56 protein-coding genes, 1 pseudogene and 2 other annotated features (1 of these 59 only partly in view) are annotated in these 56,256 nt (G+C 55.1%); of the genes and pseudogenes, 39 read left to right on the top strand and 18 right to left on the bottom strand.

Annotation, left to right across the window (positions count from 1 at the left end; translation table 11 throughout):
- The 6 genes in view from H0485_RS17235 to H0485_RS17210 are tightly spaced (at most 55 nt apart) and all read right to left on the bottom strand, a layout consistent with a single transcriptional unit that may run on beyond the window.
- Window positions 1-25: the 5' end (the start) of a type IV pilus twitching motility protein PilT gene (locus tag H0485_RS17235; RefSeq protein ID WP_226937182.1), read on the bottom strand. It extends 1,178 nt beyond the left edge of the window; the window shows 25 of its 1,203 coding nt (coding positions 1-25); it begins with the start codon at window positions 23-25; the stop codon falls past the left edge of the window.
- Between the two features lie 55 nt (window positions 26-80).
- Window positions 81-971 (bottom strand): type IV secretory system conjugative DNA transfer family protein, encoded by an 891-nt coding sequence (locus H0485_RS17230; protein WP_226937181.1) that lies wholly within the window; start codon window positions 969-971, stop codon window positions 81-83.
- Entirely contained in the window at window positions 968-1,210 is a 243-nt protein-coding gene (locus tag H0485_RS17225) for a hypothetical protein (protein WP_226937180.1), read from the bottom strand. The genes H0485_RS17230 and H0485_RS17225 overlap by 4 nt, the downstream gene beginning before the upstream one ends.
- Before the next feature lie 3 nt (window positions 1,211-1,213).
- Window positions 1,214-4,153, bottom strand: a complete 2,940-nt coding sequence (locus H0485_RS17220; RefSeq protein WP_226937179.1) for a hypothetical protein — start codon at window positions 4,151-4,153, stop codon at window positions 1,214-1,216.
- Window position 4,154: 1 nt separating this feature from the next.
- Window positions 4,155-4,463 carry a hypothetical protein gene (locus H0485_RS17215; protein WP_226937178.1) on the bottom strand — a complete coding sequence of 103 codons (309 nt, stop codon included), beginning with the start codon at window positions 4,461-4,463 and terminating at the stop codon, window positions 4,155-4,157.
- Window positions 4,464-4,465: 2 nt separating this feature from the next.
- Complete coding sequence (locus H0485_RS17210) at window positions 4,466-4,645, bottom strand: hypothetical protein (protein WP_226937177.1); 180 nt, start codon at window positions 4,643-4,645, stop codon at window positions 4,466-4,468.
- A 229-nt stretch (window positions 4,646-4,874) separates the two neighbouring features.
- Here H0485_RS17210 and H0485_RS17205 point away from each other — a divergent pair, with 229 nt between their 5' ends.
- Window positions 4,875-5,882 carry a hypothetical protein gene (locus H0485_RS17205; RefSeq protein WP_226937176.1) on the top strand — a complete coding sequence of 336 codons (1,008 nt, stop codon included), beginning with the start codon at window positions 4,875-4,877 and terminating at the stop codon, window positions 5,880-5,882.
- A gap of 61 nt (window positions 5,883-5,943) precedes the next feature.
- Here the strand turns inward: H0485_RS17205 and H0485_RS17200 are convergent, their stop codons facing one another.
- Both H0485_RS17200 and H0485_RS17195 read right to left on the bottom strand, forming a co-directional pair.
- Entirely contained in the window at window positions 5,944-6,372 is a 429-nt protein-coding gene (locus H0485_RS17200) for a hypothetical protein (protein WP_226937175.1), read from the bottom strand.
- A 19-nt stretch (window positions 6,373-6,391) separates the two neighbouring features.
- Window positions 6,392-7,153, bottom strand: coding sequence for a ParA family protein (locus tag H0485_RS17195; RefSeq protein WP_226937174.1), 762 nt, complete (start codon window positions 7,151-7,153; stop codon window positions 6,392-6,394).
- A 550-nt stretch (window positions 7,154-7,703) separates the two neighbouring features.
- Here H0485_RS17195 and H0485_RS17190 point away from each other — a divergent pair.
- From H0485_RS17190 to H0485_RS17130, 13 genes are all read left to right on the top strand, one after another.
- Complete coding sequence (locus H0485_RS17190; RefSeq protein WP_226937173.1) at window positions 7,704-9,008, top strand: hypothetical protein; 1,305 nt, start codon at window positions 7,704-7,706, stop codon at window positions 9,006-9,008.
- Between the two features lie 66 nt (window positions 9,009-9,074).
- Window positions 9,075-15,824, top strand: a complete 6,750-nt coding sequence (locus H0485_RS17185) for a strawberry notch-like NTP hydrolase domain-containing protein (protein ID WP_226937172.1) — start codon at window positions 9,075-9,077, stop codon at window positions 15,822-15,824.
- A 102-nt stretch (window positions 15,825-15,926) separates the two neighbouring features.
- A complete protein-coding gene (locus H0485_RS17180) occupies window positions 15,927-16,202 on the top strand; it encodes a hypothetical protein (RefSeq protein ID WP_226937171.1) in 276 nt (91 codons plus the stop codon).
- Complete coding sequence (locus H0485_RS17175) at window positions 16,199-16,639, top strand: hypothetical protein (protein ID WP_226937170.1); 441 nt, start codon at window positions 16,199-16,201, stop codon at window positions 16,637-16,639. Before H0485_RS17180 ends, H0485_RS17175 begins: the two co-directional genes overlap by 4 nt.
- A 23-nt stretch (window positions 16,640-16,662) precedes the next feature.
- Window positions 16,663-17,418, top strand: a complete 756-nt coding sequence (locus H0485_RS17170) for a hypothetical protein (RefSeq protein ID WP_226937169.1) — start codon at window positions 16,663-16,665, stop codon at window positions 17,416-17,418.
- Complete coding sequence (locus tag H0485_RS17165) at window positions 17,415-18,380, top strand: hypothetical protein (protein ID WP_226937168.1); 966 nt, start codon at window positions 17,415-17,417, stop codon at window positions 18,378-18,380. The genes H0485_RS17170 and H0485_RS17165 overlap by 4 nt, the downstream gene beginning before the upstream one ends.
- A gap of 1 nt (window position 18,381) precedes the next feature.
- Entirely contained in the window at window positions 18,382-19,383 is a 1,002-nt protein-coding gene (locus H0485_RS17160; protein ID WP_226937167.1) for a hypothetical protein, read from the top strand.
- Entirely contained in the window at window positions 19,383-19,694 is a 312-nt protein-coding gene (locus H0485_RS17155; protein WP_226937166.1) for a hypothetical protein, read from the top strand. Before H0485_RS17160 ends, H0485_RS17155 begins: the two co-directional genes overlap by 1 nt.
- Complete coding sequence (locus H0485_RS17150) at window positions 19,691-20,233, top strand: hypothetical protein (RefSeq protein ID WP_226937165.1); 543 nt, start codon at window positions 19,691-19,693, stop codon at window positions 20,231-20,233. Before H0485_RS17155 ends, H0485_RS17150 begins: the two co-directional genes overlap by 4 nt.
- 17 nt (window positions 20,234-20,250) lie before the next feature.
- Complete coding sequence (locus H0485_RS17145; RefSeq protein ID WP_226937164.1) at window positions 20,251-21,906, top strand: hypothetical protein; 1,656 nt, start codon at window positions 20,251-20,253, stop codon at window positions 21,904-21,906.
- 13 nt (window positions 21,907-21,919) lie between these two features.
- Complete coding sequence (locus H0485_RS17140; RefSeq protein WP_226937163.1) at window positions 21,920-24,433, top strand: DotA/TraY family protein; 2,514 nt, start codon at window positions 21,920-21,922, stop codon at window positions 24,431-24,433.
- Complete coding sequence (locus H0485_RS17135) at window positions 24,433-27,000, top strand: TraM recognition domain-containing protein (protein ID WP_226937162.1); 2,568 nt, start codon at window positions 24,433-24,435, stop codon at window positions 26,998-27,000. Before H0485_RS17140 ends, H0485_RS17135 begins: the two co-directional genes overlap by 1 nt.
- Window positions 27,001-27,065: 65 nt before the next feature.
- A complete protein-coding gene (locus H0485_RS17130; protein WP_226937161.1) occupies window positions 27,066-27,695 on the top strand; it encodes a hypothetical protein in 630 nt (209 codons plus the stop codon).
- A gap of 48 nt (window positions 27,696-27,743) precedes the next feature.
- On the opposite strand, the gene H0485_RS17125 is transcribed toward H0485_RS17130, so the two are convergent.
- Window positions 27,744-28,400, bottom strand: coding sequence for a hypothetical protein (locus H0485_RS17125; protein WP_226937160.1), 657 nt, complete (start codon window positions 28,398-28,400; stop codon window positions 27,744-27,746).
- Window positions 28,401-28,412: 12 nt separating this feature from the next.
- Window positions 28,413-28,889, bottom strand: a complete 477-nt coding sequence (locus tag H0485_RS17120) for a hypothetical protein (protein WP_226937159.1) — start codon at window positions 28,887-28,889, stop codon at window positions 28,413-28,415.
- A gap of 91 nt (window positions 28,890-28,980) precedes the next feature.
- Here H0485_RS17120 and H0485_RS17115 point away from each other — a divergent pair, with 91 nt between their 5' ends.
- The 15 genes from H0485_RS17115 (at window position 28,981) to H0485_RS17045 (ending at window position 44,017) form a co-directional block, all read left to right on the top strand.
- Entirely contained in the window at window positions 28,981-29,706 is a 726-nt protein-coding gene (locus H0485_RS17115) for a hypothetical protein (protein WP_226937158.1), read from the top strand.
- A 5-nt stretch (window positions 29,707-29,711) separates the two neighbouring features.
- Entirely contained in the window at window positions 29,712-31,286 is a 1,575-nt protein-coding gene (locus H0485_RS17110) for a M23 family metallopeptidase (RefSeq protein ID WP_226937157.1), read from the top strand.
- Window positions 31,287-31,295: 9 nt separating this feature from the next.
- Window positions 31,296-31,904 (top strand): hypothetical protein, encoded by a 609-nt coding sequence (locus tag H0485_RS17105; RefSeq protein ID WP_226937156.1) that lies wholly within the window; start codon window positions 31,296-31,298, stop codon window positions 31,902-31,904.
- Complete coding sequence (locus H0485_RS17100) at window positions 31,901-32,170, top strand: hypothetical protein (RefSeq protein ID WP_226937155.1); 270 nt, start codon at window positions 31,901-31,903, stop codon at window positions 32,168-32,170. Before H0485_RS17105 ends, H0485_RS17100 begins: the two co-directional genes overlap by 4 nt.
- A 12-nt stretch (window positions 32,171-32,182) precedes the next feature.
- On the top strand, window positions 32,183-32,758 hold the full coding sequence (locus H0485_RS17095) for a hypothetical protein (protein WP_226937154.1): 576 nt from the start codon (window positions 32,183-32,185) through the stop codon (window positions 32,756-32,758).
- The gene (locus H0485_RS17090; protein WP_226937153.1) at window positions 32,755-33,363 is read left to right on the top strand and encodes an ABC transporter substrate-binding protein; all 609 of its coding nucleotides are present in this window, start codon (window positions 32,755-32,757) and stop codon (window positions 33,361-33,363) included. Before H0485_RS17095 ends, H0485_RS17090 begins: the two co-directional genes overlap by 4 nt.
- A gap of 17 nt (window positions 33,364-33,380) precedes the next feature.
- Window positions 33,381-35,879 (top strand): DNA topoisomerase, encoded by a 2,499-nt coding sequence (locus H0485_RS17085; protein ID WP_226937152.1) that lies wholly within the window; start codon window positions 33,381-33,383, stop codon window positions 35,877-35,879.
- Between the two features lie 131 nt (window positions 35,880-36,010).
- Complete coding sequence (locus H0485_RS17080; RefSeq protein WP_226937151.1) at window positions 36,011-37,381, top strand: protelomerase family protein; 1,371 nt, start codon at window positions 36,011-36,013, stop codon at window positions 37,379-37,381.
- 3 nt (window positions 37,382-37,384) lie between these two features.
- Window positions 37,385-37,861 carry a thermonuclease family protein gene (locus H0485_RS17075; protein WP_226937150.1) on the top strand — a complete coding sequence of 159 codons (477 nt, stop codon included), beginning with the start codon at window positions 37,385-37,387 and terminating at the stop codon, window positions 37,859-37,861.
- A 13-nt stretch (window positions 37,862-37,874) separates the two neighbouring features.
- Window positions 37,875-38,915, top strand: coding sequence for a hypothetical protein (locus tag H0485_RS17070; protein WP_226937149.1), 1,041 nt, complete (start codon window positions 37,875-37,877; stop codon window positions 38,913-38,915).
- Window positions 38,916-39,076: 161 nt separating this feature from the next.
- Window positions 39,077-39,481 carry a hypothetical protein gene (locus H0485_RS17065; RefSeq protein ID WP_226937148.1) on the top strand — a complete coding sequence of 135 codons (405 nt, stop codon included), beginning with the start codon at window positions 39,077-39,079 and terminating at the stop codon, window positions 39,479-39,481.
- Window positions 39,482-39,876: 395 nt separating this feature from the next.
- Complete coding sequence (locus H0485_RS17060; RefSeq protein WP_226937147.1) at window positions 39,877-41,232, top strand: IS1380-like element IS1247 family transposase; 1,356 nt, start codon at window positions 39,877-39,879, stop codon at window positions 41,230-41,232.
- 229 nt (window positions 41,233-41,461) lie between these two features.
- Window positions 41,462-42,307 carry an ANT(3'')-Ia family aminoglycoside nucleotidyltransferase AadA11 gene (locus tag H0485_RS17055; protein WP_048608579.1) on the top strand — a complete coding sequence of 282 codons (846 nt, stop codon included), beginning with the start codon at window positions 41,462-41,464 and terminating at the stop codon, window positions 42,305-42,307.
- A 287-nt stretch (window positions 42,308-42,594) separates the two neighbouring features.
- Window positions 42,595-43,278: a pentapeptide repeat-containing protein gene (locus H0485_RS17050; protein WP_226937146.1), complete on the top strand. Its 684-nt coding sequence runs from the start codon at window positions 42,595-42,597 to the stop codon at window positions 43,276-43,278.
- Window position 43,279: 1 nt separating this feature from the next.
- Window positions 43,280-44,017, top strand: coding sequence for a pentapeptide repeat-containing protein (locus H0485_RS17045; RefSeq protein WP_226937145.1), 738 nt, complete (start codon window positions 43,280-43,282; stop codon window positions 44,015-44,017).
- Between the two features lie 76 nt (window positions 44,018-44,093).
- On the opposite strand, the gene H0485_RS17040 is transcribed toward H0485_RS17045, so the two are convergent.
- The 5 genes and pseudogenes from H0485_RS17040 to H0485_RS17020 form a co-directional block, all read right to left on the bottom strand.
- Window positions 44,094-44,645, bottom strand: coding sequence for a hypothetical protein (locus tag H0485_RS17040; RefSeq protein ID WP_226937202.1), 552 nt, complete (start codon window positions 44,643-44,645; stop codon window positions 44,094-44,096).
- Window positions 44,642-45,135, bottom strand: a pseudogene (locus H0485_RS17035) (transposase); the annotation flags it as partial. The gene H0485_RS17040 and the pseudogene H0485_RS17035, both read right to left, overlap by 4 nt.
- Window positions 44,744-44,860: a sequence feature (AL1L pseudoknot), on the bottom strand. (Overlaps the previous pseudogene by 117 nt.)
- A gap of 118 nt (window positions 45,136-45,253) precedes the next feature.
- Complete coding sequence (gene tet(M) / locus H0485_RS17030) at window positions 45,254-47,173, bottom strand: tetracycline resistance ribosomal protection protein Tet(M) (protein ID WP_226937144.1); 1,920 nt, start codon at window positions 47,171-47,173, stop codon at window positions 45,254-45,256.
- A gap of 15 nt (window positions 47,174-47,188) precedes the next feature.
- Window positions 47,189-47,269, bottom strand: a complete 81-nt coding sequence (locus tag H0485_RS21900) for a hypothetical protein (RefSeq protein ID WP_226937201.1) — start codon at window positions 47,267-47,269, stop codon at window positions 47,189-47,191.
- Window positions 47,259-48,481, bottom strand: a protein-coding gene (locus tag H0485_RS17020; protein ID WP_226937143.1) for an IS3 family transposase whose coding sequence is annotated in 2 segments (ribosomal slippage) — window positions 47,259-48,205 and window positions 48,205-48,481 — 1,224 coding nt in all. Because the reading frame shifts where the segments join, the coding sequence is not laid out codon by codon here. Before H0485_RS17020 ends, H0485_RS21900 begins: the two co-directional genes overlap by 11 nt.
- Window positions 48,090-48,206: a sequence feature (AL1L pseudoknot), on the bottom strand. (Overlaps the previous gene by 117 nt.)
- 99 nt (window positions 48,482-48,580) lie before the next feature.
- Between H0485_RS17020 and H0485_RS17015 the strand changes: the two genes are divergently transcribed.
- From H0485_RS17015 to nrdH, 7 genes are all read left to right on the top strand, one after another.
- Window positions 48,581-48,781 carry a hypothetical protein gene (locus tag H0485_RS17015; protein WP_226937142.1) on the top strand — a complete coding sequence of 67 codons (201 nt, stop codon included), beginning with the start codon at window positions 48,581-48,583 and terminating at the stop codon, window positions 48,779-48,781.
- Between the two features lie 110 nt (window positions 48,782-48,891).
- Window positions 48,892-49,392: a helix-turn-helix domain-containing protein gene (locus H0485_RS17010; protein ID WP_226937141.1), complete on the top strand. Its 501-nt coding sequence runs from the start codon at window positions 48,892-48,894 to the stop codon at window positions 49,390-49,392.
- A 21-nt stretch (window positions 49,393-49,413) separates the two neighbouring features.
- A complete protein-coding gene (locus H0485_RS17005) occupies window positions 49,414-49,734 on the top strand; it encodes a hypothetical protein (RefSeq protein WP_226937140.1) in 321 nt (106 codons plus the stop codon).
- 56 nt (window positions 49,735-49,790) lie between these two features.
- Window positions 49,791-50,348 carry a hypothetical protein gene (locus H0485_RS17000; RefSeq protein WP_226937139.1) on the top strand — a complete coding sequence of 186 codons (558 nt, stop codon included), beginning with the start codon at window positions 49,791-49,793 and terminating at the stop codon, window positions 50,346-50,348.
- 372 nt (window positions 50,349-50,720) lie between these two features.
- Window positions 50,721-51,923: a DNA polymerase Y family protein gene (locus H0485_RS16995; protein ID WP_226937138.1), complete on the top strand. Its 1,203-nt coding sequence runs from the start codon at window positions 50,721-50,723 to the stop codon at window positions 51,921-51,923.
- Window positions 51,924-52,002: 79 nt separating this feature from the next.
- The gene (locus H0485_RS16990; RefSeq protein ID WP_226937137.1) at window positions 52,003-52,284 is read left to right on the top strand and encodes an HU family DNA-binding protein; all 282 of its coding nucleotides are present in this window, start codon (window positions 52,003-52,005) and stop codon (window positions 52,282-52,284) included.
- Between the two features lie 15 nt (window positions 52,285-52,299).
- Window positions 52,300-52,536, top strand: a complete 237-nt coding sequence (gene nrdH / locus H0485_RS16985; RefSeq protein ID WP_226937136.1) for a glutaredoxin-like protein NrdH — start codon at window positions 52,300-52,302, stop codon at window positions 52,534-52,536.
- A gap of 53 nt (window positions 52,537-52,589) precedes the next feature.
- Here the strand turns inward: nrdH and H0485_RS21895 are convergent, their stop codons facing one another.
- Complete coding sequence (locus tag H0485_RS21895; protein WP_226937135.1) at window positions 52,590-53,123, bottom strand: 1-acyl-sn-glycerol-3-phosphate acyltransferase; 534 nt, start codon at window positions 53,121-53,123, stop codon at window positions 52,590-52,592.
- Window positions 53,124-53,228: 105 nt separating this feature from the next.
- Between H0485_RS21895 and H0485_RS16975 the strand changes: the two genes are divergently transcribed.
- Window positions 53,229-53,510 (top strand): hypothetical protein, encoded by a 282-nt coding sequence (locus H0485_RS16975; RefSeq protein WP_226937134.1) that lies wholly within the window; start codon window positions 53,229-53,231, stop codon window positions 53,508-53,510.
- Between the two features lie 16 nt (window positions 53,511-53,526).
- Window positions 53,527-55,518 (top strand): hypothetical protein, encoded by a 1,992-nt coding sequence (locus tag H0485_RS16970; protein ID WP_226937133.1) that lies wholly within the window; start codon window positions 53,527-53,529, stop codon window positions 55,516-55,518.
- A 16-nt stretch (window positions 55,519-55,534) separates the two neighbouring features.
- On the opposite strand, the gene H0485_RS16965 is transcribed toward H0485_RS16970, so the two are convergent.
- A complete protein-coding gene (locus H0485_RS16965; protein WP_226937132.1) occupies window positions 55,535-55,741 on the bottom strand; it encodes a hypothetical protein in 207 nt (68 codons plus the stop codon).
- Window positions 55,742-55,754: 13 nt separating this feature from the next.
- Window positions 55,755-55,934, bottom strand: a complete 180-nt coding sequence (locus H0485_RS16960) for a hypothetical protein (protein WP_226937131.1) — start codon at window positions 55,932-55,934, stop codon at window positions 55,755-55,757.
- Window positions 55,935-56,041: 107 nt separating this feature from the next.
- Between H0485_RS16960 and H0485_RS21890 the strand changes: the two genes are divergently transcribed.
- Window positions 56,042-56,256, top strand: a 215-nt coding sequence (locus tag H0485_RS21890) for a DUF6283 family protein (RefSeq protein ID WP_226937130.1), incomplete at its 3' end; no start/stop codon positions are given.

The following is a 56,256-nucleotide window of genomic DNA, read 5'->3' as shown; positions in this document are numbered from 1 at the left end:
TGTCGTTGGTCGGTCGGAAAGCCATTGTGTCCTCACTTTTTTAACAGTGGGCCTCTTTTGAGGCCCACCCATGCAGCGTCTCAGCCGCGAGCGCGGAAGCGGCTGGCGACAGTGATGCGGATGCTGGTTTCGCCCTCGAAAGCGCGTTGGCCGTCTTCGGTCACACGCCAGCGACGGTTGGACACGTCCACGGTCGGCAGGGACACGGCCCCTTGCTGCGCGAGCTGGTGATAGAGCGTCATGCCGTTGTAATCGCGGTTCAGCGTGGCAAGCGCGGTCGTGAATGCGGCCCGCGCTTCGCGCACCCCTGTCACCCAGGAGTCCTTCACGGTGGAGCGCCACAGGGCATATTCGTCTGCGCCTTCAAGCTGAATGTCATCGGGCGGGCTGACAGAGCGGATGGGGAGCAGCAGATAATCCATCCACGTCGGAGCAATCGTGGTCAGCCGCGCTTCTCGGGTGATCTCGTATGAGCCGACGGTCAGATAGAGATAGTTGGGACCGGACAGTTCACGCACATTGTTGACGCGGGTGATGACTGGCGGGACGACATAGCCGTTTTGCAGCAGCAGACGTTGGAAGGGATAGTGGGCATTGAGGGCGTTGCGATACCGCGCAGCCATGAGGATCTTGTTGATCCGTTCGGATTCATAGGCGAAGCCGCCGCGAATGCCGACGCCGCGAGCCGCTGCCTCGATCACCCGCTTACGGGCGCCCGTGACGCGGAACGTGCCTTGGTCCCGATAGAAGCTGGAATCGGGGTTAGCGAGGTCGTTGAGGCTGATCGCCCGTCCGTTCTCGCGGTCTGTCACGCGCACATCCACGAGCTGATCTGCTGGGATTTGCACGGGAGCGTTCATAATATCCGACAGATCGAGCGGCGAACCGATCGTCTGCGCGGAGGCTGCAAGCGGGGCGGCAAGGAAAGCCGCCACGATGGCAAGCGGTTTCAGAAACTTGGCAAGCATCATTGCTCTTCTCCTTCGGTGGCGGTTGAGGTGCTGTAGCGCTCGGCTTTCATTGCCTTGGCGGTTTTGTGGGCCTGATAGCCAAGCATCAGCAGTTCGTGGACGCGGGCTGCGCGTTTGCTGGGGTCCGCAAGATGTCGGGCAAGCTCGGCCTCGAATTTCACGCGCTTGTCGAAACGCATGTTGAGGCGGATGATTTCGCGCTGGCCTTGCGGGATATTTGCTCTGTTCTTGGAGTTCATTCGTCAAAGCGCTCCCTGAAATGGCGTGTTCAAAAGGACCGCAATCGCGCGTTTGCAGTCTTCGATCTCGGTCTTTTCGGTGTCTTCGGAAGGGACGGTTTGTTCAGCCGTGAACTTCCATCTTGCGGCTTCATAAGCCGTGGTGATCTCGGCTTCGCCATAGGTTCCTTCGACTTCGGCAGGGACATTCGCGGTAAACCAGTCATAGGCCGACTTCATCGCCTGGGCCTCTGCCATCAATGCCTCTGCATCAGGCGAGCTTGGCGCTTCCAGCACGGCTTTGAAGTTTTCGGGAGTCATGAAGGCCCAAGCCTCCGGCAGAAGGTGCATCGGAGCGTCAACCAGATCACCGCTGCGCAGCCGCAGAGCAAAGGCGGTCTCGTCCGATCCATTGGTCTCTTCGCGGCAGGCTTTGACCATCGCGGAGAGTGCGATCGTCACCAGCTCGGAATTGTAGAAGGGGTGATCGTCCCCCAATGCAGGGATTTGCTCTGCGAGCTGATTGCTCCACCGCGACAGGATCGCTTCGACTTCCTCCGGCTTGAGAAGCGGTGAGAGGCTGGAACGCGAAAGTGTCGCTGCATCGGCCAGGAGGCGCTTGAAGTTGATCCCCTCAAGCATAGTCAGCTTGAATTTGGTCCCTTCCGGCAAACGCACCTTACCGCGTCCACGCCCTGCGGTGACGGCTTTGGTTTTTCTGACGATCTCGCCAAAGGTCATCACGGCAGCAAACTGAAGCATCAGCTCGTCGGCATCGGTCAGTGGGGCTTCGACGTTCTCGGATAGGTCATCCTCGGTCAGCTCTTCGGCCAGTCTGCCCTCCTTGACCAGCCAAACGGCCTTAGCGATCTGCTCGAACCAAAGAGCAAGATCGGCCTCGGACAGTCCGATCTTGCTCTTCAAGTGCTTCGTCACCACGCCAGAGAAGATCGCGGTGAAGCGGTGCAGGTCAGGATTTGCAAGCTCTGGCGTAGGAACAGCCAGCACTTTCCCGAGCGCGGAGCTGTCAAAACCACCGGCATCGCTCTGCACACCCATCGCCTTCGCAACATCGCCCAGGGCCATCTTGTGTGTTTCGTCAGGTTCTTCGGTATCTTCTTTGCTATCCTGCGAGAGCTTTGAATCAGCCTGCGGCAGCGGATTTTGTTCTGGCGCTGCGTTTTCGGATTTATTTGCTTCTGCGATGGCGTCGGCTTTTACCTCTGCCCCACCTTCATCAGCACTCGATTGCGAAGTATCAGATCCACCGGCTCCGGTGTTTTCATCCTCCGCAGGCTCGGTTTCATTTGCTTCGTCGCTTGCGTTTTCAGCCGCGTAGAGCGCATACGCAAGGCATTCGATCGAGTCATCGAGGTTCTTATCCCACAGGTCTGCATATGCGTCCTCGCTGTAATTTGCAGGATCGGCATTAGCGTCCGTGATATTGAAGTGGCCGATCAGGTAACTCAGACCGGCATCGGTGAGCTTCTGTTCTTCGTTAGCGGCAATGAAAAGATGCGCCCAAAGGTTCGAGTCGTCTGTGAGCGGCGGATCGAACACATCGAGACAGAGCTTATACGCAAATTTGTTCAGGAGCGTATTAGCAACAGCGCTGGTGAGTGCGTGTAAAGCATTCCGCAGTTCATCTGAAAGCTCGGCAGGCTCCACCGGCATTCCGTCGTCATCTTCATCAGCAGCCTGAACCGCAGCTTCAACGGTTTCAGTGGGCTGTTCATTCGTTAATACTTCGCTGCCGTTTTCTGGTGCTTCGCTCTCGGATTTCACTTCTTCGATACCGGATTTTTCCGGTTCGTTGTCTGCGGCCTGACCAATCCAAGGCTGGCCGTATTTCAAGCAGAAAGCTGCCGCATTGACCGAGACATTAGCTGCTTCGCTGGGCATTTCAACGAACGGTGCAGGATAGTTGTTCGTTTGCGAAAAGGTCTCCGCATTGAGCATTTCGCCGTTATCGGCATAGGCACACAGGAGAGGTATATCGCCACTCAAAGGGCCGATACGGCTCTCAAGTGCTACCCGCTCTTCATTATCGAGGTATCCAGTTATCGACTCACCATGACCCAGAGAAACATTAGAAACTTCCAGAACCATTAAAGGCTCAAGCTGGGACTTCTCTGCTTCTTTGGCCGATGGTGTATAGCGCCAAATGGTCACAAACCATTGGTTAAGCTCCGAGGCTTCACCAGTAAGATGACCCTGTTCTGCGGTTGCGAAGATAGGAGCCAAGCGTTGCGGTTCAAGCTGTTCCAGCGCAAACACAACAGCCCGCGTCCGAGGCAGTATGGTGTATTCGATACCGTAGTCTTTAAGAGGCGGGATAACACCATCAACAGCGTTGCCGTCCTCCATCCTATAAATATCGAAGACGCGGCTTTTCTCTACATCGTAAGTTCCGAAGCGCGGGAAACACTCTTGAACCAGCCAATCCAGCTTTACACCATAACCGCTCTGTTTGGTTGTAAGCCCCCCTGCTTCATAGAAGAGAGCAGCGATTACGTCAGGCACAACAACGCAGCTATGGGTGGTGTAGGTTGGATCAATGACATTTGCCATAAATCTGATCGCCGCACCCACAAGACGGCTGGATGCGAGATCGAAAAGACCCAGATCATCAGCGTCAACTGGTATGGCCTGATCTCTTAAAGTGAACCATTCGGAAAACAGATCGGGGTAGTCGCGGATCAGATCACGTTGAGAGTTCGCTTCCGCGCTTCCATCGCTATTCGGAACAGAAACTATGTTGAAAGCGGAGGTGAAGCGAGAAACACTAGGATCGCCAAGAAAGAGGTGAGTTACACCAGTAAGCTCGTGGTCATAACCACGGTTACATTCGGTAATGTGCAGCTTGAAAACCTGCTTATCACCGGAGAGAGCTTCACCAATGATAGGGCTTTGCAATCTGACTGGTAGCTTGAAAACAAGCGCCTTAACTTCACTCTCTTCCATCTTACTCCACCTGAATACAGACGCCTTTCATCTGGATAGTCAGGGGGCAAGTGACCACCTTTGCTGGACCAAAGAGCGGATTGTCGGGAACGAATACTACTTTACCAGAACCGCCCATACCTCTGTGAACAGAGACGTTATAAGCGCTGATTGGCTGTCCTCGATAATCCGCTGGCTCCGAGACGATTTCCAGAGTGAGCGACGTGATAGCAAGGGTGGCAAACCCCAGTGCGCCGATAAGCGCGAGGCGTTTGCCCTTGGGCAGTTCGCAGAGCCGCTTCACCAGATTTCTGAGAACGGCAGTATCCATTCTCACATCCCAGGATTGGGGTTGGCTTGCTCGGGGCGACCACCACCAAACACGCCGTATTCCTTCAAAGCGGTCTCAACAAAAACCTGCGTGGAAACCATGCCATCAGGACCGGCAGTGGTCGTTGAGCAGGCTGCGAGAGAGCCGCAAAGAGTGAGAGCCAGGGCGATCTTGCGGACCATTTTAAGCCTCTAATCATGTCTAACAACAAAATAGAGTTAGACATGAGATTGCCCCTATGTCAACGAAAACGTGGCTCTAAATTCTGAGCCAAGTTTTGCTGTTTGAAACACATCACACCCTAGTTTAACGAACACTAAACGTGGCTCAAAATTTGCTAGTGCATATGCACTTTGATATGCACTATGCTATGTATAGCGATAGACATTGCGATAGAGATTGGGGACTGACATGCCCGCAGCCGTAACCGCCGAGCGATACACCTATATCTTCGATCTGCTATGCGCCGAGCTGGGTCCGCTGACAGGCAAGATGCGAGCCAGAGCGCTCGGTGCTGAGGTTGCCACCAGGCGGCTGACAAAGGCTTCCCGCCGCCTCTATGCAGCAGCGGTGCGCTTCTGTTTGGAAGGCAATGGCGAAGAGCTTGCAGTATTCAACAAGGCACTAGAGGCGGCTCCAAAAGATGAAGCGCCAAAAGTGAGAAAGCAGTCCCTGCTTATCCCAGATGGTCTTTTTGAGACCATGCTGGAAATCTTGGATGACAACTCGGATCGGTGGTCCCGTGCGCAGCCACTCAAAGCACTTATCATGGGCGTCAGGCATTTTGGCCTGCGGCCCGTTGAATGGGAGAACGCTGAGTGGGCTAATGATGAACGCAGCACTCTTCTCGTCAAGAATGCGAAGTATGCCGATACAGTAATCAGTCGTGGTCCGAATGCAGGTGCAGTTTGGCGTAGGGGAAACGGCGAATACAGAGAGCTTGAAATTGCAGAAGAGCATGGTGAAGTCATGCGGCAGATCGCAGATAATGCGATGGCAGCTATCCAAGAGTTCCCCTACTCGGATGAAATAAACTCCGCCACTTTCAGAAGAACCCACAAGTGGGCTTTGCAAGTTGCCGTCGCAGAGTTTGACTACCCCTCAAAGATCATTGAGAATGTGACGGTCTATTCCTATCGACATGCCTTCTCTTCCGATGCAAAAGCGTGTTTCGATATTACTGATGGTGAAGTGGCGGCGCTTATGGGCCACATCAGCACAAGCACTGCTGTTACCAGTTATGCCCGTAAAACTGCACGGTCAGGTGGATTGAAGATCCAACCATCGGCAAACTCTATAGAGCGTGTGAAAGTTCGTGATGTAGTCTTGCTTGAGGATTATAGAAAAGAAAAAGAGGCGGCAAAAGCCACCTCAAAAGAAACCACCAAAAAGCCCCAAAACCCTAGCCCGAGTATGTGACTTTCAGATCATAGCATTCCAGACCAGCCCCCAAATAGCAGGGGCTGGAATGCCGGTGAATTTACTTCTCCGATTTCTTAATCTGATCGTAGAGATCGAGCAGCAAAACAAGCCCGTCCCATTTAGCTTTGAAGTTATGCTCTTCAAGCAGATCATTGAACCGCTCGGCCACTTCTTTAGGCGCACGGATGAAGATGTTTTCGACCTCGGGCTTTACCCTTGTTCTGGGCCGAATTGCAGCAACCGAAGGCGCAGGTTTAGCCTCTTCCTCTGGGGTAGCTTCTGCAATTTGTTCCTGCGCCTTCTCTTCTGCGGGCTTTGATAAAGACCCACTGAATACCTGACGAGCATTGGCATCGAGTTGAACGCGCTTTTCACCACGCGGAATTTCAACTTTAGCTGCCGGAGGTGGTGGCGGGGCTTTCGGGGTCTCGCCAATCATTTCGCCGGATAGAGCCTCTGTCAAACCAGTGCTTATCTTCTTGCTCATAGTTTACCCCCCTGCCCTATCAAGCTGCCGCCAGTATCGAGAACAGCTCGTCACAAAGTTCTGAGCTGCGTTGAATACCGCGATCGAGCTGTGCGATTTTTTTGGTTACTTCTTCCTTCTGCCGGTTTTTGGCATTTGCGAGAGCTTCAAGTTCTTTTACGAAGTCTGCGCGTATCTCTTGGAGTGTCTGACGCTTTCCCCAAATGTCTTTGAAGACAGGGCCGCCATAGAGTGTATTCTTGAAGCGCGGCAGGTTGTTGGAGTCGATCTCTTCAATCGTGATCTTCTCCCAGCTTTCTTTGACCGCACCACTCGCCGTCTGGTTCACGAGAAGCCGATACGGCATCTTGCGCCCCATGATCTTCGATTGGCTATTGATGAATTTCATCAACTCAATCAGCGCGCTCGCATCAAGCGGTGAAGGGGTGATAGGGATTACTGTCAAACCAGCGATTGAAGCCGCTTTCGTCAGCAGCATGTTCTGGGAGCCTTCGCAGTCCAGAATGGTGAAGTCGTAATTTTCTCTGCTCGCGTCTACTGCGTCAAAGAACCCATCCTCACCTCCGATCTCTTTCAGACCTTGGGTGTCCCAGGGGAGAGCGTTATCTTCGGAGTTCTCACGAGCTTCTTTCAACTTCATGAAGGCTCGGTTCGGGTCCAGATCGAGAATTTGAACCGTCAGGCCGCGATTGGTGATTTCGTTTGCCAACAGGAAGGCTGTCGTCGTTTTTCCGACGCCGCCTTTGATATTGGCCGTGCTGATAATATGACCCAGTGCCATTCTTCTACCTCGTCTGGGCGGTGGTAGCGCCCGTGGTTATGCTCGGGGTTGAGCCTAAGCTGACGGCTCGCGCTAGGTCAATCGCTAGGTATTGTGCAAGCGATATGCAAAGCGCAAGCGCTAGACCTATCAATATCACTATCGCTAGGCATATTGCAAGAGCTATGTATAGCGCTATGCCTATCAATATGCCTATGCCTATCGCAATGCCTATACCTATGCCTAGTGCTAGTGCAAGCGCTATGCAAAGCGCTATCGCAATACATATGCAAATACATAGCGCTAGGCCTATGCAAAGCGCTATCGCAAGCGCTATGCAAAAAGCATATGCAAAAGCCATATGCAAAAGAGCTAGAGCAGTTGCACCAATCCCGCGCTGCATACTTGCAGGGAGCTGTGGTTCACACGGGGTATCAGCATGTAAACAACAAAATGATTTTTACCCGATTGACCAAACACAATATAGAGGTTTACACTTTCCGTGCCTCGGGGCGTCCAGTGCGCCCCCCGTAGGAATTTGTCAGGGCCTCGGGCCAACAGGAGAAGTCCAATGTCGAAGTTCTCTTTCAAGCGTGATGATGAAGGCTCCGAAGGTCGTCGCATCGTCAATCACGGCGAAGTCCCCCTCAAGATCACTGCGATAAATGCGGCCACCAATTCAGTGACCGGCGTTGACCTGCGCAAAGACGATGGGTCTGAGGTGACGATCTCGATGGTTAGTGTCGGAGAGTATGCCGACTTTTATACCAACCGTAACCGCTTCACGAATGCCCAGGCTCGCACAGAAGAGGCCAGCAAGCAGCTCGCCAAACAACCCACGGCCAAGGGCCTCGGGCGCAATGGTGTTGAGATCGGTGACGTGGTGCAGATGCAGTCGGTCAAAGAGCTGACAGATGGCAAGATTGTCGCCCGCTGGATGAACGCTCTGACGACTGACGGGCAGGCCAACGACGCCTACAAGCGGATGCAAATTCAGATCAGCATTCCCAAAGACAACGCCTCGACCGAAGGGAAATATGAGCGCCGCGCTGCTCGCGCATTCGACATTGAAGCAACTGTGCCAGCCACTCGTGAAGCGCTTGAGAGCATGACCGATGGCCGTGTGCGCCGCGATGATGGCCGCGCCCTTGAAGGGGCTATGCGCAACTCTGTTCTCGTGGCGATCAGTGACGGGGTTGATACCAAGTCCGTCGCGGTGGACATGGGCTGGGACCGTCAGAAGAACCAACCGGCCACGGGCGTTGAAGCGCTCTTTAACCGCGACCTCGACAATTTCAACTATCGTCCGATGGCGGCACTTGCTGGCCGTGTAGGTGTGCCGTTTGAGAACCTGAAATTCCTCGATGGCAATGCTCGCAATGGCATTCAGGATCACGATGCCGCCCGTGCTGCCGCGCAGGAATACTACGATGCTGGCAAGCGTGGTGACGTGGGGGTGACAATCACCCCAGGCTTCGTTGGGGATCTGATGGTCCACATCAAGCAGAACATCATGGCCCGTGAACAATCCGCTGCAAAGAGCAGCCGCGCCGTCTCGCTGTCTGAGCGGGGCTTCTTTACGGCAGACGTGGCAATCATGTCCTCGCCCGAGCGCGTCTCCAACGACGGGGAAGTGCGCGGCCCGCAGTCGGCCTTCAAGCAAATTCTTCCGGCTGAGTTCCTGCACCCGACCGCAGACGAAAAGTTCGTTCGTCGCAAAGCCTCCGACCTCGGCCATGACGCGATCACTGCCGCTATGGACAAAGATCGCAACGCGGTCTTCGCGCCCAACCCGACCTACAAGCCTTCCGAACCCGCTCCCAAGCCGGAAGAGCCGGAGAAAGCCCGCTCTAATGAGCTTTCACCGGATTACTGAGCAGCCAAGGAAACGCGGCGGGAGCGGCGAACACAACGCCGCTCCTTTGGTATTGAGGACGGATAAATGAGCGTAGTTCACATTCCACGCGCCGAAGGGCGTATCAGTGGCTTTCCCGTTCCCCCGAACCGCTTTGACGGCCAGAGTATCGGTCTGGCGGTTTCGATAGATGAACGGATTTCTGATTTTTCTTCGGTGGTCAGCACATTGCGGCGGGCAGCGAATGCGCAAGGGACGCCCATTGTGGGTGAGCTGCGCATGGCGTCGGGTGAGCGCGTCTTCGGTATGAGGATGCCAGCCGATCCCGCCCAGCTTTTCATCCAGATCGGTCTTCGACCTGACGACGTGCGCCGGAGCATGAACGCTGTCGATCTGCGCGACAGGGGGGAAGTCTTTTCCCGCTTCGAGGCAGGCGCAAGGCACTACGATGAAGCTGGTGAAGGGCTGTTCGCCCCACGCGAGCTGACATGGAATGTCCGTGGTCGCATCATCACGCAGCGTATGTTTGGCCGCACCATCGAGACCCCTGACGGTCCCTTGGCCGACTTCGGGCGTAACGAGGATGGGCGCAGAAACGATGCCGGTGAGCGAGCGCCGCTCTTTGGCAAAGCGTCCACCCCGCAGGATTGGTCCATCATCGCCCGCTCTGTGATTGCCCGCATTGACCGCGATCGGATCGAGCGGATTTCAGGCCGCGATATGCTCAACCTCTATGATGCCGCACTGGGGGAGACTGGTGCGATCTCGAAAGATGCTTTCCGTGAGCTGATCGAAGAGGAAATGGCTGGCTCCATCGCAGCTCGTAACGCGCAGGGCCGTCCGACCGCGCACCGTTTTTCTACTGCGCTGCCTGCCCATGAGGATCGTGGCGGCACTCGCCTAGTGCTGGCACAGTTCTCGACCCCTCCGGCTATCGGCCAGATTGCTGCCGAGTATTTGAAGCCGAATGGCAAAGTCGTCTTGGAGCCGTCTATCGGTAACGGGGTGCTGTCTGCTCCGACCGCGCAGTATGGTGGCCTTGTCATGGGCCTTGAGCTGGATGAAGCCCGCGCTGCCCGCGCAACCCGTGCGCTCAATCGTGGCGAGTCCATGAGCATTGTGAAGGTGGGCGATGCTTTCGAGCCGCAAAGCTATCCCAGCTCGCCTGCACACCCCGAAGGTCTGTATGACGCTGCCCTTATCAATCCGCCCTATAAACGGCTGGCAAACGAGGAAGACGATACAACCAAGCGTCAGGTCTATCTGCGCTCGCTCGATGTAAACCTGACGACCAATTATGCTGAGTTGCTGGTGGCCGCGCAGGCGGTAGACCGCATTCGCCCAGGCGGTGCTGCGGTCTTGGTGATGCCTGCGAATATGCTCGACCCCACAATGGTCATGCCAAAGCAGCGCCAGACCCACAACATGCTCAACATGGCCTTTGAGCGTGTCGAAGCCGTAGCGCTTGATGCTTCCCTCTATCGCGCAATGGGGGCCAATTTCCCGACGGTGGTATACTTCTGCGAGGGCAAGCGTGAGCAGGGCAATGTGCCGGAAATGGGCCAACTGCCTGCAATGCTGCCCGCAAGCTACCCCATCGCAGCGAGCTACAGCGATTTCTTCCAAGCTGCTGACCAGATAATCGCCCGCAGCCAAGTCGAAGTGCTTTCGGAGGCGGAAGCTGAGAACAATCGGGTGGCCTTCGCTGCCGCTCGTGCCGGTGCGCCGGTTATTCAGATCACACAGCCTGAACCTGCGCCCGCAGCGGGGCAGGGGGCTGGCGAGCCTGTCGCCAGGCCCGATCCGCAGCCTGAGCCGCCAATCGCAACGCCCGAGCCTCCGGTGGGCGGCGCTGGGCCGTCTTCGGGGGTATCAGGCCCCTCTGGCAGTGGCGGGGCCGGCTCCCCCTCTGGGGGCGCTTCTGGGCCTGCCGGTGGCTCTGGTGGGGCAGGGGGTGGTCGTCCGACTGCTCCCGTGCAGCCTGACCCGATCGTGCCGCCAAAAACTGAGCCCGATCCTGAGCCTGAACCTGATCCTGTGGCGCCCGCGCCTGTAGAGCCGGAGCCTTTCAGCGCACCTCCAAAAGAGGATGAGCTGGCGCTTCCGGCAAATTATCATGTCCTCGATAATTTCGATGATGACGCGCTGACTGTCAGCTACACGCCCTTCACGCCGAAGAGCGCTGGGAGTGTTGTGATCGAGCGGGCGCTGGAAGGCGCGACCTATGCCGCTCTGCGCCATGTGGTCAGCCATAAGGGCGATCTGGGCCGCTATGTGGCCTCCAAGCTCAACTATGACCCTGAATACCTGCTGTCGGATCAAGGGCCTCTCAATGGTGCGCAGATCGACGCTCTGGCGCTGTCGTTCTTCAACCGTGAGCAAAAGCGGGCCACGATTGTTGGCGATCTGATGGGGGTGGGTAAAGGCCGGACGATGGCCGCTCACGCCTATAACGGTTTGCTTGAAGGACGTGCGGTCCTGATGATGTCAAACAAGCCGCACCTCTTCCGCGATCTTGCGGTGCGCGATCTCAAGGCAATCTCGGGGCGCGATTTCAAAGACCTTCTGGAAAGCAAGGTGGCTCGACCGTTCATCATGAACAGCACGGAAGAGGCTGCGCTGACCGAGAAGGACGGCAAAACCGTCGTTTTCCAAACGATGGCCGCAGAGCGCAATATGGCGAAAGAGAAGGGCGAGGTTAGCCAGGACTATAACCTCGTCATGAGCAGCTATTCCCAGTTCCAGACGGCAGCAGGGGTTTGGAAGGCTGACGCGATCACGGAATGGATCAAAGAGGCGGCGCGGCGCAATCCTGAGAACCCGCCTGTTCTGCTGCTCGATGAAGTCCATGAGGCGGCAGGGCCTGACAGCCGCACCGGCATCATCATGCGCCGGATGCTGGATGAAGCCGAAAAGGTTGGCGCGGAAATCGTCTTTTCCTCTGCGACTTCGATGAAATCGGGCAAAAACATCGGCATCTACCGTCAGGCTCTGCCGGAAACGGGTCTGTCGATCGAACAGCTCACGGGCATCATCGAGCAAAACCCCTTCGCCATGCAGGAAGTCCTGTCTACAGAAATGGCGCGATCGGGGGCGCTTATCCAACGCAAGCTCTCAAGCGCTGGGGTGCGCCGCGACATGCGGTTGCTTGCAGATGTTGACCCTGAAAAGCTCGATGAAGCGCGGGTGATGACCGACGATCTTGCGGAGTTCCTGCGCGAAGCGATTTCGATGGGGCAGGACATTAAAGAAGCCGCGATCCGTCAGGCCAAATCCCAGTTTGGCGGGCTGTTGAGCGGTTCTTCGATCGAGAACAAGATGACGGTCGATACTGTCTCGCCCGCGGCCTCCTTCGATGCGATCTCGCGCTACTATCTGATCTCGATGAAAGCCCGCTTTGCAGAGGATCTTCTGAGAGAGATCACGGCGGCAGGCGAGAAAGCAACCGTCCTGCAAGAGTTCACTGGCGACAGCGTGACTGAGTTCCTGCTGGAAACGAATGGCTACAACCCGCGATCTGCGCTTCCAAAAGAAGGCGTTGTGGTGAACGAGCATCCCAATATCGGGCATGTGGTCAAGCGGATGGCCGAGCGGATGCTTGAGGTCAAAGGCACGGATGCAATGGGCAATGCCATTGGGTTTAAGGTGCAGGGCTTCGACGGCTGGCTTGCAGACTTCACGGAGCGAGTGAACGGCTCCGGCTTTGAGAAGTGGCGCGTCAACAGCTTCGACGCGGTGCGCGAGGCTTGCGAGAACCTTGGAATGACTTTTGAGGACATTTCAGGGCGCAAGTTTGAGATCATGACCGAGGGCGATAAGGTCATTGTCCGCAATCGGGAAATCCCGACCAAGATGGCAGTGGCTGACCGCTTCAACAACGGAAAGACCGATGTGCTGATGCTGACTTCGGCAGCAGCAACCGGCATGTCGCTGCAAAACTCTCCGACAGAGGGTGTGGACCTTCGCACCCGTGCGATGCTCTTCCTGTCCTTCCTCAAGAACATTGCCTCTCATACACAGGCAGAGGGACGTATCGACAGGACGGGCCAGCTCACGCCTCCGCACTATGTCATCCCCAACACCGGCTTTGTGGCCGATGACCGTCTGGCAAGCCTGTTCAACCGTGGAAGCCGTAACCTTTCTTCGATGACCTCCGGCTCGCGTGAGAACGATCGGACGATTGAAGAGGCCGTGGACCTGCTCAACCCCGTTGGCGATATGGCAGTTCGTGCTGTCCTGAGACAGAACCCCGATCTGGCGGAAACCCTTGGGATACCCGTTGGCAAGAGCGGGGAGATCGACGCAGGCGATCTGGGCCGCAAGTTACTTGGGCGAGCCTTCATTCTGGGGGCCACTGAGAGCCAGGACGTGCTGGCCGATGTGGACCTGATGGCGAAGACCATCTTGCAGGATTTGGAAGCCCAAGGGGAGAACCCGCTGAAAATCGGCCGCTATGACTGGAAGGCTGAGATCGAGACGATCGAAGTCCTGCATGATGGCGATGAAAACAGTCTGAGCCTCGCAGACCAGCCCCTGAGCTTGGTGGAAATTCGCCGTCAGGAGCAAAGGGAAGTTATGGCTGCAAGGGGGGTGATTGAGCGGATCACCGAGACGGCGCAAAAGGCGGAAACCTCTTTCCAGACCATTGAAGAGCAGTTCCGCATCAGCGCAGCTATGAAGCCCCGCAAGATGCACTACCAAGCCGACGCATGGGACTTCGATCATAAGCTCTTTGACGGGCTTGCTGGCCGACAAAGCATGGAAGGCAAGCTCGTGAACGACGCTGCCTTTGAAATGGAGACGCCCGCCGTTGTTCTGAACGCCCTCCAGCGGGCCTTTGCCAATGAGCGGCTGATGCTTGTCCGTATGCAGGGTAAGCCCAACAACTACGAGCCAAACTCGGACGAATTTAAGGAGCTGATCGAGAAGGCGGCTGATGGGCTGCGCAAGAAGTATCAGCCTCGTGACGAACACGGGCGGGTAGACCAGCACACTTTGGAAGGCAAGCGACTGCTGGCGGATGAAGAGGGCAAGCAGATCATCGACTTCCTCAATCAGCGCGGGGCCGATGGGAAACCGCGTAAGGAAGTGGAGAGCCTTGAGAGGGCTGTCCGTATGACCATGCGCCGAACCGAGCAGGTTCACCGGCTCATGGAGTTCTCAAAGGTTGTAGAGCCTGGACGGCTTATTTCGATCAACACCAAGGCTCTCGATTCAATGGTGGCTGGGCGACTGGGTGAGCTGTATCGCCAAGCTGAGTTCTCCGAAGAGGACCGCATGGGCCAATGGATACCTGCGGTGGTGATCTCGGCCAAGATCGACAGCGACAGCCCTACGACCCTCTCGAAGAACAACATGAGGATATTTGTTCCAGGCGAAGCTGGGGCATTCCAAGTGTCGTTCTCGGAGCTGCGGTCAAACCTCGCATTCCGTGGGGGAGAGCAGGAGAACGCTGTTGAGACCTTCCGAGCCTTCGCAGATGACGCCTATCGGCAACTTGTGAGCGGATCGGAAAGCGCGGCCACCGTGATGAAGGAGTGGCTTGGAGAAAACGTCCATCGCTTCTCCGGCATCATTAAGGAATACAGCCAAGCAGCTCGCTATGCCAATGACGCCGAGGATGAAGCCCAACTGACGCGGATAGTGGACAAGGAAGGCCGTCAGGGCGCTGGGGCCAAGCTGTTCACCGACATTTCGGAGTGCCTGCCCAGAGGCTTTGTCACCAGAAAGCGCTTTGGCTTGATGGGCAACCTCTTCACCGCAATGTCGGCTGTCACGGCCTCAAACAGCAGAGAGAAGAACCTTGGCGAGAAAGCTGTCATTACTGACAGGGATGGCAACAACGTCAACGTGATCCTGCTCAACGAGTCTGGGCAGAAGAATGCGGTTGAACGGGTCAAGCAGAAGGAAAAATCACGATCACACCCACGTCCTGACCTTCGCGGCTCCCGTGAGGCGATCATGGCAGAGATCGAGCTTAACTTGCTTGTTCTGAGCCGTGGTTATCAGAACATCTTTTCTCGGACGCGAGAGCTGCGGGCTGATGAACAGCAGACCCTAAATTCAGCGCTGGGCAAGATGTTCCCCGATACCTTCGGAACACCTGCGGGTCAGGCATACCTGAACCGCAATGGGGGCGATGTTTTGCATAGACTGATGGCGAAACTGAAATCCGATGTGACCTATCCGGCCTCGACTTTGCTTGGCGGCGATCTGTGGCGCTCTATCTCTGATGAACAGTCGCGCAAAGTGAAAGAGAGCAAGGGCAGGATGCAGTTTGAGGCTCCGGCTTCCTATACTGTGATGAACAGGGGCGGTGACGGGCCAGAAGGCATGGTATCCGTCACCTCGACGCTCTCTGCTCTGACCATCGCCCGAGGTCTGTCTACGCTGGATGACCGGCAGGCGGTGCTGATGTATGGGGATGACGGCCTGCGGCTGGTTATGCGCAAGACGCACCCGCTTGCCCAGTCGGGGGAGTTCTCCGATCTCGTGCAGAATGCGAATGAGACCATCTATCTCGATGGCTCAAGCGCAAAAATGACCCGAGGCACTATGGCTTTCACCGCAACCAAGGACAACGAGCAAGCTCTGGCCCGTGTCGCTGAGTTCGTTGCCAAAGCCTCCGCTGGGTCTGAGAGCGTCCCTCTCGGTGGTGGGTTCAGCCGAAACATTCATGCAGCGGCTGTAGCGGTCGCGGATGAATTTAAGAAAGAGCAGGAGAAGGCGCTTAGAGCTGAGAAGCAGCGCGAGGCTGACCCGCAACCATCAACACGAGACATGGATGCGGCCCCTGACCAACCCCCGCCCCGAGTATCTATGGGATTAGGGAGCTGAAAAATAAAGGTGATGGCGGGGCTTTGTGCCTCGCCATTTTCGTTGCGGAAGTGCGATTTGGATGTAATATAGAAATTGTTGTTTACACTTCCGAGGTGGTGAATGTCGGACCCGAAGATCACTGAATATGCAGAAAAATTGCGGGCGCTGGGCGACGCAATGTCTGCATCTGCGCCTTCGGGTCGGCGCACAGCGTTTTCCCTTGTCGATCCCTCCACGGGTGAAATCGCCGGTCCAAGGGAGCCGCATTTCACAATTTTCTACAATGACAGCCCAAAATGGGTGTTAGCCCTGGGTATCGGAAATCCGCTGCTTATGAGCGTTGTCGCGGAGATCGAGGACGCTTTGGACCCCCTGAGTGAGAAGGTGAAATCATGAAATCGTATCTCAAGACCACAATGACCGCCTTTGCGTTTGTCGCGTCGGCCAGCACTGCGATGGCTCAAGCGGCAGACGGATGCCTTGTAGAGCAAGCCGCGAAAGCTGCGCTCGATCGTGAAATTCAGCTTATCAAAGCCACCGCAACCGATGTTGAGGCCACTTTCAATGGTCCCGATGGATGTATCGACGGCTCGATCTTCAACGACTTCGACCTCTCGATGGCTATTCCCGACCTCGCGGGGATGCTCACGAGCATTTCGACCAACTTCATTCAGGACGCAATCCAGAACGCGAAGAACAAGGTCTGCAAGCAGATCAACGATCAGATCCAAGACGTGGTGGGCAATGCGTCGGGTGCGGTCAGCACGTTCAACTCGGGCCTTTCCGATGAACTGCGTGGCGTTCTCGACAACGGCTGGGATATTTCGCTGTGATTGCGCGGGCGGCAATCGCCTGTGTGGCTCTGAGCGTCGTCGGGGCCTCTTCGGTCAGCGCACAGACGTATGAGACGGCGGCTGCTGCCCGTGCAGTCGCTTTTGAGCGGCTTGTTTCGGCTGTTCGTATCGAGACCCGCCAAGAGTCCTATGGGGCGCAGCAAGTCACCTCTGCCGAGGCTGCAAGCTATAAGGCAATGGCAACCAGCTTTGGCGAAGTAGACCGCGCTTTGCAGGTGCGTGAGGCCATGCGGACCTATGAATCCATGCAGACAGCCATTGGTGGCGCTTGCGCAGATGTGGAAGCCAACAAGCTCGCAGGGCGAGCAGGGCAAAACAACGCGGACATTATGGCCGCAATCACCGAGCAAGAGCGGAATTGGGTGCAGGACGGTGGCTCCCGCGTGAGCATCATGGCTGGAACGCAGTCTGCCCGCGAGAGCTTCCTTTGCTCCGCTGATGAAGCTGCGGCGGGTCTTTGTGTCGAGGGCGCTCACTTGAATTTCGGCGCTATTGCAGCAGGCGATACAGACGCTTCCCCCTTCCTGCTTCGTAGCAATGGCGGCGCTCGCAGCTATGGCAACATCGAGGCGCAGGTTGGCATGATCTACATGGATACCCTGTTGCCGCTTCCGAGCATCGCACCGTCCGGTGCGGATAGCGAGCTGGCTGACCGGATCAATCGTGCCGAAGCCATGCGCCAAATGGCGATTATCTCACTGGGCCGCGCATCCGTGGGCGGCATTATCGTGCGTGGTTTGGAAGGAGGCGTTGAATGAAACGCTTTTTGAAGACGGGTTTTTGCGCTCTGGCACTGATGCTTTCGACCACCGCAGCTCATGCGATTACCTGTGCAGGGGTTGAGGCTCGCGTCAATTCGCGCACCTCTTCTTTGCAGGCGAGTGTTCTGGCAACCATCCAGACGCGACAGGCTGCTCTTGTTGCGCAGGAGCTTCTTGAGCGCCAGCGTCTGCTCTCTGCCGTTAAAGTCCTGACGATGCAGATGGCTCAAAGCTCGCAGCAGGAGATTGTCTCCAATCTCGCTGTTTCAAAAGCAATGGGCCAGACCATCGTAGAGCAGTCGATCGCGGATCAGACCCGTGAAGCGATCAGAGACTATGGCAACACCGGCTTTAACGCCTGCGGTCTCGTTGAGGCCGGATACCGTGTCGATGAAGCCCTGAACACCGCCGACACCGCGAGGGGCGCGATCACCACCGAGATTGCAGAGCGTCATGCTATTCGCACTCGTGAGGACTATGACCGTGAATCGCAGCGCTGGTTTGAAGAGGCGCAGTCGGGTGATGCGCCCTCTGCCGCAGCTCTGTTCTCTGGTGATGCCGATGAAGCCCGCCGCTATATCAGCATGGTCATGGGGCCACCACGCGCACCACGCGCAGATGAAGGTGTTGGCGGCAGCATCGACCGCGCCATTGCTCTTCGTGACATAGCCCGCCAATCCGTCACGGCTTATGTCTTGGCCGAGATCGCCTCTTCGCAGCGCGTGGAAGTCGCACTGCGGGACATGACCCGTGAATGGCTTGGTGAGGACGGGGGCGAGGCTTGGTTTGCAACCCAGGCTGCATCGCCCGCAAGGGCAGTCCTTCTTGATACGGCTCGGATCGAAGCGGCCAACGTCGCTATGAAAGCAAACAGCGTCCGCCGCGTGATGCTTGAGGAAATGGCGCTTTCTACTTTCGCCCTCGCCTATGCCGATCGTCTGACGGAAGGAGGCAACTGATATGACCAGACTTCGCAGTATTGCTTTCGGTCTCGGAATTGCAGCTTTTCTGCCGTCAGCGGTTCTTGCTGGTGGCGCGACTTGCTCGGTCAACGATGGGATTTGGCAAGCAGGTCACTCTGGAACCCAGTCAGCACTGAACGCTGCCGTGAACACAATGGCGGCAACGGTTGCAACGCAATCGCAGATGACCAATGAACAGCTTATTTCCGCCGTGCGGCTCGCAACGCGCCAGCGCTCTGCGGCCAGTGCGCGTGAGGCGGCTTTTGGTAAATCCTCTGCTCAAGGGGTCGCGCAAGTTTATGCGGCCCAGCAGGCGGCAGAACGGATCGCTGAGGCCCATCGGACTTATGGCCCACAGGGCCAAGCTGTCGGCTCATGTGATATTATCGAACGGTTGCAGCAAACTGACGTGGCCCTGACGACACTTGGCTCACGCGCTTCCGAGATCATGAACAGCGGTGCGCTCTACTCTGCCCCTGGCTCTACTGTTGAGACAGGTGAAGCGATCGCAGCCGCGCTGCGCTACGACACGCCGGAGGCGGTATCTGCCGAAGCATTCCTTTCCCCAGACACCCCTGATGCAATCAAAGATGCTTTCATGAACAACGTGATCGGCTTCCCGCCGGTCAAACCGCAGAGCATCACCGGCCCAGGCGATCGCTTGACGATGATGACTGCGAGACGCGCAGAAGCTGTCCGATCCCCTGCGATTGTCTCGCTGGCCGCTGTCCGTGCAGCACGGGAAGAAGGTGGTCACTTTGATGATGCCTCTGGAATGTCGGCAGATGAAGCCTTGTCATGGTTGATTTCTCGCTATGGCGGTGGGGATGAATACGAGGAATGGTCAGCCGCTCTCGTAACCAAATCCGAGGTGGGCCTTGCCAAAGAGATCGCTCGCTTGCGGGCAATCGCTCTTGGCCTCGAAAACAGCCTTTCAGGGTCTAACGACCGGCGCGAGGCTGTCATTGCAGCGCTTCTTGGCGCAGAGGCGGTGCGCTGATGGCAAGAGGGGACAGCATCTTTCGGATCTTCGATGAAGTCGCTCGGTTGGAGCGGGCCGATGATTATGGAAACCACACCGCTGAAATCAATGATGTGAGCCTGATCTGGCCCGAAGCACTGGCCGAGCTGCTTTATGTCCCGAAGGATGCCCCCCTCGCACAGAACATGGCTGTCTTGGCTCACAGGCTGAGTGCATTGCAGCCGGAAATCTTCGTAGAGCTGCCAGAGCTGATCGAAAACGCTGAGAGCGCCACAATCGTTCACCAAGAGGGCCTGGACGATAACTTGGTCGAGGAAGAGCAGGAATGAACAAGCAGGCAATCAACCACGGCCATGACGAAATTCAAAAGCTCTCCCGTATGGGGGTGCGTCGTCTTACCCAGCCGACCATCGAAACTCTGCTGCTCGATCGACTTCTGTTTCCGCGTCGTGGGCCGGATCACAAAATCACCGGAGACGGCAATTTCATCATCGTCGTGAAAACCACTGTTGCTCCCAAGGGGGGCGAAGGGGCCATTAAGATCAAGTGGCTCTATGTGGAATGGGAAACTGGGAAAGACACTATCCTTATAGCCTCCGGCAACTGGGAACATCACCCAGGCGGAACCGGAAAAATTGATCTCTCCGCAGTCGGCGTTGTGAATTGCAATCGTGATGCGATCAAATTCGATACCGCAGCCCGCGTGACCGTGGCCTCCGGCAATACCGTCGTGAAGCTGAAAAGCCTCAACGAGCGCGAGTTCTACTCACTTATCAGCGAATTTAACGGGCAGGGCCGCGACGGATTTTCCGTGCAAACCGGCAAACTCCCGAGAGCAAAGGCCGCGTCAGTGGCGCAGCCTGCGTAAACGGAAAGGATTAAGCTATGGCGACCCCCAAATGGTTCGATCTCTCAAGCCTCGATGCGAAAGTAGAGCGTGTCAGCTTGGGGCGCGGCGTCTTCAATCTGCGCCTTGAAGTGACACCCGATCGGCTTGAAGGCATGACAGATGCAGACTTGCTCGACGCAGGCTGGGTTGAGGAAGACTACCTGCCGAATGGCCGAAGACTGCTTGTAAATCATCGGACCATGACGGACACGCGGTCCATTGCAGACGCCCTGAGCCAGTTTTTCTCCCGCGATGAAATTGTGGCTTCCCGAGCGCCCCAAGACATGATGCGTCAGAATGAGCGCATGGATGGCCTTGAAGAGCGCAGGATCATCGAAGAGGTATCCCTAGCAGATCAGGTCACGATGGTTGAGCCGGAAAGCCGTGACCGGATCATGAAAGCGGTGATGGCTGCTGCGGCAGATCAGCGAAAGAAGCTCAATTCCGAAAAGGGAAACCTGCTCGATGGTCGTGGAATGGAGGTCTTTCACGCACTCGTGGATCACGCAGAAAAAGCCGTATCAGGCCCTTCGACCGATCTGGTGAAGGGCCATGCAGCTATGCTCGGTGCGCGTTTCATGCAGCTTTATGCGACGAAAGGCGTGGATCACTCGGGCATGATGGAGACCGCGCTGGCCCAGAAGTATCTGGCAGCAAAGGACGCCAACGATGTAGCGGGTCAGAGCGAGGCTATTGCGGCGCTTCACGACAGCGTTCAATCAGGCCGTGGCCTCAATTCCCTCTCACAGATCAACGTCATACTGGGCGAGGATTTTGCCAAATCTGAACCGCGTGAACGTGTGGCCCTTGCTGCGATCAGATATAACGGTGTGCCGATCGCACCGTTTGGTGGTCAGAATGTTCGCCTTGATGAACGCACGACGCTTGAAAGCATCCTGCGTGATCTGCCCTTCAAGACGATCCGAGACAACTCCATGCCGACCCGTGAGCTGGCAAATTATGCAAAGGCTCTGAGCCAGGCCACGAATTATGTAGCCGAGCGCTTGGGGTTGGAGCCGGATGCCCTGCTCCCAGAGCAGGAGAAGCTGCCGCTTCGCTTCAACATGGGTGCAGTTCTCTACGGTGGGAATGCTTCGGGTGTTATGCGGCATATGGACCGCAGCGGGGTGGCTGGCACGATTGGCGAAGACGGCCAAATGCGGCGTGGTGCGCTGACCATCGCGGTTTCTCTGAAAACCCCAGGCTCATTCGTTCACGAGCTGGCACACGCCATCGACTTCGGGAATGCGCTCTCCAAGCAGACGCGGGAGCAAATTTTGGAGCAATCGGGGCTTTTGAACCGTATCCAAAGCGAGATCGGTGCGCAGTATCGTGCAGATGACGAATACGGCCAGTATCTTCGCTCGCCTCACGAGATTTTCGCCCGCGTCTTTGAAGCGTCTATGGTCAACCATGCTTTGAGCAAGGGGGACCGCGAGCTGCAAGGTCTGGGCGGGCAATATGCGGTCAAACCCACAGATCACTTCGCGGCGCGAGGGGATCTTGAGGCGACAGAAGAGTTCCTGCGCCTCGTGACCCAAGAGCTGAATGCTCGCCGCTCGATGGCCTACGAGAAATCTAAAGGCGTAGAGCGCGAGCCTGCACCGGAAGCTACGCAACCGGCTAATTCGACCATTTCACCTTCGATCTGAGAAAGAGCCGCCAATGGAAGAGTTCACGGAGCTTGGTGATCTGTTCGATCCCGCAGTGGGTCAAGGTGGGGGCGGCTTGGCCGTCGCCCAGCTTGAGCGCATTTTCGGTTCGATCATCCGTCTCGTCCAAGGCGGTGAAGTTACAAACGACGGCGATAGCTGGCTTGTTGCCGCAATCGCCCTGTTTAATACCGCTGGACTCTTCCTTGTAATCGGGGTCGGGCTTTACACCCTTCTGACTGTGGCTCTCGATACAGCGAATGATGGCAAAACCTTCGGTCAACGCACCGACACGCGCTACACCATCATGCGGTCGGCTATGGGGGCGATTTTCTTCATTCCGGTTGCTAAAGGCTTCACCATTGCGCAGATCGCTCTGCTCTGGCTGATCGTTCAAGGGTCTGCCCTTGGTGACAAAGCCTGGTCCCTGATCGCGGAACGTAGCATTGAGGGGCAAAACTTTGTTCAAACGTCCAGAATTTACGGGACAGTCGATGCAGCAGTTTCGGGCCAGTTCGCTGATGCCCTTAACGCATTGGTTATAGGCAACATCTGTGCAAACGGACTCAACTCGATCAACCGTCAGGTCAGCGGCGCTGCTGACGATGTAATTGAGTTCGACAACACGCCTGAAACCGTCACCCGCAACGAATTTGCTGTAGATCATCGGGGGGACAACCCGATCCGCAAGATCGTTTTGACCCATCGCTGGCAGGATACCTCGGACAGCTATCGCGGCTCGGACAATATCTGCGGATCGGTTCGATTTGAGCAGACCATCACCTTTGATGAATCCGGCCATGACCTCTTTGATGGGCTGCGTGGCGTAGCTGCTGGCCGTCTGGTTGCCAACTATACCACGGCAATGAACCAGCTTGCTGATGATGCCGCAGCTATCGCCAACCGGATCAGAATGCGTGACAGCGAAAACGCTATCCGCCAGCAATCTGTCGCTGCGGTGCGCCGCGCCCATGCCACCTATATCACAAGCATGGAAGAAGACCTGTTCTCTGGGACGGGGGCTGATGATCTGCAAGAGGCAGTGCGGGAAGTGCAGATCAATGCCATTAACCGCGTGACCGAAGATGGCTGGGTTCTGGCTCCGTCTTGGCAGCGAGGCATTAGTTTGGCCGTTGCGGAGTATCGTTCAACTCTTGGGTCTCTGTCTCTGGACATTAAAGCAGAGAATAACGCAGCCCGTTACATCTCGAATAATGCTTTGGATTCTTCGTTCTTTGGTGGACGTGACGCCAATCCGATTGCCACGTCTGTAATGGCGGAAATGAGCGAGAACCAGACACGCTGGGCGACCACGGCCAATGCAGTTGCATCGGAAGTTCGCCGTAACGGCGCTGGTGCGACAGGCCAGCAGGGTGGTGTAGATGAAGTCGATGGCATCATAACCAACCTGTTTGGGATGCTCATTGATCTCTTTGCTGTGCGTGATGACGGCGGCTATTCCGATCCAATGATCGACGTGACCGAATATGGTCATGGCCTTCTCTATGCGGGCGGTGCGCTTTCAGCAGCAGCCGCAGTAGCCGATTGGGCTCCGCTTGCCGGTGCAGTCACTGGTGGGGTTGCAGGGTTTGCGATCGGTCAGTTCGTTTCCGATATGAGTGATGTGGTCCTCAAACCGCTAGGATGGGGGCTTTTGGTAGCGGGTTTCATTACCGCCACTCTCATTCCTCTCCTGCCCTTGATCTACTTCTTCTCGGCAGTGATCTCTTGGCTGATCCTCGTTGTCGAAGCGATGTTTGCCCTACCGCTTGCGGTGATGACGCTGTTTACCCCAGCTCGTGAGGGGACACTGATCGGTTCTTGGAACCGCATTCTTCTGACGATTTTTGGCGTGTTCTTGCGGCCGATTTTTACGGTCATCGGCTTCTTCTTCGGGATGCTGTTGATCGCAGTTGCTCTCGATCTGGCCTACGTCCTGTTCCGAGACATGATCGTGATGATGCAGGCTCAAGGTTCGATCCTGCGGATATTGGGGCTGCTGGGCCTTGTCATGGCCTTCCTCATTGTCAGCTTCTACACGGTCCTCATTGGCAGCGGCATGATTACACAGATCGGTGATGGCGCGATGGCTGCTATTGGCGTGGCGTTCTCCAACAGCCAAGGCGCGATGGATGTTGGTAGTCGGGCAGATTCGGCACTGAACGTAGGTCGGGCTATTCGCCCGATCCCTCTGGGACGCCTCGGCGGTGGGGGAGCAGGTGGCGCACCCTCGCGTCTGCCTAATGCTCCCGCTGGCGGTGGTGGCGGCGGCGGTGGTGCAGGAGCTGGTGCGATTATCCCAGGGGCGGGTCCGCGTGGTAATATGGCAGCTCACGGCATGAGAGCGCCAGGGGCAGTGGCTTCTGCCGCTCGTGGCGCAGCAGCATCGGCGGCTACTAAGGGGAGCGCTAGCACATGGGGGGGGCGCGTAGCGCAGCGTGCTGGGCAAGTTAAAAGTGAGGTGAAAGACCACTTCACAGAGCAACCAGGCAAGCCCTCGCGTGGTGATAAGGGAGGGGCAAACTGATGGCGAATACAGGTAGACAGTATTCCGGTGTCAGGCGTGGTCAGGAAGTAAGCCGTGCCGCCCGCCGTGAAGACACGCGGAAGTTCGGCCAAAAGCTCTACCAATGGAGTTCGACCGAGAAAGGAACCGTGGGGATCTTCGGACTGATTGCTGGGGCCTCCCTTTTGCTCTCATGGGCGCCCTTCATTCCAGAGGCTCTGTTTCTGACTGCTCTGGCTTTGTTCTTTAAGTATTATGCTCTCAAAAAGCGCAAATGGTCCTTGCCTATGCGCGTTCCAGCATATCTCTCGAAGCGCATGAAAAGGCCGGTTGTGGATGCGACCACAAACAGCACCGGCAAAGCCAATCTTATGCTCGGAATGGACCTAGAATCTGCCGAAGAAGTCTGGCTGGATACGGAAGACGTGAACAAACACGCCCTGATTATCGGGACCACAGGTTCGGGTAAGACAGAAGCGATTATGGGTCATTATGCTGGCTTTTTGGCTTTGGGGTCTGGTGGTCTGATTGTTGACGGTAAAGCCTCGGTTAATACATTCGACTCCGCATATAAAATTTCACGCTATCTTGGACGTGATGCAGACCTCTTCGTGATGGATTACCTGACTGGCGGAAAAGACATTATCGGGCCGCAGCAACACAGACGTTCACACACCTATAACCCTCTGGGCTTTGGTGGTTCCGCACAGAAATCTGAGGTAATGGTTTCTTTGCTCGATGGCGAAGATGATATGTGGAAGGGTCGTGCGATCCAGTTCCTTGAGGGTGTAATACCTCCTATGTCGTTTCTTGCAGAACAGGGATTTGTTCTGCTGAACCCATCTTTGATCGCCAGCTATCTCAACCTCAATGTGATCGAAAACTTTGTCCTCTTCGGACTGATCCAAGACCTGAATGGAAAACTGGTTTGGCTACCAGAAGAATACCCATCCATCTGGAATGCGCTTCAATCTCGAATGAGCGCACTCAAGCTCTATCTCGATGGTCTGCCCAGCTTTAACCTCACGCGCTTCAATGAGCCGATCTACGTCTCCGGCATGAACATTGATGAATATGAGGCGCTGAAACCTCGCATCATTGCCAAGCGCGATAAGTCTCTTGAAACACCAGGCGACAAGCAGCAGCGCGGAGAAACCGAAAAGCAGCACGGCTTCATCACCATGCAGCTAACCCGCTCCATTTCGTCTCTGAAAGATAGCTACGGTTTCATCTATAACGCAGAAGTTGGCGAGATCAGCTATTACGATGTGGTCCTGAACCGCCGATCTTTGATGGTGCTTCTGCCTTCCCTCGAACGGTCTCCGTCCAACCTCTCAATGCTGGGTAAGATGACCGTCCTTTCGGTCAAGTCCGTTCTCGGTGCGCTTCTGAACACAGCGCCAGAAGGATCAAGAAGGCAAATTATTGAAGGCAACCCCTCCAACTCTTCGATCCCCTATCTCTGCGTCCTTGATGAAGTGGGGTATTATGTGGTTCCAGGAACAAGCGTCATTCCCGCGCAGGCTCGCTCTATGGGTGTGGCGGTCTATTTCGGGACACAGGATATTCCGTCTCTCTCCAAGGGCAGTGAAGCAGAAGGTAAGGCGATCCTCGATAACACTGCATTGAAAATGATTGGTCGCGTAACGAGTGATGCTGAATCGGAGACGAGCAGGACGGCTATTCAGCTTGCCGGAAAAGTCAGCACCCAAGTTGCTTCCAGTATGGAGTTCAAACGGGATTCACTTGGCATTCATAACTCTTTGAAGCTGACAGAAGGCAGTTCTTTGGATGAAGAGTTCCGCATCAGCTATAACGATCTTACCAGACAGGAGAATGGTGAGTTCCACGTCCTGATCGGGACAAAAGAATTCGATCAAACTGGTAAGGAATCTGGTGGGCAGCGTCTGGCTCGTATCCTTTCGTTCTACACCGGCAATGTGCCTAATGTGGATACATGGCGCAGAAACCCATACGTCACTGTTAAAAGTCCCTCGGTTGCTGAAATCAATCTGCTCCGAGAAACTGAACGTGCAGAGCGGCGTTTCCGTAGTCGTCTGGCCGATTTGCTTGAAGGGCCAAGCGAGGGTCTGCTTATTCAGCTCCGAACCGCGCAGGAGACGATTTTTGGAGAGTTTTATGCGTGGCGAAAGGCTCAAATTCAGTCTGGCTCATGGGCCAAGTTGAAGGTGGAAGAGAAGCATAAGGCGATGGCTGATTGGATCAGGTCGCGGAATGATCGCATCCATGCACAGATCGAATGGGCAAAGACGCAAGAGCAGGCAGCAAAGGTCATCGCCCAAGCTAAAGCTGCCGCTGAAATGATAGGAGATAATACGGTTGCCTCCGGCTTGCTTGCCGAAGTGTCCGCTCGTTGGTCAAATACCTCAACCGCTATATCACTGGAAAAAATTGCCAAGACCTACCCTGATCTTGACGCAGATGCTCTTGCGAAGGGATCACCCTTGGTGGGGCAATACCTCGCAGGTGCGTTCGATCGTCATGGTGAAGGGGATCTTCGCAAAAAGCAAAACCTTGATACCATCAGAAGCATGAGCCGATCTTTCGCAGAAACGACCGACGCATAAAAAAAGTAACGAATGCCCCTTTTTTTCTCGATTTGTGACCCCATATGTGATAGGAAGGCAGACCAATGAACCAGAAGGAGGATGCTGACATGAACGCTGCTGCTACGCTGCACCCGTCGTCTGACGGCCTGTTTGGCCGCGTCCTCGGTTGGTTTAATGATCGTTCTGCTAAAGCTGCGCTCCGCAAGGACGCCGCAAAGTGGGTGCAAAGCCTTGGTGAAGCAAAGGTTAAGGCGCTTGTTGAGGATGTGCCTTTGCCAGAGGATATTTTCTCTGGCGTCCATACCTACACCAAAGAAGAAAATGATGCCGCGCAGGAAATCTATCTGGCCTATGCGGATAAACACTACGCAAATGAGAGTGCAGAACGTCGAAAAGAGCTTGCCGCCTGGATGCTTTATTGGCGGCTTCGTCAGTGGTCGTCTGAAACCAACCACGAGCGTTTGGGCGCTGTGATAGCTAAAGACGCTGCTCGGCGTGAAGCCTATAGGGCAGACTACGATGCTCGCCTCAATGCTGCCGCTGCTGCTGATGCAACCACTCCGGCCAACCGGAAGGCATATGCAGAGCAAGCCTATCGCAACACCGGCAAGTATCTCACCAATACGGGCCGCGAGCTGACGCAGGACGAGCGTTACCAGCTTGGCCTGCCAAGTGTCCGTGAGCAGAAGTCCGGCCTCTTGGACGCTCGCTGATACTTCGCTCTGCAAAGAGAAACCCCCGCTCCAAAGGCGGGGGTTTTTTCAGTTTTTCATTTCGTCCCTGAGCCAATCTTTGATTGGTGGACGATCCTCGAACATCCTGCTGTTCTTCGCCTGCCAATATCGGTATCGGTAGAAGAGAGCCGTGGCGATCAGAAGGAAGGCGACAACCGCGCCCCCAAGGAAGGTGAAGAGTGAGCCGTTGAAGAATGAGATCACTCCGAAGACGCCAAAAATCAATGCGCCAAAGAGGTAGAACTGGGTTTCTGCTGATTCGAGAGTGGGCATGGATTTTGTGCTGGCATCCATGATCTCTGTCACATCTTCGACATTATCGCAGTTGGTGCAGGCCAAAACACGCTGCGGCTCGCCGGTCACAACGCCATTGTCATTGGTCGGGATAATGGTTTCCAACTGCATACGAGACGAGCATCTGGAACAAGTGCGGCGGGCCTGTTTGATCCCGCTGCGCAGGACGCCATTCTTGCCAAACAGAACGCCGCTGCCCTCGATCGTCCTGATAGGCGAGCGCCAAGGTGCAGTCGGCGTGAAGGCTGAACGGAAGATTTTGCTCGCAGTGCTGCGGCTTTCTTCTTTGGCTTTGCGCTGTTCGGCTTTGGCCCTTTTACGGTCAGCACGAGATTGACCAGTTTTGCGCTCCGTTTCCTGCTCGCCTGCGATCTGGGGATCTTCGCTCATTTTACACCTCCCTTATGCTGCCAGAGCTGAAAGCCCGAGGCGTTCAAGAAACTCTTTGGCGTGGTCGGCATGAGTGACGCCTTCGGTCGTCAATTCAGCGAAGCCGTCATCTTCGCTTTGAGGCTCACCTTCATTGTCCCGCCAAGCAGCTCGGAGGCCACGGTGGTCAAGTGTCGCCACGAAGTATGCTGCCTCGCCTTCTTCGGTTGGTCGCAGACCATAGCACAGCCAAGCCCAGCGGCCTTTGTCGCCGGTCTCCACCTGTATCTGGGCAAAGATCGGAGCCAGCCAGGGGTCGGCACTGAGCGGGCCTGCGGGTATGGCGCTGGTGTCCAGCGGCTCGATGTGTTCGCCGTCAGGCAGATCGAAGAGGGAGAACAAAAACTTGGGGGCATTTGCTTCGTGCAATGCCTCGCGGATCATCGGGTGAACCGCAGCATGGGGCGGGGATGCGCCCACAACAGACGTGATATTGATGGGGTCGGGCATCTGTAGTTTTCTCGCCATTTTGTTTGAAAAACCCTTCGGACCATGTAAACATAAGAATTGTAGTTTTACAAACTCCGAGTGCGGAACCTCCATGAAACTTGGCGCTTCATTTACCCGCTGTCTCTTTGGTCTCCTGATTTCAGGGGGGGTAGCCACACCGCTATTTGCGGATGACGTGGTTGAAGAAGTGCAGCTCGACATGCGCGAGCCGTCGGAGAGGATCATTTCTCGCGGTGAGCAGTCTGCGGTTCTGGTATGGAACCCAGAGCTGAAAAACTGGATCGAGCTTTTTGTTGGGGCCTCTCCAATCACAATAGGCTCTCCCAAGACGGGCGGTTTTGCTGACCTTCGCAGTGGCCAGTTTATCTGGGTCTGGGAAGGAGGACGCTATGTCCCGCGCCTGCCAGCAAACCCACCGCTCGATTACAGCGATGTTGATGCGGAAACCCTTGAAGCCGTCCGCGCCTTTGCCGGTGCGGCTGTTCCTCCATCTACCGGCGCTGTGGCCTACGATGACAAGGATGGGAGCAAGGTGCAGTTTGTCGTTCTCGATCAGAACGGGGAAACCTGCATGATGAATGGATTGGTATGTCGTGGTGTCGTGGTGCGTGATGGCGAAATAGCCGGAGAAGTCGCCGCGACCGTCGGCTACGGCTTCCGCATTTCAGAGGTTACGAACCAGCGAGGCCACCGCCTCATTGAGCAAGGCAGCGAAGCGGCAATCCGGTTCATTGATCCTGATACTGGTGAGCTTGTTCATTCACTGGAAGCTGCGGAAGTGAAGATTTCGCCGTTCCAGCCTGATCCCCCGCAGTGAGAGGTATGCAGATGAACCGGAATTGGATCTTCCCAGCCGCAATTATCGCCTCCTGCTCGGCAGTCCAGGCACAGGATATTGGCATTCCAAACGGCTTCGACCTTGGCAGATACGCGGTCATCGTCACGGGAGCTGAAAGCTCCGGTCGTTATCACGTCCAGAACCCAAGCACTTTCGCCTCCGGTGCATATCAGGTGATGCCTGCAAAAATGGTCGATCTCGGATATGTCACAGGGCGAGGTCGGGCTGCTGATGGATCGTGGTCGAACTATACATGGACGGCTGCTGCCCAGCGCCACGGGGTCAACTCGATGGCAGACTTCCTGTCAAACAATGCCTTCCAAGACAGGGTTTTCAGAGAGCTGACGCTTCTGGAATGGTCGCGCATCGGCCATGCCGCCAAAAGCTCGGTCAACAGCACTGTTGATGGGTTCACGGTCAGGGAAGGGGGGCTGTTGAATGCGGCACACTTCCTCGGAGCAGGTGGGCTTACAACCTTTGTTTCGTCCGGTTTTACTGCCGCCAATCTTGGCAATCTTTCTACGCTGCTGTCCCAAAACAGCATGTCCAGCGTGGCCCAGCTCGACGCCTATGTGAAGCGCCGTATCAGGGACGGAGCTGGCGCACATAGGGATGGCGAAGGGGCAGGAGCCGTCGGCGCAGATGGTCAGGTTTCGGTGTCGGGCGCAGCACTGGGACTAAACTGCTTCCAGAATGCGATTGTGACAGGAACTCCCGCAGTCAGCTCGCCCTTTGGTGTCGATCGGAGCAACCGTAGCGGAGCCAGCACGGGCTATCACGTCGGCCTTGATATTGTGAACACCCCACGCGGCGGGCCTATGCAGGCCGGTCTGGCGGGGCAGGTCATCAATGCTGATGTGGGATCGGTGCGCGGGGTGACAGTGCAGACCGCAGACGGCCTGATGCGCTATGCCTATCTGCACAACAGCTCTGTGAAGGTAAAAGCTGGCGAGACAGTCGCGGCAGGCGACATTCTCTCAACTATGGGCGATAGCGGCTCGCCTGGGGCGATCCACCTTCACTTGATGGTGGCACTTCGGGCAGACGTGGTTGCTGCCGCTGGTGGGGAGCTGGGCCGCGTCTGGGCGCTCGGCAATGGCTTTGGCTCCAAGGGCGCTCCCCTGTCGTCTGGGGCAATCCCAAACAACGACTCCACCTATCTCGTTGTGAACCCTGAGACGTTCCTGAACGCTCGCATTCCCTTCCAATCCGGCCTCCTGCCTGGATACGCCTCGCAGGGTCTATCACGGCCTGACGGGCAGACCCTTGAGCCTACCTGCGGCCCGACGCTTGATGCGCTGTCCAACGCAGGCATTGCTGCGTCCAGTAATGGCGGCATGACCGCAGATGGTGTGATCGGATACGGCACACAGGCTGGCAGCTCGTCGCAGGCGATGATGGCTCTGGCGACCGAGGAAGCTCGGGATGCTTTCATGGAATACGCCTACAGCAGCTACTACGAGCTGCAACGGCGCGACAAAGACATTTCTGCTGGCTCGATGCGGGCGAGCGGATGGGCAGGCATGTTGTCGGCCTACACCTATAACAACAGCTATTGAGGTCAGATTATGAAGGCAGTTTCGCTTGCTCTGGGGCTTTTGGCATTTGGTTCGGCTGCATCGGCAGACGGTATCAATCTGTCGGCAGTCGAAAATGATCTGAACAAGGCGCTTGCGTCCAGCGGCCCTATCGTCTGGATGATCTACGGTCCTGTCGATCGGCCCAAGATGGATGCTGCTATCGAGCTGCTGAAACCCGTCCGCGATAGGCTGACTGTCGGCGTTTACGGTGATTTTCAAGGCCCGCTCGCAGAGCGCTGGCAGGAGGATCTGACGGCGGCAGGCTTTAAGGTCTGCACCGGCTGGGGCGAAGGTGTTGGCCTGAACAACGGGCCGCGCACCGGCACGGGCAACATGGTCGAGGAAATGCAGTATGCGGCCATGCAGGTATCTGACAGCGACGTGCTGTTCTTCTCCGCAAACGAAAAGGCTGCTCCGGCGCTCTCGGCGGCTTGGGAAAATGAGGAAGTCGTCAGCGGTGCTGCTGGCAATAACTTCGTGATCGCTGGGCTGGCTTCTGAACAACGCGATCCGGCACGGGTGACGGATGATGCGCAAGTGGGGGCGATGGCTGCTTTCACCTATCAGCAGGGCGGTCAGGGGTGCTTCTGGAAATGAAACGTATTGCTCTCCTGGTCGGCCTTTTGCTGAGTTTTGGGACCGCTGTTGGTGCGCAGACCCAAGCGCCGACGGGCGAGCGCGAGGTGCGTGACTATGTTCCGCCGCCAGAGGTCGATTTCATGCAAGGCATGGACCCTCTGGCGAACCTTGAGCTGGAAAACCTCAACCGCCGTGTCTTGCAGGTCGAGAGTGAGAATGAGCGGTTGAGGGCGCTGATTTATGAGCTTGAGCAGCGGCTTCTTCGTCTTGAGCAGGGCAAATAGGGGGACTGAGCGATGAACCTTGATTCAATCCTTCTGAGGCTCGGTGATGCGGCGCTGCCGTCCTTCATTCAGCTCATTATGGCGCTGATGGCCTTTGTCGGGATGCTCGTGATTTTTTCGAGCATGTCGAACCTCTACATGGTGCTGCAAGAGGACTTCCGGCGTCCTTCACGCGACAACCGGCCCCTGTCTTTGATGGTGCGCTGCATCATCGGGGGCCTGATGACCATTCCGGCAGTGGTGCTTTGGCGGGCTGCGGATGCGGCGCTTGGGGGTGGGGCCTCAACGGAAGCTGCGGTGCTGGCCTATATCAACGGAGCGGTAGAGACAGGCTACTGCGACCGCTTTGTGCGGGTGGTGAACCTGCTGTTCATGGCTGTTGGGATCATCGGCGTCTTCAATGCCTTTCTGAACTTTGATGACAAGGCCAAGGGCTTCAACCCCAACGGGGTCAGGAGCGGTGTGGTCTATCTGCTCGGTGGCTTGGCTTGCTTCTACATCGTGGACGTGGTGCGGATCGTCGCAAACACTCTGGGGGTAGATGCGGGTGTCCCGCAGCTCTGTGCAGCCCTCGGATCGCCGTCATGATACGGGGCGCAGCTCTGGCATTACTGATCGCTCTGGCCGGTGCAGCTCACGCACAGGGGCAGGGCGGGGTCGTGGGGGATTTCAGCGCAGCTCTGCGCAGCATCAGCCCGCAAGACCCACCGATGCGCCGCCTCGATCTCGTGGCGCAGGCAGTGCGAGAGAACATGGCAGGGGCTGAGATCGTGACCCGCATCGTTGCCAGCCATCAGACCCTGTTTTCCGAAGAGCAGCTTGCAGCTCTGTCCCGCGCTTTGATCTTCAAATTCGCGGCCGAAATTCTATCGGCGTCGGGGGGGTATGCCCTCGATCTCAATGGTAATGGGAATGCGCAGACGAGAAATGGGCAGGCGCTTGTGCCTGTTGTCGTGACCGGCCCAGGCATTCAGGGCCGTTTTGGCGCGGAGCTGGTCGTGGCCCAGGACACGGCAGGCCAATACCGAATTTCAGACATAAGACTGGACGGGCGCTCGATGCTCGCTGTCCAGATCGAAGAGTTTAATGCCCTTGTGCAAGCCACCAACCGCGATCCAGCTTTGATCGTGGAGGCTGTGCAAGGCGTCGTTGATGGAGCTTTGGCAGGCTTGGAGCCTGCCCCCGCTCCCTGAGCAAAGGAGAGCTGTAAATGGCCTCGATCGTCATTGCTGAGAAGCCCAGCCAAGCACAGACCTATCGCACAAACATCGGAAACCGATATGGCGAAATCCTGTCGGCGCGAGGCCATCTTTTCGAGCTGATGCCGCCTGACAAGCTGCGGCCTGAGCGCTGGAAAGAGTGGTCGATCGGGCTGCTGCGCGAGGGAGACGAGTTCTACCCTTCCATCTTTCGGGATGCGGATGCGGAGAAGCGCTACAGAGAGATCAGAGAGCGGGCCAAGAAGGCGGATACTATCTACATCGCCACAGACCCTGACCGCGAGGGTGAGGGGATTGGTGGCGATATTATCCAGCAGCTCAAGCGTGACATAAATTGGGATGGGCGACTTCTGCGCGTTCTGCCACTGGGCGAAGACAAGAAGTCGATCGAAGAGGCATTTGCGAAGGCGCAGCCCGCAGAAAACCTGCGGCTGCTCTACCAGAGCTACAAGGCCCGCTCCAATGCCGACCACATCTACAACCTTTCTCTGACCCGCTCGGCCAGTGAGGCTCTGACCCCTAAAGGGGTGCGGATGGTGGTTTCGATTGGCCGCGTTCTGACCCCTGCATTTGGGATTGTCTGTCGCCGTGAGCTGGCGATCCGCAATCACGTCCCACGCGATTACTTCCATCCGTGGGTGCAGGTTCAGGGCGCAGCCGGCCAAACCAAGCTGACCCATAATCCAGGCGAAAAAGGCCGGATGTTCGATGCTGCCGAAGCCCAGAAAATTGCCGATCTCGCAAAGGACTATAAGGGTCCGATCACGGTCAGGAAGGATCGGGGAAAGCAGCAAAAGCCCCCAGTGCTGTTCTCGCTTTCCAAGCTACAGGTCGAAGCCAGCCGACGGTTCAAATGGCCGGTGGAAAAGACGACTGATGTGATGCAGGCGCTTTATGAGACCCATAAAGTCGCCACCTACCCGCGCTCGATGGAAGTCAGTCTGCCGGAGGCTGAGATTGAGAATGCGCCAGCGATGTTCAAAGGCATTCTCGGCCTGCCGTTTATGGCGCCCGTGAGCTACGCCCAGGCAGGGCCTGTGATCCGGCGTGAGAAGGGTGCTTTTTCGGATAAAGACCTCAAAGGCGCGGCGCACTCTGCGATCGTGCCTAACGTCAACACCATCAAGGACTGGCCCGCGATCTGGCAAAGGATGAACAGCGACGAGCAAACCCTGTTCGAGCTGATCGCCCGCCGCTATCTGGCCGCAGTCAGTCCCAACAGGGTCTATGACGCTACCAAGCTGTCGATCGTGCTGGGCGGAAAAGATTTCAGCACCAGTGGCACGGTTGAGGTCAGCCCAGGCTGGCACGAGGCGATGGGCCGTGCTGCGAAAGAAGCCGCAGGCGATGAAGAGGCGGCAGAAGATGATGCAGGCGCACTGCCCCCCTTCAATGACCAAGATCCAGTGCAGTCTACTGGCACGGGCCTTCAAAAGCTGACGACAAAGCCACCGCCGCGCCTCACCGATGCGAGCATCCTGATCGAAATGATCGAGGCATGGCGTCAGGTGGAAGACCCCCAGCTCCGCGCCATCCTCAAAGAGACAGAAGGGATCGGGACCGAAGCCACGCGCAAGGATGTTGTCGTGAACATGAAGGATCGCGGCTTCATCAGTCTGGGCAAGGGATCGGTGGTGACTGTCACCGAGGGCGGTATGGCGCTCTATAATACCCTGCTGAAATACGCCCCAAAACTACTCGATGTGGGCATGACAGCAGAGCTGGAACACATGCTCAACTCGATCAAGTCGGGCGAGGCCAAGGCCGCAGAGACGGTCAACAAGATTTGCCAGTTGGCACAGGATGCGATCGACGGACTGATCCGCGCCCAGCAAGACGGTGTGATCCTGCAAGGGCTGACCGTCAAGAAGGGCGGGGGCAAGCCAACACCGGCAATGGTCATGGCCGCGAAGTCAAAGGCGAAGCGGGAAGGCAAGAAGTCACCGCCCTCCGGTGTGCTGACTGACTTCGACAAGTGCCGCGCTTATCTGGGCGAACTGAAACCCCGTGGGGAGGGTGAGACCGGCCCACGGCCTGCCTCTGCTGCCCAGATGAACTTCGCTACCAAGATCGCAGCGGAAAAAGGGCTCGCCCTGCCTGATGGGATCGAAAAGGACAGCCGCAAGGTCTCCGAGTGGATCGAGCAGAACAAAGGCGGCAGTGGAGCTGGTGCTGGCGCGGCCAGCTCCGGCCCACGGCCTGCCTCTGCGGCACAGATGAACTTCGCCAATAAGATTGCGGCAGAGAAAGGGCTGAAACTGCCTGACGGGATCGAGAAGGACAGTCGCAAGGTGTCGGAGTGGATCGAGAAGAATAAATCCGCTGGTCCTGCCGCAAATGGCGCGGCCAAGACCTATACAGATGGAGCGCCCAGCTCAAAATCTATCGGATTTGCTGAGAGCATTGCGGCGCGAAAGGGGTTGGAAATCCCTGATTATGCAAGGAAAGATCGTGTGGCTCTGTCCAAGTGGATCGACACGAATAAATAGATGCAACATCCATGCAACATGGATTTGAGTGGTAAAAAATAAGGGCGTAATGGGCAAAAAAGAGTTTGACCGCTGCGCCTTTTCCATTATATAACTTGTTGCATAGCGATTTTGTAGCGCGGAGTGTTGCAATGACCAACGACATGATCGAGACAGGACATGAAGACGACGCACCGCGCCCGCGTGTGCGCAGCCGCACCTTTGATCTGACTGCCGAGATCGAGGCATTCGTTGCCGATGTGATCCCGCGTGTCATCCCTGCATTCAAGCCGCGCTGCAATGAGCAGATCGAGAATGCTTGGAACAGGATGAAGGAAGGGTTCTCCGACAAGACCGACAGCACCAAGAAGCTCTATGTCTCTAAGTTTCGCAAGGCACTGACTGACGCAATCACGGCACATGAGCAGGATGAAGGCCGTCGTGTTCAGGTGCTTGATCGTGTCAGAAGCATCGTCAAAAACGACCCAGGCGTTTTGGAGAAAATCAACGCTGCTTATGAGCGCAAGCAGTTTGAAAACGCCAATAGCCTCATTCTGGTTGGCAACTACCGCGAGATCGTTGCGATTGCCCAGAAGTGGCTGAAAGGAAGCAGTGAAGAGAAACGCGCCATCGCACTAATGCTGCTGACTGGTCGGCGCTTTATCGAAGTGCTGAAAGTGGGTGAGTTTTCTGTTCACGCTGTAAAAGTCCAGAATGGAGCCATCGTTCAAAAGTGGCTGATCGACTTCAAAGGGCAGACTAAAACTCGCGGAGCCGAAGGGACAAAATTTGAAGAGCTTTTCGGTATTCCTACTCTCGCACCCGCTAAAGATGTGGTTGAGGCCATCGAGAAATTCAGGAAGTCAGACCTTGGGCAGAGCATTGCCGAAGCTGATTTCGACTATGTAAATTCCTATCACAACCCCCGCTTCAACACCATTTTGCGTGAGTCCGAGATTGGTAAGGCTTGGCCGATCGACACCGACTTTTCGTTGAAATCTCTGCGGGCGCTGTATGCCGAAATCTGCTTCAAGCATCACGCACCCTCCAACATCCATAAGGATGCCTATTATGCTCAAATTCTGGGGCATAGCGAAGGCAACATGAAAACGGCCCTGTCGTATGTGCGCTACTATCTCGAAGAGAAGGACGCAGATAAGGCAGAGATCGAGCGCAAGCGCATCCTTCAAGCGGCGTTGGACGAAGAGGCTCAATTCCGCGCTGAGAAGGAAGCGGGCCAGCACCAGTTTACCAAGGCGCAGCGCGTCTCGGACAAACAGGCTGCGGCGGCAAAGGCGAGCCGTGCTGCGCCGAGCAAGGGCGATGTGGCCCCAGAGGTCATCAAAGAGCGGCTGCGGCTTGCAGGCGTCTCTGTGAACTCTCTGGCCGAGAAGACCGGCAAGAACCGATCGACTGTCTGGCGCAACCTCGTCGCCAAAGGGTCGGTTGATGTTCACACCGCCATTGCAGAGGCTCTTGGGGTGAACGTGGCCGAGTTGTGGCCCAGCAAATACAAGGGATGATCTATGGTTTCTCGCGCCTTTCTGCTCTCCGTGTTGCTTGCCCTTGCCGGTGCTGCGGCTCCGGCGTCTGCCCAGACCCTGACCGGCGTGGTCTCTGTTCTCGACGGAGACACGCTGGAAATGCACGGCCAGCGCATTCGCCTCTTCGGCATTGATGCCCCCGAGGGTCGCCAGACATGCGTTATGGGCGGTCAGGACTGGCGCTGCGGGCGCACCGCAGCACTGGCCCTCTCTGACCTGATAGGCCGCTCTACGGTCGCCTGCGAGCAGCGCGACATAGACCGCTACAAGCGCATCGTGGCCGTCTGTCGCCTGGGAGGCGTGGATCTTGGGGCGTGGATGGTGCGCAATGGCTGGGCTGTCGCCTATACGCAGTATTCTCGGGACTATGTGGGCCTCGAAAAACAGGCCGAGCGCGAGCAGCAGGGAATCTGGGCAAGCCAGTTTGAGCGTCCCGCGAGCTGGCGCAGATCAAACTGATTGGGGGGGAGCCATGTCTACGGAGCGTTTCACACAGATTCTGAAAGGCCGCGAAGACTGGCAGAACTGCCTTAGCACTCTCTTAAACCCTGCCAGTGTGGCGAGCCTGTTTGGCCCCACAACGCGCCCCATGCTGGTAAGAACTGATGCTCTGCGATTTGAGCGCAAATGCCGCATCGAGGAAGAAGTCTTCATGCGGCGCGATATGCGCAGCCGAGATAGCCGGAGCCTGTCTGCGCATGGCAGCAGCGAAGAGGCAGCGGTAACTTTCGAGGATGAATACCTCGATGTTATCGGGACTGGTTATTCCCATGAGGTTGCAGAGAAGCACTTGGTCACTCTGATGCTGAGGGCTGTCTTGTGCCATCTGCGCACAGTTTCAGACCAATCACAGGATATGGGAATATCGCGTCCTGTCCTGGTTCATTTCCGTGATCTTGCGACACAACAGGTTACTCACTCTGATAACAGGTTCTGGCGGTTGGCCCGTTGGCCTCTCGGAAAATCCGGTCACGAGCTGATCGAACAAGCAGTCCTGCGCCACTGCGCGAAGCCCGAAGCCGGTGAGTATCATCTGGCCGATCTTCTGATTTCCCTCTGGAACAGATTTCCGTTCAGATCAGAGCCGAGCGGCACTGATCTCGTGCTGCATCACTATGGGGCTGCGCCCAGAAGCCACGCCGCGCTCAATTCGGTTGAGCTGTTGGAGGTTGATGCGATCTGCGCCGCCGAAGAGCTGCATCAGCGCGAAGCAGAAGTCCAGAGCAAACGGATCAGCGAGCGAGAGAGAGAGGTGCTGAAAGCTGTGCGAGAGGCTATGGTTCGCATGGAGCAGAACAGAGCTGATAAGGTCAGTGAAATGCGCCACGGGACATTCACGCCCAATTCGATCGACTGGGCAGATATGACCCCTTTGCTGATGCGCAGGCTCCTGTTGGAGCATCCTAAGACGGTAATCGGCGCGATCTGCGGGGTAAGCGAAGCCGCAGTGCGAAAATACTGCGCCAAGCACGAAATTCGCCAGCCGCCACGCGGTTACTGGCTGAAAAGGTAGACCGCATACCCTGCCGTGAGCCTGCGGAGCTTTCCCCTGGAAGCGGCTCGATGCGGAGCTATCCGTCAAAAATAGTGTAAAAAACAACTTGTCTTGTTACGCTGTCGAGGGCAGTATTTTGCCCAGGCGGCATGGGCCGCAGTCTTTTTGAGGATCTGAATATGGCTCGTGCAGCAAAGGACTCCGGCATGAACTCACCGACTTCCCCCCTTCTGACTTACGCTCGCGGGCGCTTCATCCGCGATCCGCATATCTCCGATCGCAAAGATAACAGTGGCAACAAGGCGATCCTTTCGGCCATCCGCATCATCCGCAACTACACCGACAACCACGGTGACAACCGCAGTCAGGAATTGACGATGGATGTGCGGATTTATCGGCCCGATGTGGCTAACCCGATGGCGCAGACCCCGCCGAAGGCAGGCGACATGATCGAGCTGTGGGGCAGCATGACAAACGAGGTCGAAGAATACACAGATCGGCAAACGGGCGAGCCGAGAACAACCCGAAAGTGGGTGATGACGGTTTCCGAGTATGACGCAGAGCATACCGCAAAACTGGTCTGATAGGGCAGAGATACTGGCAGATAGGCCGTCCGAGAAATTGGACGGCCTTTTCGTTATGGTAAACTTGAGGAGATCAGAGAATGTCTGAGAGGATATTTGAAAGCGCTCAGTTATATGTGCAATTTTCAAAGAACAGAGACGGATCGCCGCGTGACAGTATTTACACATCGAAAGCTAATGACGGCAGAGTGACCATTCCAGAAGGTCCGAGCGGAAAGGATAGTCAGGGAAGAACAACACTTTTGGTAGTGAATAAGTGCGATGGTAGTGACTCGACCATATTTTTTGAGCCACAGAATATCCCACATTTCCCAAGTAAGGCGCTGATTTCGCTGTCCTGACCATTATATTTCCTATATAAAACATGGTGTTGAAGGCTGCGAGGGGCGCGTCTCATGGATCACCCAGAGGGTGCGGGCTTGCAACGGGCAGATCGGGTGGATTTCGACCCTCGCGTGCGGCTGGAATTTCGCGGCACGCAGCTCAGTTCCGACGGCGGCCTTCTGGTGATGCGCGAGCTTGATGACGCGCTCGGGTTTTCCGATTTGGCGTCAGCGGCGCTGCGCGATACTCGCTCTGGCAAGAACACGGTCCATCGGCTCGACGGCCTGTTCCGGCAATCAGTCTTTGGGCGGCTGGCCGGATACGAGGATGTCAACGACGCCAACCGTCTCGCCTGCGATCCGGTCATGCGCCAAGTTGTCGGCGGCAGAGCGGTCGATGCACAAGCGGCCTCGGCATCGCAGATGGGACGGTTCGAGACCGAGACGCTGGCTCTGGCCGGGAACCGTGCCGCGCTGGCCGACCTGAACGGGCAATGGATCGACCGGTTCCATGACCGTAACGGGCTGAAGTACATCGTTCTGGACATGGACAGCTCGGTCAGCCCGACCCATGGCGACCAGGAAGGGTCCGCCTGGAATGGCCATTTCGACTGTAGCTGCTATCACCCCAACTTTCTGTTCAACCAGTTCGGGATGCTGGAACGCTGCGCCCTGCGCCATGGCAACGTCCACAGCGCCGATGGCTGGCGTGATGTTCTCGACCCCGTCATTGCGCGCTACGCGGAGCGCGACCTTGGTGGCAGGTTCTTCCGGGCCGATGCTGCCTACGCGATCCCGGCGATCTATGAGCGATTGGAAGAAGCGCGGTTCTTCTACGCCATCCGGCTGCCCGCAAACGCGGTCCTCAAGGACAAGATCGCGCATCGGCTAACGCGCCCTGTCGGGCGGCCGTCACTGACCAAGGTCAAGCGGTTCTTCGAGGAATTCGAGTATCAGGCGGCGTCCTGGGACAAGGAACGCCGGGTGATCGCCAAGATCGAATGGCATCCGGGCGAACTGTTCCCGCGTGTCGGCTTCATCGTCACCAACCTGCCGATGGAGCCGGACTGGGTGGTGCGGTTCTACAACCAGCGCGGCACCGCCGAGCAGCACATCAAAGAGGGCAAATACGCCTTTCGCTGGACGCGGCTGTCGTGCCGGAAGTTCCGCGACAATGAGGTGCGGCTGCAACTGCACGCCCTGGCGTACAACCTGGCCACCTTCTTGCGCTGCATCGAGCTGCCCGAGGCCATGGCCGACTGGTCGTTGACCAGCCTGCAACTGAAGCTGATCAAGATCGGGGCACGTGTGGTCCGTCACGCCCGCACCATCACCTTCCAGCTGGCCGAGGTCGCTGTCACCGGCACGATGGTACGCGCCATCCTCGCCGCTATCCGCCGATTGCGAGCGCCACCGCTATGCGCATAATCGCGATCCACGCTCAAACTGAACGAAAGCGGCTGGACAGATCTGTCCGCTGCGCTGAAAAACGCCGCCCCTGGGCAAGGAAACAGCGGCTTCGCGGTCTGATCCGTCCAGATCCAGCAGTCTGCGCGACCGCAGGTGCCGCTTGTGGCAGAAAATCCTTGTCTAGCGCTCGAATACAGGCGACCTTCACCTCAAACGACACGCCACTTGGGGAATGCAGGTAGACATCATGAGTAACGCAGTACCCGCCGAGATTTCGGTACAGCTATCACTGGCTCTCAACGCCATCGAGCGTCATCTGGAATCAACGTTGCTGGCCGTGCATTTGTACGGCTCTGCACTGGACGGTGGCCTGAAGCCATACAGTGATATTGATTTGCTGGTTACTGTGGCTGCACAGCTCGATGAGACTGTCCGACAAGCCCTGGTCGTAGATCTCTTGGAAATTTCTGCCTCCCCTGGCCAAAGTGAGGCTCTCCGCGCCTTGGAAGTTACCATCGTCGTGCATGGTGATGTTGTCCCTTGGCGTTATCCGGCCAGACGGGAACTGCAATTCGGGGAGTGGCAGCGTAAGGACATTCTTGCGGGCATCTTCGAGCCCGCCACAACCGATGTTGATCTGGCTATTCTGCTAACTAAAGTAAGGCAGCATAGCCTTGCATTGGCAGGTTCGGCCGCAGAGGATTTCTTTAACCCAGTTCCGGAAGGCGATCTATTCAAGGCATTGAGCGACACTCTGAAACTATGGAATTCGCAGCCGGATTGGGAAGGAGATGAGCGGAATGTAGTGCTTACCTTGTCTCGCATTTGGTACAGCGCAGCAACCGGCAAGATCGCACCGAAGGATATCGTTGCCAACTGGGCAATTGAGCGTCTGCCAGATCAACATAAGCCCGTACTGCTTGAAGCCCGGCAGGCTTATCTTGGACAAGGAGAAGATTGCTTGGCCTCACGCGCGGATCAGTTGGCGGCGTTCGTTCACTTCGTGAAACATGAAGCCACTAAATTGCTTGGTGCCATGCCAGTGATGTCTAACAATTCATTCAAGCCGAACCCGCTTCGCGGGTCGGCTTAATTCAGGTGTTGAACGACAGCTTTCCCAAAAGCTCTACGGCTGCTCTGGGTCGACACCGGTAATCGGATCGTTGCCGCACTGAACAGCGCCCCGTTCCAGGTCGCCTCCATTTATGCGGCTGAACCGAGGGAGAGCAGCTTTACGCCGTCTGGCCGCAGTTCGCCCTTGGGCGACACGTGCCGGTAGAGCGTCTGCCGGGTAATCCCGAATGAACAATCTTGCCGTTGAGCCGGTAGTCGCCCTGCAAAAATCTTGTCTATGTGGTGCTCTTTTGCGAGGTAGTGAAAATGAACAAAAAAATTACACTGACTGCCCAAACCCTCCGCCGTGCCGATCTCGAAGGGATCAGCAAGTCAGGCGACATAGCACTACTCGAAGACTGCGACCTGAGCGAGATGAACCTATCAGAAATTGATCTTTCAGGGTGGCATTTTGCGCGTTGCAGACTGGCTCGCACTTCTTTTAACGGTGCAAGGATTGATGAAACCAGCTTCACTGCCTGTCGAGCCGCAGGGGCAAGCTTTACTGGCTCCGACCTGCAGGAGGCAGTTATAGAAGGCGGAGACTTCAGCAACACGAATTTCAGGGGCGCCACCCTCACCCATACTAAAATTACCAACTGCAAAATGACTGGTTCCGACTTTACCGAGGCGAAGACATTGGGGCTTTCCATCGAAAGCGTGCTGCTGGTCCTTGCTGTTCTGCCGAGGCTTTCTTTTCGTAAAATGACCCTAAAGGAAGTTGATTTCAGCGAGGCCGACTTAAGAGGCTGCGATTTTAGGGACACTGTTTTTGAGGATTGCTCCCTTCGTGATGCCCACCTTCCAGAATGCAGGTTTGAGGGTGCCGATCTACGCAATGCTGATTTAGGTGGCATCAAGCTTACCAATGCCCAATTTTACAAGGGGGCGCTAATTTCAAAACGCCAAGCAGCTGACCTTCTGGGCCAGCTCGGCCTGAAAGTTCTTTAGCATGGCAACGATGACCTTGGAGGAGGCCGCCACACGGCGTCAGGTTACGGGCGAGCGGTTTCGCGCAGACGGCCTTGACGGATTTTCAATTTTTGAAACAGATTTTACGGAATGTTCATTCGTAGATTGCATGTTCGACGGCGGTAAAGTTGGCATGTCAAAGTTCCGAAACTGCCATTTCACGGATTGCTCGTTCCGAGACACAACGCTCCTTTCCTGCCAGTTCAACGAAGGGGGCGATGATGAGTATTGTGTTTGGAAGGCGTGTGATTTCTCGGATGCCTTTCTTTCAGAATGCGATCTTTCGAAAAATAGATTTATCAAATGCCGAGGCTTCATGCTGCTGCTGAAAGACTGCAACCTTTCAGAGACTGAAGTCGATCTAGAAGTTCACCGAAGCACCAATGCCCGCCATATCATCGGCGGTATATCGTGCTATCGGACGCGTTTTCTTGAAGCCAACTTTACGGGACAGGACCTAGAGGGTAGCACTTTCGAATTTTGTGATGTTCGTGGTGCCAATTTCAACAAATGTAATCTTACCTCCGTCAAGTTCGTTGGATCAAACTTAAACGGGGCCTCGATAAGGAATGCGTCGCTTGTCTGCACAAATTTAGCTCATTCCGAGATCGAAGAACTAGACCTTACTCAGGCCGATGCACTCTCTGACTTGATGATCAGTGCTGAACAGCGTGATTACGTGCTAAAATGTTTTCGGGTTACGGTCTTAAATCCATGACCCGAAACGGTCATAATACACGACGAACCATCGTCTTCAGACACCTCCCAAAATGGACCGTTTGTTGAAGCTATTCTTATCGGTCGATCCCATGCCCTCGGTCGCGATGCGCTTCCCGCTCAATCTCTTGCTGGCGCTCTAGCTCTTTCACCCGTTCCTGTTCTCGCGCCGCCTCCTGTGCGGTGTGCCGTTCCTCGGCCTCACGGCCCTCGCGCAACGCGGCGGCGCGATCCGCTAGAGCATCACGATCAACGCCCTCCGCTGCTTCGCGCAGACGTGCTGCAAAATCCTGCGGGGCTTCCCGTTCTTGCTCCGACGTGGCGGCTTCCTGAACCTTCTCTCGGCCCTGATAGGCTTCCCATGATGCCTTCAACCGTGCGGCAAAGTCAGGTTCTTGGTCCCGGCCGTCACGCCCTCCGGCAAGCGCCAGCTCGGACTGCCCTGATCCCAGACGATCCATGACGTGCTCTGCCGCACGGTCCAGCCAATCGCGGACCTGTCCGGTCAGCTCCTGCACCACCTGCCTGACCTCGGCGGCAAGGTCCTTGACCTCGTGCCAGACACGGACGGCGGCAACCTCGATGCCGCGCTCCTTGAGCTGCCAAGCACCAAGGGAAAGCTGGGCCAAATCTGTTTGATTTGTGCCATGAGGTGTTTGTCGCTTTGTTTGCGTCGACTTTGCTTCTCTGGGTTTTCCTGTTCAGCTTTGACGCGATAGTAGCTAGATGGGGCAATTGGCAGTATTCTACAAATCGGCTCGACCCCATATTTTTCTTTTTCATCATCAATGAATTTGACCATCACTTGTGTGGGCGGCCGAGCTCCGCCTGGGCGAAAAAAGCGGCTGCCTTTCGAATAATTTCGTTCGCTTGTTTGAGTTCTCTGATTTCTCGCTCAAGCTCAGCGATACGAGCCGCTTGGCTTTCAGTGCTAACGGTCACAGGATTTTGCTTAGCTAGGTGCTTTTGATGCCATGAGCGTAGGGTTTCGGGTGTGCAGCCAAATTTGGGGGCGATGGCTTGGATAGCCGCCCATAATGAGGGATAATCTTTTTGTGATTCAATCAGTAATTCGACGGCTCTTTTCTTAACTTCTGTTGGGTATTGTTTGCTTTTCATAAGGGTATTGTCTCAGAGTTTTAGGTCTCCGACAATCCCGGGACGGTTCAAATCTTTATTAAAAAATATTTCATCTTATTTAACAAGAAACCATATTTATATAACAACATAAAATACACTAAGTTATTTTATTGAACATATATCGTACTTTATCTATCCGACTATTTGGACGACGGGGCTGGCAAACAGGTTCACCGGTAGTAACATGGTACCCTTTTAACTCTGTTAAACAAACACTACGTCCATTTGTAAAGAAAGTTAAATCACTACGATATTCTTGAATACACCGAGCAGGGATTTCTCCACTAAGAATGACCTCATTATTTTTCAATTGAGTGTCTACGATGTTCGCACAATATTTAGGAGCATCGTTGTATGCTCGTGAAAGATATTCCTGTGGCGCATAAATTTTAAAACTAAGATATGGCTCTAACAATTCTGTTCCAGCTTTTTTTAAGACTTGTTCCAATACAATAGGAGCAAGCATCCGAAAATCTGCTGGGGTACTAACAGGGCTATAGTATAAGCCATACTTAAAACAGATTTTACAATCCGTCACATTCCAACCATATAATCCTTGTTCGCAACCATAGCGTATCCCTTCCATAACTGCATTTTGAAATGATTGATTTAAGTATCCAAGAGAAACCGAGCTCTCATACTGCATTCCACTTCCCAACGGAAGCGGTGATACAGATAAACCAATGGAAGCCCAGAAAGGATTTGGCGGCACTTCGATGTGAATGGTATATTCTGCATTTTTTAACGGTCTCTCCATATAAATGACTGTAGGCTCTTTTAGTTCTATCTCCACATGATACTTTTCTTGCAACAGTGCACTAATCACTTCCATTTGTACTTTCCCTAAGAAAGAAAGTATAATTTCATGTGTCGTAGAATCCACGTAATATCGTAGAAGCGGATCACTATCTGAGATTTCCAAAAGGGCATCAAGCAACATTTCTCTCTGTTCAGGTTTACTCGGTTCAACAGTTGTTTGTAGTAGAGGGTGCGGATTTTCAATCTTTTTTCTCTGTGGCAATAGTTTTGTATCTCCAAGAACACTATTTAACTTCAAAAACTCATTTTGCAAAATAACAATTTCTCCAGAATAAGCTCTATCAATCTTACATAATTCACCATTTATTGAAGTATACATTTCTGTAACTTTTATTTTTTCTTTTTCTGATACTCTAACCGAATCTCGTAAATGTAGTACTCCACTATAAAGGCGTATATATGCAAGACGTTGTCTTTTTTTTGTATATTCAATTTTGAAAACATTTCCGCAAAGTTCAGACGGACCTCGATGTGTTGATGAATAAAATTTATTCGTAATCACTTCTATAAGGTTATCAATCCCTATATTGTTTTTTGCACTTCCGTGATAAACAGGGAACAGGGAACAATTATGAAATCTTATGCTTTCCTCTTGTTCGAGCTCCAATGCTTCTAATGATTTACCGGACATATATTTCTCTAAAAGGTCATCGTTTCCCTCTATTACCGTATCCCATTGTTCAGATTCGGTAAAGTTCGTCACACACATATTAGGATACAGTTCTACCTTATGTTTGATTACAATTTCGGCAGAAAGTTTCTCTTTAATATCCTGATAAACCGTTGATAAATCAATTCCATTTTGGTCAATCTTATTGATAAAAAAGATTGTGGGAATCCCCATTTTCCTAAGTGCATGAAATAATATACGAGTTTGTGCTTGTACGCCATCTTTTGCAGAAATCAGTAGAATTGCCCCATCTAAAACTGATAATGAACGATATACTTCTGCTAAGAAATCCATATGTCCTGGCGTGTCTATGATGTTCACCTTCGTATTTTCCCACTGAAAAGAGGTTATTCCTGTCTGAATTGTAATTCCTCTCTGACGTTCTAAAAGCGTATTATCCGTCCTCGTTGTACCTTTGTCCACGCTTCCTAATTCTGTAATCGCTCCACTGTTATATAATAAGCTTTCTGTTAAGGTAGTTTTTCCTGCATCAACATGAGCTAAAACTCCAATATTAATAATTTTCATGTGATTTTCCTCCATTCAAAAACCCAAAAGGGCATAAAAATCCCAGTGAACCGTCCTGGTTTTATCGGAGACAGGTTTGCTTGAGTCAGGCAGCATAGCCTGACGGAATTAATGAACAATAGTAGATATTTTCCGCATCAACAGGCGATACATATCCATTGGTAGAATGCAATCGTTCATGGTTGTACCAGTGTACCCAATCAAGGGTTGCTAGCGCAACATCATTTACGCCATCCCATTCCTGTTTCAAATAATCAATCACCTCCGCTTTATATAGCCCATTCACACTTTCAGCTAGGGCATTATCATAAGAGTCACCTGTCGTGCCGACTGATGCGGCAAGCCCCGATTGTTTAAGCCGTTCACCGTACTTAATCGATAGATACTGACTACCTTTATCAGAATGATGAATTACTCCGCTTGGTCTGCCTCTAGCGTCTAATGCTTGATTTAGGGCATCTAGAACTAGCTGAGTGTCCATATGATTCGATACTTTCCAACCCACAATAACTCGCTTGAATACGTCGATGACAAAGGCGGTATAGACCCAGCCTGTTTTGGTCTTGATATAGGTAAAGTCAGCCACCCACAGCTTGTTTGGGCTATCTGCAGTAAAGTTGCGTTTGACCAAATCATCGGGACTTTGTTGTCCTGGTCGCTGTTTGGTGGTGATTTTGCCTTTGCCTCGCCATACGCCTTGAATACCTAGCTGTTTCATAAGGCGTTCAACGGTACAGCGACCAAGCTTTGGCATGCCATCTTGCTTAAGCTTGTGCCAGACTTTACGAATGCCGTAACGACAGCCACTGTCTTGCCAAATCTGTTTGATTTGTGCCATGAGGTGTTTGTCGCTTTGTTTGCGTCGACTTTGCTTCTCTGGGTTTTCCTGTTCAGCTTTGACGCGATAGTAGCTAGATGGGGCAATTGGCAGTATTCTACAAATCGGCTCGACCCCATATTTTTCTTTTTCATCATCAATGAATTTGACCATCACTTGTGTGGGCGGCCGAGCTCCGCCTGGGCGAAAAAAGCGGCTGCCTTTCGAATAATTTCGTTCGCTTGTTTGAGTTCTCTGATTTCTCGCTCAAGCTCAGCGATACGAGCCGCTTGGCTTTCAGTGCTAACGGTCACAGGATTTTGCTTAGCTAGGTGCTTTTGATGCCATGAGCGTAGGGTTTCGGGTGTGCAGCCAAATTTGGGGGCGATGGCTTGGATAGCCGCCCATAATGAGGGATAATCTTTTTGTGATTCAATCAGTAATTCGACGGCTCTTTTCTTAACTTCTGTTGGGTATTGTTTGCTTTTCATAAGGGTATTGTCTCAGAGTTTTAGGTCTCCGACAATCCCGGGACGGTTCACTACGTCGGACAGTCCGCACCCAAGCGCGACGTTCTAAAGAAAGAGGCGTTGCGCCAAGCCGGTATCGAGCTGGTGGAGATCCAAGCATCTGCATCGCAGACCGAGATCGAGACACTGTTGAAGGGAGCGATCGAGCGCAATTTCAGGCCAGCACCTGCGCCATTTGTTAAAGAAGTCCCATCATCCGCCGAAAGAGTAACTGAGATAGCCGAAAATTATGGACAGGATGGGCAAAAAAAGACAGTGTGATAGACAGAGCGCTGTGATAAACGCAGGCAGATTTCACATTGGCTGGGACCGCTATGCTCCTTAAAGACCCCTTCCCCACGACCCCTGTGCGGCCAGAGCCGCCACTCAAAATGTTCATGGAAACATTTGGCTGGGACCGCGACGAAGCCGCGATCCTGTTGGGCGTAGACCGGCGCACATTGAGCCGCTGGGTGAAGGCCGAAGAGAGCGGCGAGGATAAGGTTTCACCTGCGTCCAGGCTGCTGCTGAACCTTTACTTTGATCGCGCTGAATCTGTGTTGGTCAAGCAGATGCTCTGGCTCAAAGGCGTGAAAGACAAAGCCGAAGAGCTTGCACCTGTCGTTGGTGAAGAGAACTGGGGACTTAGGGCTGCGGAGAAAATCAACAATGTCCGGTTCGGACCTTGGGTGTCGGTGAGCGATCTTCCTGAGCTTCCTGTTGGTATCAAGTTTATCCGATCTCGGATGGTGGCGATTGATCGCCTTATTGAACGTGGGCTGGTCTCGGGTGGTGAGCTGAAACGAGCAAAGGTCATATATCAACGCTACTCAGCGATCTCGGAAGATTATCGCACCAAGTTTCCGAAGGGTGGCAAAGACGCCAACGAGTAATTTTGTAAAAGGTGGGGGTGTATGGAGATTTATTCTATCCGTGAACCTGATCTTGATAAGCTGGTCGAGATCATGGCGAAAATGGAAGAACTGGGTGGGCCGGTTATTAAGGTGGTCGGCATTGGAAGCCGGTATCTGGCCCTAGAAGGATCACATAGACTTCCCGCCGCTCGCGCTTTTGGTTTCAGGCCGGTCCCGATTATACTGCCAAGAGAACAACTGATAGATGTGAGCGAGTATGACTGGTTCAAGGAAGAAGACTGGCCTGAAAAAATCTTGCCTGCCGGTATAGTAGCGGAGAGATTGTTCGACAGACAAAAGGCAGTGCTTTATCGCTTTTAGGGTGGTGGAAACATGCTGGGGGCATCTTGAAAACTTACACACTAGACTGGAACTGTGTGATCGAACTTGAAGAGCAAAGACCGCAGGCGGCAAGCGTTCAGAGTCTGGTAGATGCTCACAGAAGGCAGGAGATAGAAGTGGCTTTGCTCGCCGCTTCGGCTTCTGAGAATACGAAATCAAAACTCTTTCCAGGCAATGCCAAATTATTCTTTGAAAGGGTCAAAGCACTGGGGCTGGATGACCTGCCCCTTGTGCCAATGCCTGCAATCGTAGGGTTGAGTTACTTCGGAAACGCATTTTGGGTTTCAGATGCCGAAGAGTTTGACCGGCTAAAGTCGGCTCTCTGGGCTATCATGGCTCCAAATGTCGCAATCAAGCCAATAGATCACCTGCCGGAAGGGCAAAAGCTGACTGATGATGCCATACAGTCAGAGGCCCTGTCGAAGTGGCGCAATGTCTGGTGCGATGTGATCTCTGCATATTCTCACATTCATGCAAAGCGTGATGTTTTCGTTACCAGTAACACCAAAGACTTTCAGAAATATCGGGATCAGCTCGCAGCGCTCGGAATGCCCCTAATAATGACCCCTACCGAGGCCGCAAAAAGCTATTGAGCTTTAACAGCTACACCGATAGCCGACCTAATAAGACGCAAAGCATCCCTCGCCTCTTGCTCGCGCAGGGCGGGGTTTTGGTTTGAGAGGGCTTTCCAGAAGCGCGAAGCTAGAAGATCCCCTTTAGGCTTCACTCTCACGACTTCCAGCGCATCGCGCACTGCGTCAGTCCTATAGTCCTCATACCTGCAACCTCGCACGGCGCGTTCAAGGGTCTCGATTGCGCCTTGGGCAGTCTCGCGGGGGATGATCTGTTCAGCCCAGTCACCGCCGAAGGCCACGTTTGCCAGTTGCGACTTGCGATCCATCTGCACACCTCATAAACGAAAAGAACAATTAGCGAACAAATACCAGTGAAACGGCCAGACTGCTATGGGAGAATTTCGGACACTTTACCTCGATATGGACTCGTTTTTTGCCTCGGTGGAGCAGCACGAGAACCCAGCCCTTCGCGGCAGACCCGTCGCCATCACGGCAGTTGACGGGACCAATGGGGCCTGCGTTGCTGCGAGCTATGAGGCGAAAGCCTTTGGCGTGAAAACGGGAACGCTTGTGCGCGATGCCAAGAGGCTCTGTCCCGAGATCGTTTTCCTGCCCAGTCGTCACCGGCTCTATGTCCAATACAACCTGCGCATCGCTGCGATCCTCGACCAGATGGCAGAGCTTGAGCGCATCCGCAGTGTTGACGAGTTTCAGCTTCGGCTCGGCGGGGCCGCGTCGGAGCTGGATGGTGCGGTGGCTCTGGTGAAGGCAATGAAGCAGAGGATCGCAACTGAAATCGGCCAATCCATCCGTCTATCTGCTGGAATTGGGCCAAATTCCTTGCTGGCAAAGATCGCCGGAAAATTGGAAAAGCCAGATGGCTGTCAGTGGCTGAGTCCACGCAACATGCCCCAGCGGCTTTCTCACCTTAAACTCGATGATCTGCCTGGGATCAGCAAAGGTGTGAAGGCCAAGCTCTACAAGGCCCGCGTCTGGGACATTGAAGCGCTTTACCGGCTCGATCCCCGCCACGCACGGCTGATCTGGGGGTCGATAGAAGGGGAGCGGTTTGTTCGTGCCTTACAGGGAGCGGATATTCCCCTCGTGACGACGGAAAGGCATGGCTACGGCAACAGTAAGGTTCTGGCGCCCGACAGCAGGCCAATCAGCCAGGCTTATCTGGTAGGGCGCTGGCTGGTCGAAAAGTCAGCATCCCGCCTGCGCAGGGATGGACGTGTCGCAAAATCATTTTCGCTATCGGTGAGTTTTCTGCCCGAGGGCGGGGCTAGTCTGCGTCTTCGGTGCGAGGCATCGCAGGACACTGCTTACTTCCTCAAGCTGCACCGGCAGCTTTGGGAGGCTATTTGGCGGCGGCACAGGCCCAGGCAGGCGATTTCGGTTTCTGTGCAGCTCGGGGATGTGAGTTTGCTGGCCGATCGCGCCGGTGATCTCTTCGCCCCGCTTCGGCCTGCGGAGAAGACCACGGGGGAAAAGGTCTCGGAGCTGGTGGATGCTGTAAACGCCCGCTTTGGCAAAGACACGCTGCGATGGGGAGAAAATCGGCCGCATCATGGCTTCTTTGAGCGAGGGTAGCGACTAAAAAGGTTGTAAAGAATAAAATGCAAATTTACGCTTATTCCTGACCAAACAGCAACTTTCAGGGTGAAAACTGATGGCAACCGGACTGAGCAAGACCCAACTGATCGTGCAGCTCGCAGAGACGGCAGAGGTGGACAAAAACACGGTCTCGAAAATCCTCAATGCGCTGACGGAAGTTGTGCATGACGAAATCGGTAATGGTGGCAGCGTCACCTTGCCTGGGATCGTGAAAGTGGCCTGCCGCGAGCGCGGCGAGCGCATGGTCCGTAACCCTGCGACGGGTGAATCTCTGCTCCGGCCAGCAGATCGGCGTGTGACAGCAACGGTCCTAAAGGGCCTCAAATCGGTCGTATGATCTGAGGAAAAGACGATGGCGGTAACTCTCTACACGAAACCGGATTGTGTGCAGTGCGTGGCGACGAAAAGGGCGCTGGATGCGAAGAAGATCCAATATGACACCGTGGACCTGACCCAAGACGAAGAGGCGATGGCGAAGGTTCAGGCACTCGGATACCGGCAGGCTCCTGTGGTGATTGCCGATGATGACCACTGGGCAGGCTTCATGCCGAACAAGATCAACGATCTGGTGGCAGATCAGGCCCAGTAAATTTTCTTCCTGTGGTGATGACTGCCGGAGCGTGACTGCTCCGGCTTTTTTTGTCAGATGGTGACGGTAATCTCAGGCCAAAGCCTCGTGCCGCCGTCCGCAAATAGTCGGGAGCGATCGGCTCCTGAAATCTGGACGCGGTAGACAGGCGCACCCGTTTTCCTGTGCAGCCACTGATACCCAGCCAGCTCGGGGCCAGGGGCTATCTGACCCGTCGGGAAGATCATCACACTCTCCCCACGCTGTAGCGCCGCACAGAGGCCCCGCAGGGCGAGGGAATGTGTTTGGGATAGGGGAATGACCCTACCCAAGCCCATGCGGCTCAGAGCGGCCAATCCGCGCCGCGTCCAAGGGTTCTGGATGGCATAGGCCGGTGTGACGGCATAGGTCATGGGGATCGGGGAGGATAAGGCCAAAAGTGGGCCATCCAGCATCGAGCCGTGGTTGCAGATGACGATGCACGGTCCTTCGCACAGTCTAGCGGCCTGTTCGGTCCAGATCGCTCGGGTCCGAAATGCGGCAAGGATCGCCCGACGCCAGATCGGCAAGGAAACATGCTTTTTTGAAGGTCCGGTAGCGGTGTTCATATTCGGCCCGTTGTCGGTTTCTAAAACCCGTGATCGGTTATTTGTAGTAAATAACAATTTGATTGTTTACGCTATGGTCATCGCACTCATTTGTGGAGACCACCCATGCTTGACGCAGAAGCCCAAATCCTGAAGTCGCCTCCCGAGAGCCTGCGCAAACTGGCGCGGGTCTCGGTCAATCAGGGGCAGATCGAGCTGCATATCCTGCTGGCCTGCCTGCTAGGTCGCAACTTCCCTGACGAGAGCTTTGCTCAACTGAGACAGATCATGGCTCGCGCCCCGAAGAGCCTGCTGCGTCAGGTGGCCGACGATCTTGAGCTGCCGTTTGAGCATCTGGCTGTGGTCTGCATGGAACAGTTCGGCATCGCTCTAACAGCCGACGCATGAATAGGGGGTAGGAGCTATGGCACGTCTTCCCGAAGCCGGTCATCAGATCGCATCTCAAGAGCCGCCTGTCGATTATGACGAAGAGGCGGAGCTTGAGAGATACTATGCTGAAGAAAGCCTGCGCATGGCGCAGGAGGCCGCGTCCCAACCCCCTATTGTCTGGGAAGGACGCTGGGAGAGACCGAGGCCGGAGGAAGAGCGCCTAGCCGTCGTTGTCAAAGTGGGTGAGAGGTATCATCCAGGCTTTATCAGCAGCGATGTGCGAACATCAGCAGAGAGCCTTCACTGGTCCGCATTCTCGTTCAGCAATTTAGAGGATGCGCGGCAAAAGTTCTATCTGGGCGGTAATGAGTTTGAACATGCCTACATTGCGGAAATGACGGGCGGTTTCGATGCAGTGCCTCCCTCTGTGATCTACAGAGGCATCCCAGAGATAAACGAACCTCCGAAGCTCAATTCCCCTGAGAGGGCCGAAAACCGCATGATTGCGGCCCATTACATGAGCAAAATGAAAGAGCTGATGGGCGATGACCCCGAAAAGAACCTGCGCGAGCGCTTCCCAGAGCTGCCCGACGTGTTCGTTCGGGATCTTGTGGCGCAGACAGTTCAAATCATCGAGCGGGTTGAACCCGAGTTGGCGAAGTATAAGCACCTCGACAGCGAGAATGAGCGCAAGCTGGTCTGGTCCAGTCCCGAGACAAAGCAAATGGGTTACGCTTTCCTTGACGAAGAGACCCAGATTGTCATGCAGATCGGGGATCGCTTTCACCCTGGGGTGAAAACGGTGGATTCCAGGACAAGAGAGAACGAGCTGACAGTCTCCAGCTTCTCTTTTGCCAGCCTGGAGGAAGCGATAGATAACCCTTACACGGGTCGCCACTCGCTTGAGTATGACTACATCTACAGGAATACGCAGCGCTTCATGGCGGAAATCCCAGAGCATGTGATTTCTGACAGCACCACCCCCTACAGTTATCCGACCTACGAGCTTTATAGGCCCGAGGATGCTGATAACCGCATGGAAGCCAAGAAATATCTGGATGGGCTTGGGCAGATCATGGGGGACAGCAAGGAGGACTTTCAGCAGCGCTTCCCAGAGCTGCCCGCCGATTTCGTGGACGAGTTCTACGAAACCAGGCAGGCGCTGATTCAGCAGATCGGTGCGGAGCTTGTGGCCTATCAAACGATCAGAACAGATGCTGAAAAGGCGATGGCGCTGGCTGACGAATTGCTGGGCTATGAGGCTATGCGCAAAGCCTATCTTGATCCGGTAACGAGCTATGCTCTTCAAAACGATGGCGCAGGATATAACAGAGAGGTGACGGTTTTCGTGCCGCACGGCATGTTGGATGAAGTCGCCAAATCCAGCCATACCAGTCGCTATATGACGTTGGATGATGCGGTGACGAGCTATGAGCGCAGTTTCCGAAACAGGAATGAGCCGATCCCGTGGGGATTTAATGACACTGGGGATGCCGAGAAGGAAGGATACTTTCACGCCTACCTGATTCAGCGCGACGGCGAAAAGGGCGATGGCCTGTCTGTCCATTTCCGTGAGTTGGAAAGGGGGATGGTAAAGCCGGAGACCTATGTTGAGCAGAGCAGGACAGCGGATGGCGAAGACGTGTCATTGCCGATCCTGACCGGCAAGGGGATGGTCCAGCATGTCACCCGCAATGTCAGCTCGATGGCGCTGGACACTGACTATAAGGCAGCAGCCTTTATGGCGATCCACACAGGACTTGCGGACGCTGATTATGAGCCTATGCAGCAGCGGGACATTGCCTCTGGCCGTGACCCTGAAATCTACACGGCAGCGGGCAAAGCTCTGTTTGTGCCGCAGCAGGCTGGCGACAGGGCAGACATAACCCGTCTGCTAGATCGAGCCTATGGCTTGGATCAGAACGAGGCAGAGAAGGTTCTGGCCTCGGTGGAGCGCTACCAGTCCTCGAACATGGAAAAGCCGCAGACCAGAGGCTACGGCTTTTCCTATAGTCCATCCCGTTGAATGGTTCTGGGCAGGATCAGGCGAAGCTCTCGCCTGTTTCCTCGCCCCAGAAGGCACGAGGCGCGAGCCGCTGGCCTGACCCATTAAACTCGGTCCCGCAGCGGTCGCAGGCATTTGCCCAGCCATCTTCGCAGTGGACAGCGCAGCCACACGAGCAGCGGATCACCGGATAGCTGAAAGCAGGATTGCGGGCCTTTGGCTCATATCGAATGATCGCGGTCATGGCTGCGGTCCTTTCAAGCGTTCAGGCGCTCGCAGAGCGCGTCAATTTCATCGTTGTCCAGCGCCAGCATAGTTTCGCAGTCGGTGGCGATCACGCTCTCTTCGATGTGAGCGCGGTTGTCAGTGCGCTGCCAAAGGCGCAAAGCGGCAAGGATGGTGGCGAGTTCACGGTAGCTCAGTTCAGGGCGCGACATTCAAGTTCCTCCGGCTGATTTGATCTATGCAACAGGGTATATAACAGACTAATTGACGTGACAATAAAAAAAGCCCATAATGGGCAAAATAAATTGGAGGCAACACCATGCTCAAACCGCCAAAGGTTCCCTGCGGCTCTTGCCCTTACCGAAAAGACGTTGAGCCTGGAATTTGGGCTGCGGAAGAGTATGCCAAGCTGCCTCTTTACGACGGTGAGACGTGGGAGCAGTCACCAGCTTTATTCATGTGCCACCAGCGGGACGGTTGCTTGTGCGGTGGCTGGCTTATGACCCATGATCGGGAAGAGCTGCTGGCGCTCCG

The organism is Pseudogemmobacter faecipullorum (genome assembly GCF_020539525.1).
In the GTDB taxonomy this organism is placed as follows: Bacteria; Pseudomonadota; Alphaproteobacteria; order Rhodobacterales; family Rhodobacteraceae; genus Pseudogemmobacter; species Pseudogemmobacter faecipullorum.
This window is presented reverse-complemented; position numbering and strand designations above follow the sequence as displayed.

What these genes read in the sequence shown, in the direction of transcription:
- H0485_RS17230 (WP_226937181.1), bottom strand. Translation starts at nt 971, where the DNA reads ATGATGCTTGCCAAGTTTCTGAAACCGCTTGCCATCGTGGCGGCTTTC.
- H0485_RS17225 (WP_226937180.1), bottom strand. Translation starts at nt 1,210, where the DNA reads ATGAACTCCAAGAACAGAGCAAATATCCCGCAAGGCCAGCGCGAAATC.
- H0485_RS17220 (WP_226937179.1), bottom strand. Translation starts at nt 4,153, where the DNA reads ATGGAAGAGAGTGAAGTTAAGGCGCTTGTTTTCAAGCTACCAGTCAGA.
- H0485_RS17215 (WP_226937178.1), bottom strand. Translation starts at nt 4,463, where the DNA reads ATGGATACTGCCGTTCTCAGAAATCTGGTGAAGCGGCTCTGCGAACTG.
- H0485_RS17210 (WP_226937177.1), bottom strand. Translation starts at nt 4,645, where the DNA reads ATGGTCCGCAAGATCGCCCTGGCTCTCACTCTTTGCGGCTCTCTCGCA.
- H0485_RS17205 (WP_226937176.1), top strand. Translation starts at nt 4,875, where the DNA reads ATGCCCGCAGCCGTAACCGCCGAGCGATACACCTATATCTTCGATCTG.
- H0485_RS17200 (WP_226937175.1), bottom strand. Translation starts at nt 6,372, where the DNA reads ATGAGCAAGAAGATAAGCACTGGTTTGACAGAGGCTCTATCCGGCGAA.
- H0485_RS17195 (WP_226937174.1), bottom strand. Translation starts at nt 7,153, where the DNA reads ATGGCACTGGGTCATATTATCAGCACGGCCAATATCAAAGGCGGCGTC.
- H0485_RS17190 (WP_226937173.1), top strand. Translation starts at nt 7,704, where the DNA reads ATGTCGAAGTTCTCTTTCAAGCGTGATGATGAAGGCTCCGAAGGTCGT.
- H0485_RS17185 (WP_226937172.1), top strand. Translation starts at nt 9,075, where the DNA reads ATGAGCGTAGTTCACATTCCACGCGCCGAAGGGCGTATCAGTGGCTTT.
- H0485_RS17180 (WP_226937171.1), top strand. Translation starts at nt 15,927, where the DNA reads ATGTCGGACCCGAAGATCACTGAATATGCAGAAAAATTGCGGGCGCTG.
- H0485_RS17175 (WP_226937170.1), top strand. Translation starts at nt 16,199, where the DNA reads ATGAAATCGTATCTCAAGACCACAATGACCGCCTTTGCGTTTGTCGCG.
- H0485_RS17165 (WP_226937168.1), top strand. Translation starts at nt 17,415, where the DNA reads ATGAAACGCTTTTTGAAGACGGGTTTTTGCGCTCTGGCACTGATGCTT.
- H0485_RS17160 (WP_226937167.1), top strand. Translation starts at nt 18,382, where the DNA reads ATGACCAGACTTCGCAGTATTGCTTTCGGTCTCGGAATTGCAGCTTTT.
- H0485_RS17155 (WP_226937166.1), top strand. Translation starts at nt 19,383, where the DNA reads ATGGCAAGAGGGGACAGCATCTTTCGGATCTTCGATGAAGTCGCTCGG.
- H0485_RS17150 (WP_226937165.1), top strand. Translation starts at nt 19,691, where the DNA reads ATGAACAAGCAGGCAATCAACCACGGCCATGACGAAATTCAAAAGCTC.
- H0485_RS17145 (WP_226937164.1), top strand. Translation starts at nt 20,251, where the DNA reads ATGGCGACCCCCAAATGGTTCGATCTCTCAAGCCTCGATGCGAAAGTA.
- H0485_RS17140 (WP_226937163.1), top strand. Translation starts at nt 21,920, where the DNA reads ATGGAAGAGTTCACGGAGCTTGGTGATCTGTTCGATCCCGCAGTGGGT.
- H0485_RS17135 (WP_226937162.1), top strand. Translation starts at nt 24,433, where the DNA reads ATGGCGAATACAGGTAGACAGTATTCCGGTGTCAGGCGTGGTCAGGAA.
- H0485_RS17130 (WP_226937161.1), top strand. Translation starts at nt 27,066, where the DNA reads ATGAACCAGAAGGAGGATGCTGACATGAACGCTGCTGCTACGCTGCAC.
- H0485_RS17125 (WP_226937160.1), bottom strand. Translation starts at nt 28,400, where the DNA reads ATGAGCGAAGATCCCCAGATCGCAGGCGAGCAGGAAACGGAGCGCAAA.
- H0485_RS17120 (WP_226937159.1), bottom strand. Translation starts at nt 28,889, where the DNA reads ATGCCCGACCCCATCAATATCACGTCTGTTGTGGGCGCATCCCCGCCC.
- H0485_RS17115 (WP_226937158.1), top strand. Translation starts at nt 28,981, where the DNA reads ATGAAACTTGGCGCTTCATTTACCCGCTGTCTCTTTGGTCTCCTGATT.
- H0485_RS17110 (WP_226937157.1), top strand. Translation starts at nt 29,712, where the DNA reads ATGCAGATGAACCGGAATTGGATCTTCCCAGCCGCAATTATCGCCTCC.
- H0485_RS17105 (WP_226937156.1), top strand. Translation starts at nt 31,296, where the DNA reads ATGAAGGCAGTTTCGCTTGCTCTGGGGCTTTTGGCATTTGGTTCGGCT.
- H0485_RS17100 (WP_226937155.1), top strand. Translation starts at nt 31,901, where the DNA reads ATGAAACGTATTGCTCTCCTGGTCGGCCTTTTGCTGAGTTTTGGGACC.
- H0485_RS17095 (WP_226937154.1), top strand. Translation starts at nt 32,183, where the DNA reads ATGAACCTTGATTCAATCCTTCTGAGGCTCGGTGATGCGGCGCTGCCG.
- H0485_RS17090 (WP_226937153.1), top strand. Translation starts at nt 32,755, where the DNA reads ATGATACGGGGCGCAGCTCTGGCATTACTGATCGCTCTGGCCGGTGCA.
- H0485_RS17085 (WP_226937152.1), top strand. Translation starts at nt 33,381, where the DNA reads ATGGCCTCGATCGTCATTGCTGAGAAGCCCAGCCAAGCACAGACCTAT.
- H0485_RS17080 (WP_226937151.1), top strand. Translation starts at nt 36,011, where the DNA reads ATGACCAACGACATGATCGAGACAGGACATGAAGACGACGCACCGCGC.
- H0485_RS17075 (WP_226937150.1), top strand. Translation starts at nt 37,385, where the DNA reads ATGGTTTCTCGCGCCTTTCTGCTCTCCGTGTTGCTTGCCCTTGCCGGT.
- H0485_RS17070 (WP_226937149.1), top strand. Translation starts at nt 37,875, where the DNA reads ATGTCTACGGAGCGTTTCACACAGATTCTGAAAGGCCGCGAAGACTGG.
- H0485_RS17065 (WP_226937148.1), top strand. Translation starts at nt 39,077, where the DNA reads ATGGCTCGTGCAGCAAAGGACTCCGGCATGAACTCACCGACTTCCCCC.
- H0485_RS17060 (WP_226937147.1), top strand. Translation starts at nt 39,877, where the DNA reads ATGGATCACCCAGAGGGTGCGGGCTTGCAACGGGCAGATCGGGTGGAT.
- H0485_RS17055 (WP_048608579.1), top strand. Translation starts at nt 41,462, where the DNA reads ATGAGTAACGCAGTACCCGCCGAGATTTCGGTACAGCTATCACTGGCT.
- H0485_RS17050 (WP_226937146.1), top strand. Translation starts at nt 42,595, where the DNA reads ATGAACAAAAAAATTACACTGACTGCCCAAACCCTCCGCCGTGCCGAT.
- H0485_RS17045 (WP_226937145.1), top strand. Translation starts at nt 43,280, where the DNA reads ATGGCAACGATGACCTTGGAGGAGGCCGCCACACGGCGTCAGGTTACG.
- H0485_RS21900 (WP_226937201.1), bottom strand. Translation starts at nt 47,269, where the DNA reads ATGCTGCCTGACTCAAGCAAACCTGTCTCCGATAAAACCAGGACGGTT.
- H0485_RS17010 (WP_226937141.1), top strand. Translation starts at nt 48,892, where the DNA reads ATGTTCATGGAAACATTTGGCTGGGACCGCGACGAAGCCGCGATCCTG.
- H0485_RS17005 (WP_226937140.1), top strand. Translation starts at nt 49,414, where the DNA reads ATGGAGATTTATTCTATCCGTGAACCTGATCTTGATAAGCTGGTCGAG.
- H0485_RS16995 (WP_226937138.1), top strand. Translation starts at nt 50,721, where the DNA reads ATGGGAGAATTTCGGACACTTTACCTCGATATGGACTCGTTTTTTGCC.
- H0485_RS16990 (WP_226937137.1), top strand. Translation starts at nt 52,003, where the DNA reads ATGGCAACCGGACTGAGCAAGACCCAACTGATCGTGCAGCTCGCAGAG.
- nrdH (WP_226937136.1), top strand. Translation starts at nt 52,300, where the DNA reads ATGGCGGTAACTCTCTACACGAAACCGGATTGTGTGCAGTGCGTGGCG.
- H0485_RS21895 (WP_226937135.1), bottom strand. Translation starts at nt 53,123, where the DNA reads ATGAACACCGCTACCGGACCTTCAAAAAAGCATGTTTCCTTGCCGATC.
- H0485_RS16975 (WP_226937134.1), top strand. Translation starts at nt 53,229, where the DNA reads ATGCTTGACGCAGAAGCCCAAATCCTGAAGTCGCCTCCCGAGAGCCTG.
- H0485_RS16970 (WP_226937133.1), top strand. Translation starts at nt 53,527, where the DNA reads ATGGCACGTCTTCCCGAAGCCGGTCATCAGATCGCATCTCAAGAGCCG.
- H0485_RS16965 (WP_226937132.1), bottom strand. Translation starts at nt 55,741, where the DNA reads ATGACCGCGATCATTCGATATGAGCCAAAGGCCCGCAATCCTGCTTTC.
- H0485_RS16960 (WP_226937131.1), bottom strand. Translation starts at nt 55,934, where the DNA reads ATGTCGCGCCCTGAACTGAGCTACCGTGAACTCGCCACCATCCTTGCC.